We start from the raw sequence: 57,671 nt of genomic DNA on the forward strand, positions 1-57,671 counted from the left end.
ACTAAGCTATGTATTCTCTAACAAATCCATTTTAGATACCGGGGAAGAAACGTATAAAATTTCGAACAATCCGGATATAAACAAATTGCAATACAGCGTATATCTGGCCGTAGGGTATAACACCTGGAACCTTTATCTCAATTATGGATTAAGTCCATTGTTTAAAGACGTAAAAACGGTTTCCGGACAAAACATTAACGTAAGAACGCTTAATGCCGGATTGATATTCTACATTTTATAACCACAAATACAAAAACAATAGCTGCGGTAAAATTCCAATAAAAGTTCCTATTACCAGTTCGTTAGGCGAGTGGGCTTCCATTTCTAGACGTGATGAAGCGACAATTCCCGTCATTAAAATCAGGAAAGCACTCCAGTATGGATTTTGCATTTGAAGATGGATGTTTAGCCCAATTACAAAAATGGTGAATCCACTAAGAGCCATCATGTGTAAACTTGCTTTTATTTTAAACAATGAACAAACCAGAGCCAGAATAGTACTAAACAAAGCGCCCAGAAAAAAGAAATGCAGTTCAGGATATCGCGTAATGATGATGCTTCGTTTTACTAGTAAAATATACAAAAAACACTGTAAAATCAGAGGGATTTTGCGTTGTGAGGTTTCATGAATCATAACAGAATTTACATGTCCTGTTGAACGGAGCAAAAGGAAGAACAATATTGGGACCAGAATAGTGATAATCAGAATCTGAAATAACACAAAATATTTTTCCTGAGTACTAAAAAGATCCTGCTTGCAAAAAAGGTAAAACAGGGTGGCGTACATCGATACAAAAATTGGATGAAAGATATAAGAGAATATAGGCAGAATTCTTTTCAAAGCACAGTAATTTTAGGTGTTGAACAAATATAACTAAATAATATTTTTTTGCCACGAATTGCGCGAATTAGCGCAAATTTTAATTTGTGCCCTATTTTTTAAATGCGACAGGTACTTGTTTAAAGCAGATCGATTTATTGGATATGAAAAAATCTGCGTAAAAAATAACCGGAAAGAATTAGCGAAAATTAGTGCAATTCGTGGCAAACTATTTTATTTTCCAGCGGTAAAAATCACCACAAATAATTAGTGAAAATTTGTGAACTTGCTGGCGAACCTTTTTTTAAATTTGACAAAAAGAAAATCTTAATGAGCATAAATATAAAAAGCCTGATTCCGGTTCTCGAAGCCGAATGGACTGGTTCGGATTCTGATGTTTTTGTCGATCATATCTCGATCGACAGCCGTTCTTTACAAAACGGCTCTAAAACTTTGTTTATTGCCCTGTCAGGGGTTAATAATGATGCTCATTTGTATATAGAAGAACTTATAGAAAAAGGAGTTCAAAATTTTGTGGTACAGTATATTCCGGAGAATGTAAAAGGGAAAGCTAGTTTTTTAGTGGTCAAAAATACCTTACGGGCTTTACAGGAGTTTGCAGGATATTATCGCGATCTGTTTACCTTTCCTATTATCGGATTAACAGGAAGTAATGGTAAAACGATCGTAAAGGAGTGGTTAAATTTCCTGCTGAGTCCGGACTATAATATTATCCGAAGCCCTAAAAGTTATAACTCTCAGGTGGGTGTTCCATTGTCTGTAATTGCCATTAATGAAAAACATAATCTGGGTATTTTCGAAGCTGGAATATCGACGGTTAATGAAATGGTGAAACTAGAAAAAATCATTAAACCTAATATTGGAGTTTTAACGAACATCGGTTCTGCACATGACGAAGGGTTTGAAAATCTGGAAGAAAAAATCGATGAAAAATTACTGCTGTTTAAGAATGCGGCTGTTATTATCTATCAGAATAATAAACTTGTAGATGAATGTCTGGTAAAGTTAAATCAGGAATATTTTTCATCAGAAAGAGTACTTTTTTCGTGGAGTTTTACCGACGAATCAGCAGATGTTTTTGTGGTGAAGCGAGTTAATGAAGACGAAACAACGAGTATTCAGGCCCGTTACGGGAATGAAATTTTCGATTTAGAAATCCCATTCAGTGATTCAGCCTCCATAGAAAATGCGATCTCCTGTTTGTTGGTTATGCTTTACCTAAAGTACGATGCAGAAACCATTCAAAATCGATTTCAAAATCTGTATCCCGTACAAATGCGTCTTGAGGTTAAAAACGGAATCAACAATTGTAGTATTATCGACGACAGTTACAGTTCAGATTTCCAGTCACTCAAAATAGCATTGGATTTTTTAGAAAGCCAGCGGAAAAAAAACGCCTCAAAAACGGTTATTCTGTCGGATATCTTTCAAAGTGGATTTTCTAATGAAGAATTGTATACAAAAGTAGCACAGTTAATTGCGGACAATAAAATAAACCGAGTAATAGGAATCGGATCAACCATTTCTTCCTTTGCTGCTAAATTTTCGAACTGTACCATTTTTCAGAATACAGCCGAATTTATAGCAGAAATTGAAAGTCTGAACTTCGAAAATGAAACCATTTTAATCAAAGGAGCAAGGTCATTTCAGTTTGAAGAAATTGTATCGTTGCTGGAAGAGAAAACCCACGAAACGATTCTGGAGATTAACCTGAATTCGATTAGTCACAATCTCAATTATTATAAATCGAAATTAGCGGCAAACGTTATGCTAATGGTAATGGTTAAGGCCTTTGGTTATGGGAACGGAGGATTGGAAATTGGCAAATTGCTTGAACATCACAAGGTAGATTATTTGGGAGTGGCATTCGCCGATGAAGGAATTTCACTTAAAAGCGGCGGAATAAAACTGCCAATTATGGTCCTGAATCCGGAATCGACCAGCTTCCCTTCAATCATACAATATCATTTAGAGCCCGAAATATATAGTATTAAGGGACTAAAAGCTTTTTTAAAAATTGCCAGAGAAAAGAATCTAAAAGACTTCCCGATTCACATAAAACTGGATACCGGAATGCACCGTCTGGGTTTTGAAGAAAACACTTTAGACGAATTAATTGAAACATTAAGAGGGAATTCGACTGTAAAAGTAAAAAGTGTGCTTTCGCATTTGGCAACAAGCGATGAGGAAAGGCATTTCGATTTTGTCAGATCTCAGATTCGCTTGTTTGAGACCTTGTCAGTAAAATTAATTACAGCCTTAAATATTAATCCTATTCGCCATATTTTGAACACTTCCGGAATAAGTAACTTTCCGGATGCGCAATACAATATGGTGCGCTTGGGAATTGGTTTGTATGGTGTATCAAACGATCCCGCCGAACAGAAGTACCTCGAAAATGTGGGAACACTAAAATCGATTATTTCTCAGGTGCGAACAATTCCGGCAGGTGACAGCGTTGGTTACGGACGTCGCTTTATGGCAGAAAAAGAAACCAGAATCGCTACAATTCCTATTGGATATGCAGACGGAATTTCACGTTTATGGGGTAATCAGGTAGGTTATGTCGTTATTAAGAATCAAAAAGCATTTATTTTAGGAAGCGTTTGTATGGATATGCTCATGGTAGATGTAAGTGAGATTGATTGTAAAGAAGGAGATTCTGTAATCATTTTTGGCGAAAATCCAACAGTTGTCGAAATGGCAACAGCTTTAAAAACAATACCCTATGAAATCATGACCAGCATCTCGCAACGGGTAAAAAGAGTGTTTTTTAGATAATCTTAACAAATTGTCAGGAAAATTATGTATTTTCGAGATCAATTAAGTATAAACTAAAATAATCGATTATGGGATTTTTTGCAGATTTTAAAGCTTCTTTGCTAAAAGGTGATGTGCTTAGTTTAGCGACAGCAGTCGTTATTGGTGGCGCATTTGGAAAAATAGTAGGTTCTGCTGTAGACGATATTATTATGCCAGTTGTTGGTTTACTTACAGGAGGAATAGATTTTACTCAAAAATTTGTTACGCTGGATGGTAATACGTATCCAAATTTAGCTGCAGCTAAAGCCGCCGGGGCTGCAGTAATTACGTATGGAAATTTGGTTCAGGCGATAATTAATTTTGTGATTATATCGTTTTTTGTATTTGTTGTACTAAGAGCCGCTGAAAAAGCTAAGAAAAAAGAAACTGTGGTTGCGGCACCTGCCGGGCCAACTCAAGAAGAGTTACTTACGCAAATTAGAGATTTGCTTAAAAAATAATTCCGCTACACTAAGTCTAACTAAACCGTTCCTTAATTGGGGCGGTTTTTTTTGATATTGTTTGATTTGTAACATTTTGTTATTTTTTGTGAAGGGCGTTGTTTTGATTTTTATTATGTATACTTTTGCATAACAAAATAAATTAATTCATACTAAAAATATAAAAATGAGAATAGCCGTTGTAGGTGCCACTGGTATGGTTGGCGAAGTAATGCTTAAAGTTTTAGCAGAGAGAAATTTTCCTGTTACTGAGTTAATTCCTGTAGCTTCTGAGAAATCAGTAGGAAAAGAAATCGAATATAAAGGAACAAAATATAAAGTGGTAGGATTGCAAACAGCAGTTGATATGAAAGCTGATATTGCTGTTTTTTCGGCTGGAGGAGATACTTCACTGGAATGGGCACCAAAATTTGCTGCAGCCGGAACAACTGTTATTGATAATTCTTCGGCATGGAGAATGGACCCAACTAAGAAATTGGTAGTTCCGGAAATCAATGCTTCGACTTTAACCAAAGAAGATAAAATTATTGCAAACCCAAACTGTTCAACCATTCAAATGGTGTTGACTTTGGCTCCATTGCATAGAAAATACAATATTAAAAGAGTTATCGTTTCTACTTATCAATCAATCACTGGAACTGGTGTAAAAGCGGTAAGACAATTGGAAAATGAGTATGCTGGAGTTCAGGGTGAATTGGCTTACAAGTACCCAATTCACAGAAATGCTATTCCACATTGCGACAGCTTTGAAGAAAACGGATACACTAAAGAAGAAATGAAATTAGTTCGTGAGACTCAAAAGATTCTTGGGGATAACACGATCAGAGTCACAGCTACAGCGGTTCGCGTACCGGTTGTTGGCGGACATAGTGAGGCTGTAAATGTTGAGTTTACGAATGACTTCGATGTAAACGAAGTTCGTGAAATTCTGCACAATACTGATGGAGTAGTAGTACAGGATAATTTAGATACCTTTACTTATCCAATGCCATTATACGCAGAAGGTAAAAATGATGTTTTTGTTGGTAGAATTCGTCGTGACGAAAGTCAGCCAAATACTTTAAATCTATGGATTGTTGCCGACAACCTGAGAAAAGGAGCTGCAACCAACACGATTCAAATCGCTGAATACTTAATTGCAGCTGGTTTGGTATAAAAAGAGATTAAATAAAATTGTTATAAAGAGAAAGCCGTAATTGCAGTAATGCAGTTGCGGTTTTTTTGTGTTATGTTAAAAGTCTTATTGCGATATTCTTATGGCTTATTTGAGTGATTGGGTTTAATCATTAGAATTATTTTTGTTACTTAAATAAATGTTTAAGAGGGTAATTAAATTATGAGATTGAAATGGATATGAGATGTGATGAAAATGAAGGAATAAAAATTTTAAGAGACTTTGCAGAAGGGACTCTTGGAGTTAGGGATTTTGAAAGCCAGATTTATACCAACAAAAAATTAGAAGAAGTTCTTTTAGGTTCAGGTTTGAATTGGCAAAACACGTATATCAAGAATACAACTCCGTTTCTTTATTTAGCTGAGATTAATTACAATAACTATGCAGGAAGGTTGAATGCTCATGGTTTTGTACAGCTGTTTTTAGAGAGAAAGAATATTACATTTTCGGAGTTTAAAGGATATTCGGATGAATTTGATTTAATTTCGGTTTCTGAACCCAAATACATTGATGCTTGTTCTTCTTTTATTGAAAAGTATATTTTGCCACAAGATAAAAGTTTAACCAAAAAAGAACAGAAAGAAAAAATTAAAAATAATTTTGCTAGCCTTTTTAAGTTTCAAAGTAAACCACCAAAATGGATACAAAGTCCCGATTGGATAATTAAAAATGACAAACCTTTATTTTTTCTAGGTCAATTTGATATTAAAAATTGTAATCTCTTTCATGATGATGGAAGTGTGTATTTATTTGTAGATACAGAAACAGGAGAAATTGAAACCGTAAAGCAATTCTACTGAATAATGTCAGTAAAGTAATGTAGTTGCGGTTTTTTTGATGTGTAAATTTCAATTAAAAACCATAAATTAGCTACTATAAATAGCAATGAGATGAACTTCAATAATTATAAAATAATACCCAATTACAAGACCAATAAAACCGATTTGTTTGTGGCAGATGAAGAAGAGATTCTGGCTTGTGAGAAAACCTTAAATATTGCTTTTGATGAAGATTACAAAGCATATGTTTCAGAATTTGGGAGCGGAATCCTGGGTGGGACTTACGTACGGATCTATCTTCCCGAAACGATAATACTAACCTTGGAAGAATGGAGAAGCCGTATAGCAGAGTATTGGTTCTGGGACGAAGGAAAAGAGGTGCTTACCAAAGAAGAAGTTTTGAATGCTGTTAGAATAGGAGATACTTATGATGGCGATGAAATTATTCTTTTTAAGAATGAATATTTTATTCTGCCAAGACATAGCGAAATGATCTACAAAGCAGGGAGTACACTTGAAGAAGCTATTACTTGGTTGTGTTCGTCAGGAATCCTCACAGAAGCATTTTCGGAAAGAGAATTTGAACCTTTTGATCCGGGTGAGTTACAAGCATAATTTTTAATTGATACAGCATTACAACTCATAAAAAAAGCGAGAATTTGAATTCTCGCTTTTTTGTGCTTTAATATTCCGGGGCTAGTTCTAATTCCAGACCTTCTAATTCAGTAGTAATTGGAATCTGACAACCTAAGCGGCTATTTGATTTAACATAAAATGCTTCCGACAGCATGGCTTCTTCTTCATCTCCCATTTCTGGTAACGCAACATCATTTAAAACATAACATTGGCAGGAAGCACACATGGCCATTCCGCCACAGGTTCCTTCAACAGGAAGCTCGTATGCTTTGCACAACTCCATTATATTCATTGCCATATCAGTTGGAGCTTGTAACTCGTGTATAACTCCTTCTCGATCTTTAATCTTTATTAATACATCCATTTTAATTAGTGGAATTTTACTGATTCGGATTTTATAACGTGAAAAAATCCTTAATTATATTAACTGTTTTTGATACTAAATGCGTATTCTTTTTTATTGCCTTCTTTAAGGTGCATTTTTACACCAAGAATATTTCCGTTTTTCTCCAATATTGTAACTATAGCAATTACGGAATAATAATCTTTATCAGATTGGAAGACCAAAGTACCTTCATACGTTGAATTCATCACTCCTTGTTTGTCTGTTGTAACAGATACTTTTCTTGGGTGTGAAAATTGTGCAACACTATAAGTGGCTTTGTTGGCAAATTTTGCTTTTCCGCCGCAGATGTCATACAGAAAATCATAGTTTCCTATTCTAAGACTTCCTTCTTCGTCATTCGCGTTAGTCGAAAATACAATCTGACCAGCGTACTTAAAATCTGACCATTCTTCAGATTCATTTAGCCAGGCTTTATCAACAACTAGCGTCTGAGTGGTTTGTTGCGCATAGTTTACAGAAACACAAAATAATAATAAAAAAAGAGCGTAATACTTCTTCATAAAATTTAAGATTTAAGGGTTATGTCACAAATTTAAATAAATATGTCACAATTCCTTAACTAAAACTCTTAAATATTTGTATTATTTTTTGCTAAATACGCAATAACTCGCTTAATTAATATTGTTTTTTTGTGAAATTGTAAATCAAACCACATAAAGCGCTATTATTCTTGTTAAATCGATAAAATCGAAATGCTGAGAAAAATTGTGTTTTTTATTACATTATATTAACCACAGTTTCTATTTGTGGTGCATATTTCTTTATAGTTGTCTCAACTCCCGCTTTTAATGTCATTTGATTTACACTGCAGCTGATGCATGCTCCTTCAAGACGAACTTTAACGTGTTTGTCATCGTCTATTGAAATAAGCGTAATGTCTCCTCCGTCAGAATTTAAAAAAGGTCTGATTTCATCAAGAGCCAATAATACGTTGCTTGTTAATTCTTCTGTTGTCATAATTTTATCAATTAGAAAATTTGTCAATTAGATGATTCGACAATTGTATGCATTATCTAATCATCTAATTTTCTCATTATCTCATTATATTAATTTTTTTTTACTGCTGAACAACCTGCCATAGTTGTAATTTTTATGGCTTCGGTTGCTGGTAAGCTATCGTTTCTGTTTACGGTTTCCTGTACAACATTTCGGGTAATTTCTTCAAAAACGGTTTCGATTGCAGAAGCAGTTTGCAAAGCAGCCGGACGACCATAGTCACCAGCTTCACGAATAGATTGTACAATTGGAACTTCTCCTAAAAAAGGAACATTTAAGTCTTCGGCAAGATTTTTTGCTCCTTCTTGTCCAAAGATATAATATTTATTGTCAGGTAATTCTGCTGGTGTAAAATAAGCCATGTTTTCTATGATTCCCAAAACAGGTACATTAATGTTGTCCTGCATGAACATCGCCACTCCTTTTTTAGCATCGGCCAAAGCCACAGCCTGAGGAGTACTTACTACCACAGCTCCTGTAATTGGTAACGATTGCATGATCGAAAGGTGGATGTCTCCTGTTCCCGGAGGTAAGTCGATTAGCATAAAATCTAATTCTCCCCAATCAGCATCAAAAATCATTTGGTTCAGGGCTTTTGCAGCCATCGGACCTCTCCATATTACAGCCTGACTTGGGGCTGTAAAGAAACCAATTGAAAGTATTTTGATCTCGTAGCTTTCGATAGGTTTCATTTTTGATTTTCCGTCAACAATAATCGAAACCGGTTTTTCGTTTTCAACATCAAACATAATTGGCATTGATGGTCCGTATATATCGGCATCAAGAACCCCAACCGAAAAGCCCATTTTGGCAAGTGTTACGGCAAGATTTGCAGTAACAGTCGATTTTCCAACTCCTCCTTTACCGGAAGCAACGGCAATAATATTTTTGATTCCAGGGATAGCACGACCTTTAATTTCGTTTTTCTCCGGAGTTTCTACTTTAATATTTACTTTGATTTTTGCTTCAGGAGATACTAATTCATGAATTGTTTTTTTGATATCATCTTCGGCTCTTTTTTTGATATGCATTGCCGGTGTATGCAACACCAGATCTACCACAACTTCATCACCAAAAGTAATGACATTGGCAACAGCGCCGCTTTCAACCATATTTTTTCCTTCTCCGGCTATAGTGATTGTTTCTAGAGCTTTAAGAATTTCTTTTCTGTCTAATTTCATTTTAATGGACTATTTTCGATTGATTGAAATCGATTTAAAGTATTGTGTTTATTTAAACTGATTTCAGACTGCAAAGATAACAGATTATGTTCGGATTCAAACCCTTTTTAAATTGTATTTATCGATATTGAGATTGGTCAAAATGATTCTTGATTGCTCATTTTTCTTTTTCTCATTTTTAAAAAGACATGATCTATTTTATTTGCTGTTGAAAATTAAGAAAAATTGTGATGAGAGAACAGCTAAAATTTAAGAATAAGGTCGTTAAAATATCAATAATCTTAGCTATATTTGAGTGCCCCAAATTTGCGATTCCCAACTATTCTGAAAAGTATGTGAAAACTTGTCTTTGGGTAAATTATAGGTTTTTGGTATTTTTTGAATAAAATTTATTTTCTAAAATTTAAATCTGAAAAATATGCGAAATTTTACTTCTTTGTCTGTAATTATTACTGTTAGTTTTTTGCTGTTTTCTTTTGAATCTTTCTCCAAAGAGAGCACTGTAAAATATGAAGTTAAGGGGCTTGAGAATGTCTTGGCATCCAAAAAGTATTTTTCTAAAATTGCTGTTGATGCTGAATCAATCAATCAGTTTTACAAAAAGTATCCCAATTTAAAAAAATACCAAAACGATGTTCTGGATCTTTACAAGAAAAAAGAATATAAAACAATCTGGTATGATGATAAGAGTGTGAGCGAATTTGGGGCATTGCTTTATCACAAAGTACGGTTGCTTAATGAGCAGGGAATTAAAGCTACCATGCCTTATATGGATTTGGTAGACGACGTTTTTAATGAAAATGTCACTAGTGAACTTCCTCAGATTGATACGGAACTTTTACTGTCTAATATGTATGTGTTTTATGCCAGCAATGTCTATTCAGGAGTTGATCCGGCAACACTAAAAAAAATAGGGTGGTTTCTTCCGGCAAAAAGCATTTCTTATTCCAAAATATTGGATTCCCTTATGGTTGATCCCGACCGATTAAACAAAGATGAAAATCTTTTATTTGGACAATATTATAAGCTGAAAGCGGTATTGAAAAGATACAGAACGATCGAAAAAAATAATAAGTGGACAAAAATTGATATTGATAGTGTCAATTATAAAGACCTGAAACCTTTTGACAGCGGTATAACGATCCAACAAATCAGACAGCGTTTGTTTGTGGTAGGAGATCTGGCACAGGACTCGAAAAGTCATATATATGATGAAGAAATGATGGCCGGAGTTTTGAAGTATAAAAAGAGATATGGGCTTAAATTGAATTATGCGATAACCCGTGATCATATCAACCAAATGAACGAACCCATTGGGAATCGTATTAAAACGATCATGTTGAATATGGAACGCTGCAGATGGATACCAACAACCTTGGCAAAGGCCAGTGAATATGTGATGGTTAATATTCCTTCTTTCAGGCTGATTTATGTGAAAAATGGTAAATACGAGCTGGTCTCAGATGTTTTTGTAGGTACCCGAATGACGGAGACTGTAATTTTCAGCGGTAATATGGATCGAATTGTATTTAGTCCGTATTGGTACGTTCCACAGAGTATCATTAAAAATGAGCTGAAACTGAAAATGGCGGAAGATAAAAATTATCTGGCTGATCATAATATGGAGTGGAACGGAGGGAATGTTAGACAAAAACCAGGGCCTAAAAATTCTTTGGGATTGGTTAAATTTATGTTTCCAAATCCCAATGATATTTATTTGCACGATACTCCGGCCAAAAGTTTATTTGAGTTTGAAAAACGTATTTTCAGTCACGGTTGTATTAACGTAAAAGAGGCAAAAAGTCTAGCTCTTGCCATTTTAAAAGATAATCCGGACTGGCCTGTAGATAAAATTGATACGGCAATGAGTGGAGAAAAAGAAACCACCTGCATGCTGAAAACCAAAATTCCAATTTACATAGGATATTTTACGGCCTGGGTAACGGATGATGGAGAAATTGGTTTTTACCCGGATGTTTACGACAGAGATAAACAACTGGATAAGTTATTGTATTCCGATTCAGTTGTTTCGAAATAGGAAAAAGAAACCCGCCACATCGTAATGATTTGGCGGGTTTCTTAAAAAAATGGTCTACAAGTTTATTCGTATTTTAAATATTTTAAGATATCGATCTTCGTTACCTGATAGGCTTTTGCTAAAACGATCATTAGCGTTAAAACCAGCAGAGAGGCCAAAGCGATACTAAATGGAATTACCGAGACTCCAATTCGGAAGGCAAAGTTTTCCAGCCATTTTTGTAGCAAAATATATGCCGGAATGATACCAATTACAAATCCCAGTAAACAAAAGCCAACATATTGCTTGGATAATTCTTTTAATAAAGCATCTGTTTCAGCGCCCAATGTTTTTCGAATGGCAATTTCTTTTAGTCTTCGTTCCATCGAGAAAGAAGCCAAAGCAAACAATCCGAAAATGGCGATGATGATTACTACAAGATTTAAAATGAAAAACAGATTTTTCTGTTTTATCTGTTCCTGATAGGTTCTGGCAAAGCCTTTATTGACAAATTCGTATTCAAAAGGATAGTCTTGGTTGATGTTTTTTGCCCAGAATTTGTCTAATTTTGATAAGGTTTCGGTTAAGTTGTTTGGAGAAACTTTCACATAAATATTATCGTAATTATTCCACTTTAAAGTTTTAAGATTGATAAAAACCATTGGTGGTACTTTGTCTTGTAATCCCGTGATGTGAAAATCCTTTACAACACCAACGATTTTAAATTTCATGTTTCCTTTTTCATTTCCCCAACCCGATGTTATAACCGTATTAATAGGATTTTTAATTCCTAAGGTTTTAACAAGAGTTTCGTTTACCAGCCAGTTATCAACGGTGTCCGATGCAAATTTTGGAGACAAATCGCGTCCCTGAACAATTTTGATTTTCATCATATCAAGAAAACCAAAATCCATTTCGACATTTCGGGATTGTACAAAAATACTATTGTGTGTAAATCCTGAACTGGAGTTGGTGCTATTTCCAAAAGTACCGGCAAAGGTGGATACATCTGTAACTCCCGGCATTTTTAAAAGTTCTTGTTTTGTGGTTTGATATTTAAGGAATTTCTTGTCGTATTCCTGATAATTAAAAGGAATTTTGATGACCTGATCTCCACTAAAACCAAGATCTTTGTTCATCATATAGCTTACCTGTGAATTCACGATTAAAGCACCAATAATAAAAAAAGAAGCAATACCAAACTGGAAAATAAGCATCGAATTTCGAATCCAGATACCGCTTTTACTTCTGGAGAAGTTTCCTTTTAAAACCTTAAGCGTTTCGAAATTTGAGATGTAAACGGCAGGAAAAACACCTGCAAGAACGATTACTAGTCCAAATATAAAAAGAAGCTGCAGATAAAATTCACTGCCATTCATAGTCAGGGATTTTTTCAAAAAAGTATTGTAGTACGGCAGAGAAAGTTCTACAATTGCCAGAGCAAAAATAATGGCTAAAACTACTATTATCGCGGTTTCGAAAATAAACTGAAGAACGATCTGCTTTTTAGTGGCTCCCACAATTTTACGAACACCTACTTCCTTAGCGCGTTTTATTGCTGAAGCTGTTGCTAAATTGATGTAATTGACCAAAGAAAGCGCCAGAATCAAAATAGAGAGGCCGACCATGATGTAAAGCAATTGCAGGTTTCCTTTTCCTTCCGGAAGATTTGCTCCCTGTGACGATTTTGTACCGTGCAAACGGGTATCGCCTAATTTATCTAATATTACAGTTGTCTGTCCATTTTCTTTTACATACTGTTCCGGAGTTTGTCCGTTGGCTTTTGCATCTTTCAAAGTTCGGTTAACGTAATCTACATTTTGTATTTTCTTTAAAACAGTTGCAATATCAGTTCCTTTTTTAACTTTAATCATTAAGCCATAATTAAAGTTACCCCAACTTTGCTCGTCGCCATCACGGGTAACTCCGCTAAACACGTAATTGGGTTCAAAAGCTGAAGGCGCTATGATTTTATAAACGGATTTTACCGTGTAATCTTTGTAATTATAGGTAATTGATTTGCCAATTGGGTCTTCGTTCTTAAAAAGTAATTTTGCGGTTTCTTCTGATAACGCCACACTGTTTTTTTCTTTCAGGATATTGGTTTTGGCTCCTTTTACGATAGGTAGCGGAAACATATCAAAAAAGCCATTGTCGGAAACAGCAATTTTTTTGTGAAAGAATTTTTGCCCTTGGTACTTGATCATATCATTATTGTACCAAGAATTAAAAAAACAGATCGATTCTATTTCGGGAATTGTTGCTTTACAGGTTCTTCCGAAAGGAATACTGCTCGAGGCCCAGGTATCTCCTGTTGCTCCAATTTTATTCAAAACCTGATAGACGTTATCTTTTTCAGGATTCCATTGATCATAGGCATTTTCGTTATTCCAGTATAAAATGGCGAAAATTACTCCGGAGATTCCAATGCTTAATCCCAGGACATTTAAAAACGAAAACAATTTGTTTTGCTTCAAATGGTATATAAATATTTTAAACCAGTTAAAAATCATATTGTATTTTTTATAGTTGTTATGGTAGCTCTTAAAATAGTCTTACAGGTTTTGCTATTGGTCAGGCTTTACAGAGTTGATAGTATTTTGCAAACAAATCCCATCAGGATTATGATTGCGGTTACAATAAATTTGATCATTTTATTTTTATTTAGCGTCCATAAAAACATCAACATTACGCTGATTGAATTTTTCAGAGAATACCACACCATCTTTCATATGGATCGTTCTTTGCGAAAACGAAGCGTCATAATCAGAGTGGGTAACCATTAAAATGGTAGCTCCTTTAGCGTGTAAATCGGTTAAAAGTTCCATCACCTCATTACCGTTTTTACTATCTAAATTTCCGGTTGGCTCATCGGCCAGAATAATTTTAGGATCGTTTACCAAAGCTCTTGCAACGGCAACTCTTTGCTGTTGTCCTCCTGAAAGTTGCTGCGGGAAATGTTTAAGGCGGTGAGAGATATTCAGTTTCTCGGCAATAGCCTCAATTTTTTGTTTTCTCTCTGAGGGTTTTACATTGTTGTAAATCAAAGGCAATTCGATATTGTCATAAACCGAAAGTTCGTCGATCAGGTTGAAATTCTGGAAAATAAAACCAATGTTTTCTTTGCGGACATTTGCTCTTCCTTTCTCTTTTAAACCAATCATTTCCTGATCTAATAATTTGTAGCTCCCGCCCGAAGCACTGTCCAAAAGCCCAATGATATTCAGTAAAGTCGATTTTCCACAACCCGAAGGCCCCATAATGGTTAAAAAATCTCCTTTTTTTATCTCTAAAGAAATCCCGCTTAAAGCTGCTGTTTCTACTTCTTCTGTTCTGAAAACTTTGGTTAGGTTTTGAATGGTTATCATAAGTTTTGAAATTTTAGTGGTTGTTAATTCTATTTTTTGATTGATGATTGAAACTTTGTTTATTGTGAAATGTGAAATGTTAATTGTGAAATGTGAAATGTAAACTGAGAACTGCGACTGAGAACTAAAAACTCCTACTGAGAGCGATTAATCGATAATTCTTCAATGTCTTTATAATCGGTATAAGATGAAGTAATAACCGATTCTCCTTCTTTTAAGCCTTCCAGTACTTCATAATACGATGGGTTTTCTCTGCCTAGTTTTATGTTTCTTCTTTCTGCTTTATTTCCTTTTACTACAAAGATCCATTTTCCTGCTGTTTCCTGATTGAAACTTCCTTTTGGAACAACAAGTGTTTTGTTTTTTCCGGACAGAATCAGTTTTACACCAAAACTAAGTCCGTCCTGTAAAGTGATGCTTTCTTTGGAGACAAAAGCCAGCTCGACTGTAAAATGTCCGCTTTTTACTTCCGGAATCACTTTCGTAACCAAAACTTCCAGATTTTTTCCTTGAAACTCTACCTGACCTTTTAGGCCTTCGCGCACTTTTTCGAGATAAAATTCATCTACATCAGCGGTCAATTTATAACCCTGCTTAGAATCTATTTTTCCGATACTTTCGCCTGCCTGAAAAGTTTTTCCCAAAACAGGTTGAAAAGAAGTCAGTCTGCCTGATTCCGGTGCTGTGATCAAAAAGTTCTTTTTGTTGTTTCTTAAAATATCCAGACTTTTCTCCATGGTTTGGATCGAACGGTTGATTTGAGAAATCTGAATCTGATTGGTTTGTTTTTCTTTTTGGATACTTTGCTGAATCGTTCTTTTGCGTTCGTCCTGAAAACGCAGGCTCTCTTTAAAATTATTCCAGTCATTTTTCGAAATCACATCTTTTTCAAACAATTTCGCGTTCATATCGTACAGCCTTTTGGCATCATTATAATCGTGTTCGATTAAAACCAGGTCTTTGTTTAAGCTTAATTCCTGATTTCTAATGTTCAGTTTTCCAGTGTTTAGATTGTTAATTTGCTCGATAATTGCTGTTTCCTGAGTTAGATAGTTCAGTTCTGTGTTTGGATTGAACAAGCGGGCTAAAGACTGACCTTTGGTTACCGTTGCACCATTTTCAACAAAAATCTCTTTTACAGATCCACCCTCGGTAACATTCACAAGCATTACATTAAGAGGTTCTACTTTGGCCTGAAAAACAACGAAATCTTCAAAGAAAGCTTTTTCGACTTTTTGAATACTCAGTTCATCTGCTTTTACATTCAGACTTCTTTTGGTATTAAACGAGAAAAATACGATTGTAGCCAAAACTAAAAAAACTCCAATTGCTATTGTGAGATATCTAAATTTTCTATTTTTACGAGGAATTAACTTGTCCATTTCTTTTAATAATTTACTGATTACCAATAGGTAAATACTGTGCCATAAAAATTATTATTTGTAAAGCATTGATTTTAAAGAAGCTTTAAAAAACATCCAAAATAGAAGTGTTCGAAAATGAACAGTTGACCGTTCAGAATCGGACAAAAAAAGACAGCATGCGAAAAAAACAAGCCCAAATATTAATCGTTGACGATCAGGAAGAAATTCTTTTTTCGGCAAAAATGATCCTCAAAAAACATTTTGAAACCATTTTTACGACAAACAGTCCCAAAAAAATCATTTCAATTTTAAGTGAAAATGAAATAAATGTGGTTTTGTTAGACATGAATTACCGGATTGGTTTTGAAGACGGACGTGAAGGAATTCATTGGCTGAAGGAAATAAAAACACTTTCGCCACAGACGATTGTGATCTTAATGACTGCTTTTGGTAAAATTGATACCGCAGTTGAAGGAATCAAGATTGGGGCTTTCGATTATGTTTTGAAACCCTGGAACAATGAAAAATTACTAGAGATCATTGATAAGGCGGTGACGGAGAGCCGAAAAAACAGCAAAAAAGAAATCGTAGAAAAAACGAGCAAAAGTTATTTTACAGGCACTTCCTTAAAAATTAAACAAGCCTATTCGATTGCCGAAAGAGTAGCAAAAACGGATGCCAACGTTTTGATATTGGGTGAAAACGGAACCGGAAAATATGTTTTTGCAGAGTATATTCATCTGAATTCAGAACGTAAAACGCACCCTTTTGTACATGTCGATCTGGGTTCGTTGAGTGATAATTTATTCGAAAGCGAACTTTTTGGTTATGCCAAAGGAGCTTTTACAGATGCTAAAATCGATACTGCCGGAAGATTTGAAACGGCATCAGGAGGGACTATCTTTCTGGACGAAATAGGGAATATTCCGCTGCATTTGCAATCTAAGTTGCTCCACGTTTTGCAAACTAAAACCGTAACCCGCTTGGGAGAGAGCAGAGCAAGACCGCTAAATGTAAGGATTATTGCCGCTACCAATGCCGATATAAAAGCAGAGGTGAAAAATAAAATGTTTCGTGAAGATTTGCTATACCGTATCAACACGATGGAGATTTACTTGCCTTCTTTACGCGAACGAAAAGACGATATTGTCCCAATGGCTTATTTTATTCTGGATAAGATTGCCGAAAAATACAATCAGGAAAATTGGCGTTTTGATGATAATGTTGGCCCTTATCTGGAGAAATATCCGTGGAAAGGAAATATTCGGGAGCTGGAGAATAAAATCGAACGTGCTTTAATTTTAGCCGATAACCAGACCATTTCGGTGACCAATCTGGATATTTTGGATTTCGAAGAATTTCAGGAAAATGATGAAAATCCGTTGTCTGAAATGGAAAGAAGTGCTATCGAAAAAACATTGTTTAAAAACAACGGAAACATCAGTAAAACAGCCGAAGAACTAGGATTGTCAAGAGCAGCTTTGTACAGAAGAATTGAAAAATACGATTTAAAGAATACCTAAACTCAAAAGCGGTTTGAGGCAAACCTTAAGGAATGTTTTTTAAGCTGCGGGACCAAAAAATAAATTAATGAAGAACTGGAAATTTTATAACGCTTTGTTTGCAAGGATTCTGCTGGTCATGATCCCCTTTTTCTTTTGTGTCTTTCTGATTTACAAAGCGCTTTATTACAATGCGCTTCTCGTTGGTTTTGTAGTTTTTCTATTATTAGCCGAAATGTACTTCTTCGTTAAAAAACAATCTTTGTTTTACGACAAAATGCTTCTTTCGATCTTGCAGAATGATTTTTCGAATAGTTTCCCCGAAGAACACAAAGAAGATAATTTCAGAAATCTGTTTTTACTCTATGATAAGTTAAAGTTTCAACGACAGGAGCAGATTTCAAAAGAGCGTATCTATCAGTCTATTTTGAATAACATTGATACTGCTACCTTAATTCTCGAGAAAGGAGATGAGGATTGGGATCTTTTTTTAATGAACGATTGCTTTTCAGACTTATTTAAAGTGCCAAAAGTAAGTCAATGGAAATATCTTAAAAATTACCTGCCTTCTCTTTGTGAGGAAATTGAAAAAACAGGTTTTACAGAATTGAAATCGGCTATTTCCATTAAAATTGAAGATCAGGATTTACAGACTTTTATACTTCAAACCTCACATACAAAGACGTACGACAAAGAATATTTTATTATTTTACTGGACAGTATTCAGCGTGTGATTGAAAAAAAGGAGAAGGAAGCCTGGATTAATCTGATGAAGATTATCTCGCACGAGTTAATGAATTCGTTAACGCCAATTCGCGCGCTTTCGCAGAATTTACTTCAAATAGTAGATCAGGAAGAATTGCAAGAGGATGATTTTGATGATATTAAAAGCAGTATTTCGACCATTATCAATCGAAGCGATCATTTGCAGGCCTTTGTAGAAAACTATCGAAAACTGGCTATGCTGCCAACTCCTACAAAAAAAATGACGCGTATAAATGTTCTTTTTGAAGATTGTCTTCGGGTGATGAGTCCGATTTTAAAAGCGGAAAATGTTGAATTGGTAAACGAAATCAATAGTTCGAGATCGATTTTGATAGATAAAAGTCAGATGGAACAGGTGATTATTAATTTAATCACGAATAGTATTTATGCCCTGAAAGAAAAGAATGAAAAGAAAATGTTTTTGTCGGCTTATACTGAAAACAGTCGTTTTTTTATTACCATTTCGGATAACGGAAAAGGGATCGATACAGCGATCAGAGATAAAGTTTTTCTGCCGTTTTTTACCACCAGAAAAGATGGTGCCGGAATTGGACTAACGCTTTCTAAAAATATCATCGAAGCGCATGGAGGCTATTTGAGTTATCAAACCGATGAAGACAGAACCAGTTTTGTGATTTGTCTGATTTAGTTAAGATATCAAAAAGTAAATAGTACGAAATATACGGTTCGCACAATCAAATTATGATTGTCATCTTTGGACTTTAAGATGCAGAAGGAAGACGGGTGCAGAGCCGTTTGGAACTAAATCTTGTGTCCCTTGCGCTTTCATTGCGTTCTTTGCGGTTAAAAAAATTTAAAGTTCGATTTTCGGCTGCCAGAAGTGTTTTTCAAAATCTATAATCTGATTGTCTATAACTTCGACGCCTTCGTTTTCGAGTAGCTGCTGCATTAAATTGGTTCCGTCAAAATGATGTTTTCCGGTTAGCAGGCCTTTTCTGTTTACAACACGGTGTGCCGGAACGTCATCCATGTTATGACAGGCATTCATTGCCCAGCCTACCATTCGGGCAGAACGGGCGGTTCCTAAGGCTTTGGCAATTGCACCGTAAGAAGTTACTTTTCCGTGTGGAATTTGTCTGGCAATCGCATAAACTCTTTCAAAAAAATTATCTTCAGCCATAGATTGATTTTTGCCACAGATTAAAATGATTAAGGGATTTTTGTCCGCTTTATTAGTGCATCGGCATGAAAATTATAGTATTTTCATCATGATAAAATTAATCATTTTGAAATTTTATAATCGTAATAACAAGAAATCTTTTTAATTAGTACTTTATGTTTTCCTAACTGAAATAATAATTCAAAATGTTAAAAAGCGTCAGGAGAGCTATTAATCCTGTGATGCTTCCAATAATTGTATTCATGTTTCGCATCAGATAATCTGTTTTTTTCTCGATTCGCCCAAAGAAACCGATGTAGCTGTATAGTGCAGCAAATGAACCTAAAACAGATCCAAATACAAAGGTAAAAATGATGTTGTTTTCGAATACAAAAAGGTGATAAGAAGCCAAAGTAACACTTACAACCACATAATACGGAATCGGGAAAAAGTTCAGTCCGGAAAGCAGCATTCCTAAAAAGAAACGGCTTTTTTTACTGCTCTTTTTAATCTTCGATTTTTTGGCTTTGGGTTCTTTAGCGATAAACAAAAAGTAAATCGTTAAAACAGAGAAAATAGCAAATCCTACTTCACGCAACAAGGTCACCACATCCGGGCGATTGTCGATAACCTGTGCAAATAAAACGGCTAAAGAAACCTGAAAAAAGATAACCAATACGGCTCCGGCAACAAACCATAAGGCATTTTTTTTACCCTCTTTCAAATTTACTTTGGCTGCAGTCATGTTGATCAGACCTGGAGGAATAATCCCAATGAAAGCAGCAAGAAAACCTGAAAGTAATGGGGTAAGTAATGCCATTCAGTTGTTTAATGGGTTTGAAAAACGTTTTTGAAACTAAATTAGTCTTTAATTTTGAAACGAATATACGTAATTGCCTTATTAATTTCTAAATATTGTTTCTCATAAAAAGTTTGGAATGCAGTAACTTCTTCCGGGCTTCCCTCGTTTTTATACACATTGTGATTTGCGTATAAAACTTCGTGACCTTCACCGTGAAGTAACCCTAGGGTATAACCGTGCATAAATTCGCTGTCGGTTTTTAAGTTAACGACACCGTCTTTTTTAAGGATTTTTTTATACAGTTTCAAAAACTCCGAATTGGTCATACGGTGTTTTGTTCTTTTGTATTTGATTTGCGGATCCGGAAAAGTAATCCAGATTTCGTCTACCTCATGGTCTGCAAAAATATGATTGATCAGTTCGATTTGAGTTCGAACAAATGCAACATTATGTAATCCGTTTTCTACAGCGGTTTTAGCACCTCTCCAGAAACGGGCTCCTTTAATATCAATTCCAATAAAATTTTTGTTTGGATATCTTTCTGCTAATCCAACAGAATATTCTCCTTTTCCACATCCTAATTCTAAAACTAATGGATTGTCATTTTTAAAGAAATCAGAATTCCATTTTCCTTTCAAAGGCATTAAATCACCTACAACTTCTTCTCTGGTTGGTTGAAAAACGTTTTGAAATGTTTCGTTTTCTCTGAATCTTTTTAGTTTATTTTTACTTCCCACTTTTACAAAAATTTTCAGCAAAATTAAGGAATATAAACGAATTGAATACAGGTCGTATGTTTTTAAATTTTTTGTTGCAAATTTTGAGAATTCTTCAAGTTTTAAATTTTTAGAAAGAATCCGTTTTTATCAGCGTTTTTGCGATAGCAAACCCGTATAATCAGCGTCTAATTTTGCGTGACCTTTGTACACGGATCAAACCGATTCGCTATCGCGAAGACACAGATTGAGCACGGATTTTTTAAGTTTTAAAATAAAAAAAATCATTTTAATCCTTTTAATCTGTGGCAAAATAAATTATCCGTAATGCGGTTCTGTAATAGGTTTTAATTTTGGATCAAGTGTTTCATCGTGTTGAGATAAATCCAATCCGATATGTTCGTTCTCTTCAGAAACACGCAGCGGAATAATAAAATTGGTCACTTTGAACAGGAAATAGGCTCCGAAGAAAGTAAAGATCGAAACCAAAACCAATGCCATCATGTGATGTGCAAATACATTCCATCCTCCGTGTAGTAAACTTGCGTCTTCGCCATGGGCAAAAACGGCGGTTAAAATCATTCCCATAATGCCGCCAACACCGTGACAGGCAAAAACGTCAAGTGTATCATCGAATTTTTTCGAGAAACGACAATTTACAACCGAATTAGAAACCAAAGCCGTTACAAATCCAAAAAACATACTTTCAGGAACCGATACAAATCCGGCAGCCGGTGTTATGGCAACCAGACCTACAACAGCTCCAATGCAGGCACCAAGAGCAGACACTTTTCTGCCGTTCATTCGGTCAAAGAAAACCCAGGTTAACATGGCTGCTGCTGATGAGGTTGTGGTGGTAGCGAAAGCCATAGCGGCTGTTCCGTTGGCAGCAAGAGCAGAGCCGGCATTGAATCCGAACCATCCAAACCATAACATTCCGGTTCCTAACAATACAAACGGAATGTTGGTTGGAATATGTAAACTGTTTTTTCTTTTTCCTAAAACCAGTACTCCCGCCAAAGCGGCAAAGCCGGAACTCATGTGTACGACTGTTCCTCCTGCAAAATCTTTCACACCAAAATAACTTCCCAAAATACCTGTTGGATACCAAACGGCATGGCATAAAGGAGCATAGATGAAAAGAGTAAACAGACTGATGAAAATTAAATACGATATAAAACGAACGCGCTCTGCAAAGGATCCGGTAATAATTGCCGGAGCGATAATTGCAAACTTCATTTGAAACAAAGCAAAAAGCATAAACGGAATCGTACTTGCCAATTGTTTATGAGGCAGAACCCCCACATAATCCATAAAAGCAAAAGTAGTTGGGTTTCCAAAGAAACTATAAAAATGGCCTCCCAAGTTAAGTCCTACAGGATCGCCAAAAGCCAGACTAAAGGCAACCACAACCCACAGAAGTGTTACAACCCCTAAACAGATAAAACTCTGTAACATGGTCGAAATCACATTCTTCTTACCGACCATTCCGCCGTAAAAAAACGATAATCCCGGGGTCATGATCAAAACCAGGCAGCAGGAGGTTAGCATCCAGGCAACATCGGCAGGAACGATATGATCGGTTGTGCCAAATTCAGCTAATACATAACTATTTTCGGTTACAGTTGGCCAAAAGGCACCGGTAATGCATACAATACTTATAATAATAAAGGAAATGATCCAGCGTTTTTCTATTTTCATTTTTCAGATACTTTATTTAGCCCTATTTTTTATAGGGTCAAAGTTATGAAAAAATGAATATTCTGTATTACAGGGCTTTAAAAATAGAGGTACGAGTTGTATTTTAGTTAATTTTATAAAATCCAATCCGTTTTTTTGAGAGTATCTTATTTTACACTTCCAAAAAATGGGCAAAATTGTCAATTGTATTATAATGAAATCGCCACTACATCCTCTAAAGTGCTAGAAAAGTTAGGATTATAAAAAGAAAGTTCGAAAATGTTTATTTTTTTTGAAGCTTTGCAATAAAAACGTCCTCAATTGGTGCTTTAATTTTGATCGCAGCATCCACTTCTTCATTAGGAACCGTCATCGATAAAACATAGTGCTGAATTTTCCAGTCTTTCCCTACTTTAACCAAAACTCCTGATCCGCGACAAATTTTCATCTGAGTGTTTAGCAATTCGTCAAACCAGGCAATTTTTCCGGTTTTGTCAAAAAAGATATGACGTTCTAATGCTTTAAAATTCCAGGCAGTTCCTTTGTCAAAATAAGGTTTTGCCCAAACTTTAAAATCTTTTTTGTTCCAGTTTTCCGTAGCATCAGTTCCAATGAAAATCGCATCATCGGCCATTAAATCAAAATAAGCATCAAATTTTACCTCACCGGCAGCTTTGTGCCAGGCATCGATAGTTTGGTTGACTTTGTCTTTTTCAGAAGTTTGCGCGTTTGCAAAAGCAGTAACGAATAACAGGAGTAAAATGGATTTTTTCATAATGAGGTTTGTTTTGGATTTAAAGTTAGCAAAAAATATAGTTTAATCTCGCAAAGACGCAGAGCCGCAAAGTTTTTATTTTAAAACCTGCACGAAACATTAACTTTGCGTCTTCGTGAGTCCAATTCACCAGGCAAAACTTAAATTATCTTACATCACTTATGTGTTATAATATGATTTAGTATATTTGATAGTTTTTAAATCGATACATCATGAATCCAAAAATACTTATCAGCTCATTAGTACTCACCTCAGTCTTTTTAACTTCTTGTAAAAAGGAATTAGAGCCTCAGGAAAACACACCAAATTCTGAATTGGTAAAACTGGGATTGGCAAAGGATACGGCAAAAGTAAATTCAGTTGTTCAGCCTCAGGCTCCTGTAACCGCAAATCCAAATACAGTTTTGAGTGCCAATGGCGGAATGAATCCTGCACACGGGCAACCCGGACATCGCTGTGACATTGCAGTTGGCGCGCCATTAAATTCGGCTCCAACACAAGGGCAAACAGCAACTGTACAGCCTGCGCAAACGGTTCAGGTAAAACCGGGACAACAAAATGTGGTGACTACGACAACTGTCGCACCGGCAAAAGTGGCTAAAGGAATGAATCCTGCTCACGGACAACCAGGACATCGATGCGATATTCCGGTTGGAGCACCTTTAAATTCTCCTGTAGCGGCCAAACAGCCTGCCGCCGCCAATACAGCTCAAAGCGGATCTTCTTCACAAACCTTTACCGTAACGCCACCCGCAACAGACAATGCTGTGCCGGCTTTGTTAAGTACAGAAACGGCAACTGTAGCCGACGGAAAGAATCCTGCACATGGAAAACCGGGGCATCGCTGCGATATTGCAGTTGGGGCGCCATTACCAAAATCATAAGGAAGTCGAGAATTGTATAAATAATAATCTGGGCGTGCCACCAATATAAAAAGGGGCTGACTATTGCAATCGCTTAGTCGCCCCTTTTTATATTGCTGTTGGGCTTTCGCTGCTACTTCGGTAGCTTAGCTCTATCCCTCACGCGAAAAACTAGGTTGTATTATAAAATATGGGTAATCCTTATGAGCGATGTTATTAAGCTAAGTTTTTTTAAACACAATCCCTTTGCGATTTCAAAGCAAAGCGTAATTCACGAAATTTTGTGGTCTTTGCGTAATTCTTTGCGAACTTTGCGGTAAAATTTTCCTTTATTCAATTTCAAAAATCGCCTGAATTTCAACAGCAGAATTTATCGGTAACGAAGCCGCTCCAATGGTTGCTCTGGCGTGTTTTCCTTTTTCTCCAAAAACCAAAGCCGTCAGGTTTGAAGCCGAATTCATAAGGGCTGCATGTTGCGTATATTCCGGAGTGGTATTAAAATATCCTGTTAACTGTACGCACTGTTTTACTTTGTTCAAATCGCCACCGCAAGCTTCTTTCAAAACGGCCATTACATTTAGCATTGTTTGATACGTAGCTTCTTTGGCCTGATCATCCGTAACCGTTGTGCCAACTTTACCTGGATTTAAAATCTTACCATCTTTTAAAGCCACCTGATTAATGTATACTTTATGATCTGAAATCGTAAACGGAACATAATTTCCAACTGGTTTAGGAGCTTCAGGAAGTACAATATTATTGTCTTTTAATGTTTTGTTGATATCGCTTTTAGTTTCAATGGCAGTAGTTTTGATTACTTTACCACTTTCGGTGTTTTTCAATCCCGAAGCCACTCTCGCCAACGCTTTTCCTTGCTCTTTAGCCAAGTTCAATTCGCTTTGTGACGGACGTGTTCCAACAGATCCGGCCAATGAAGTAGCTCCAAACGGAGTATTTCCTTGTGGAACTGTTTTGTCCAAAGTGGCCGTTCCCATGATTCCGGTAGGCACGATCACCATTCCGTGAGACGCAAGAATATTCCAGAACGATAAAATCGCAGCTTCTTTTCCTGCTCCAGATCCTGCCGACATAAATACAGTGGCTGGTTTTCCTTCTAAAGCTCTTGAAGTCCAAAGCGGAATACTCTGACCGAAGAAGTAATTCATATCGGCACTAATATTTGCAAAGTGAACAGGGCTTCCAAAAGCGATTCCGTCATAATTGGCCAATTCTTCGATAGTTGCAATGGGTAATTTTTCTACATCAGCATTCAATTTTTCTTTCGGATTGATCGAAGGAACACGTTTTAGAATTGCTTTTGTATTAGCATATTCCTGAACTCCTTCGGCAATAGATTTGGCCATTTTATAAGTTCCGCCATTTTGAGAATAAATCAAAACCAGCACATTTGTTTCAGATGATTTTACTTGCGCATTTACGCCAAAGCCTATAAATACCGCGATTAATAATCCGAGTAGTTGCTTTTTCATGAGGGTAATTTTTAATAATTTGTAATGGATAATCTCAATTAAGAAGCTTTTTATTTAAAAAAAACAAGTTCTTCTTTTGGGACTGCAAAATTACTTCTTACAATATCAAAAAGCGTTATTATTATGTTAATCGTGTTTTGCTTTGCGTTGTTTGTTGTCGATGTTTTAACAAATCGTGAGTGTGAAAAACTTTTAAAGTGGGCTGAAAGCCCTAAAAGCAATAGCGTAATGCAACGCACTGCGAATTAAATCAAGAGTTGAAATTGCCCTGAAAGGGCAACAGCAAATAGGCAATAAAGATTAAGGAAAACCGCAGTTTCTCATAAAAAATACTGTAAAAATAGAATAAATGTTCCCTTTGAAATTAGGCTTTCGCCCTTTCAGAGCTTAAAATAAAAATCATCTTCATTCATAGTGCTTCGCATCATGCTGTTGCTATAACTCTTTCAGATCCACATATTCTGAATGTTTATAGTCACAGATTAAAGACTAGAAGAAATCTGCGTGAAAAATATTTAAACACATAGAAACATAGGATTTAAAAATGAATAAAAAAGACTTAAATACAAATCAAGATTTGGCACATAGCTATGTGTATTTAAACAAATGAAATGCCTTTTTTTAAGTTTGCAAAATCTATGTTTCTATGTGTTTAAAAACTCAGCCCAAAAAGTTTATGTATAAAGTAAGCCTATAAATTTCTAACTTCGAGGAAACAAATCGCCTTACTTATGAAAAAAGCAATTCTGTACGGAGCAAGTGGACTAGTAGGCTCTTATATTCTTGAAAATCTGTTGAACAACAATAACTACGAACAAGTAATAATTGTAGTAAGGAAAGATTTAAACATCCAGCACCCAAAACTAAAGACGCTGATAGGTGATTTTAATTCCTTACCCAAAGTGGTGAAGGACATTCAAGCCGATGAAGTTTTTATCGCTCTCGGTACCACACAAAAGAAAACGCCCGATAAAAAGTTATACTATCAAATCGATCACGATTACCCGATTCTGGCAGCAAAACTGGCGAAAGAAAACGGAGCAAGGGCAGTTTTTCTGGTTTCGGCACTTGGTGCAAATGCAAAATCGTCGATATTTTATACCAAATTAAAAGGAGAAACCGAACAAGGGATCATCAGTCTGAATTTAGAGCATACTTATATCTTTCGTCCTTCGATGATTTTGGGAGACCGAAAAGAGAGCCGACCTATGGAAAAAGTATTCATTGGAATATTCAAATTGATCAATCCGTTGTTTGTGGGAGGGCTAAATAAATATAGAGGAATAGAGGCTGAAGATATTGCCAAAGCAATGGTAAAAAGCGCAGATCAATTAGATCAGAAAGTAAAAATAGTACACTGGGAAGAAATGACGGCTTTGCTAAAATAGAAAATGGCCTTATCCGGATTAGAGATAAGGCCATTTTTATGGATGATATATAAATTAATACGCTTTCATTTTTTCGAAAGTAGTAGTAAGAGATTTTTTTGCTTTCGCCAATGCACCGATAAAAGCTTTTTCGAGTGTATCGGCATGTTCTGTAACAGTTACTGGTTGTAATTTTGCAGTACGAACTTCAATCACACATTTTTTATCGTTTAAGCTAAATTTCTCTCCGTTTTCATCGCCAAAATGTACTTCGACGCGGGTTATTTTTTCCTCAAAACGCGCTAAACCTTTTTCTAATTCGCCAGAGAAATAAGCTTCTAATCTTTCGTGTCCTTCGATGTTCTTGTCGGTATTGATCTGAATTTTCATATGGGTTTATATTTAATGATTGTTTCTCAAAGCTATCTTTTTTTAAATAAAAACACAAGTAGGTTAATAAAACATTAAGAAAATAATTATGCTTTTTTTGTCATTTCGAAGAATGAGAAATCACACAAGTAACTCCGCAAAGTTTGTCCTTTCAGAAAATGAATAATCTCATCAATATTGTCAAACTGGGCGAAGCCAAACACAAACAGTCTATTAAGTTAAAAACTAAGAAAATCCTCCATAACTTTTTTGGTTTTCATATCTTCGCAGTCCTAAAACTTTCAGATTATGAACTTGACTAAACTTTTGCCCGTGTGGTACGCTGGCGGTATTGGAAACAACTGCAACGCTCTGAAAGGCGTAGGACAGCTAACCCATTCGGGTTTTATATCCCTTAAACTTTCAGATTATGAGTACAAACACCCTTTCTAAAGAAACCGAATTAAGGTTAACTGATGTTTTCAGCAATTCGATTGATCCCGAAACGATGGCCAAAACCATTCGCCAGGTAAACTATGCGCTTGCCTTAAGCGTAATGCAGGAACACGAATCCCTACAATCCGAGAAAACAAACCTTCAAAATGGTTTTTACCGGCTCAATCAATTAGCCGAAATCTTAAATCCGTATCTGGATGTTGAATAATTTAAAAGGAGAAAAGCCACTGTGAAGTGGCTTTTTTATTTATATTACTTGTTTGTTGAAAATTGTATCTAAATGATATTCAAGAAACTCTTTTCTAGGTATGTATTTTTGAGCAGCAATTATTTTTTGATTCTCAAATGAAGAGAAGTATTTATTATAAAATTCAGTTTCTTTTTTCTTTTTAATTGAATCAGAAAATATTATTTCATGGTTTGTATTTATTCCAATTAGTCCTTTGTCAAAAGCTTTATCATAAAGTGCAGAAAAACAAATTCCATTTTCAGGATTTAATCGATGTTCTTCATTTTTAGACCAAGGTATTATATGACTGGCTAACAAAAGCTCAGGAATGTCTATGCCTGTAATTGCACATTTATTATTATAGTTAGATAAAACCATTTGTCTGAAAACAGATTGATTTACTCTTGTTTTCACTGCTCTAATAATATCTTCTCCTTTTAAATCTTTTGTGTCAAAAAGTATATCTTCAAATTTCTTTTCAATTGATATATTCTCTTTTTTAGCTAGAATTTGCTCGCTTAAGAATATCAATTCTTCTTGGTTATGAAAAAATTCATCCCAAATTGGTTGAACTTGGTTCTTTCCGTTTTTTAAACCTCCAACTCCTCTCTCTTGATGATAAGGATCAACACTTGCAAAATTTCCTAATCTCATGCCTATCGAACTTGGTGTTCTCTCAATTAAGTTTGCAAGTTGAATAATCTCAGGTGTACTTTTATTCATTTTCCCAAAAGGCAATTTGAGATACAAGTTAAAAGCAAGTATTAAATCTTCACGAGTCCAGAGGTTTTTCTGCTTGTTCAAATTATTAAATCATTTATGGTTATATTGTTTCCAATTTTAACAAGTGCGTCCCTATTATCCAACAATAATGAAGCTATAAATGAATTCGTTTTATAAACCTTTTTGATCTGGTCATCATAATGCTGGAGCATTTGTGAATAAACATCGTCAGTAGGCATACCGTTAATAAAAAGAAATAAACCATAATTCGCACATTCCTGGAAACAGGAAAAACCTGAGTAAAAATTAAATGGATTCTTATATCCAAAAAAACTTTGACAACCATTTTTCACCAACTCATGTCCAAGTGTATGTCCACTACTACATGAAACAGTATAAAAAAAAGTATTAGAAAAATTCGTGATATTGATTGTTTCTGAAAGAAAAATATTAGCTCCTCCTTCTGCCAAGCAAGTTTCATTACCATGACAATACGTTACAAAAATGAATGACTTTAAATCAATGGTACTTATGTTAATGTGCTTTTCATTTAGTTCGTTACTATTAATAATAGATAAAGGAAAAAATTTACCATTAAAAAAATTCAATATATCATCACGACATTCTGTTAAAAATGTTCCAGCAGTAATGTCGTCGTTGTCAAAAGCTAAAAGAATATCAATCATTTAATTTTTCTAGTTTACGAAGTAATAAATGTATTGTTAGCTGATTTAGTTTTTTGGAAAAAGATTTTCCTAAATCAGTTTGGTTCCTTATTTCATACAAAATTTGATTTAGCGTTAATGATAATCCATTAGCAGTAAAAAAAACTGGAATATCCTTATCTTCAGGTTTTTGAATTATCCAATCTTCAATTATGTTATCTAGACTTGTTTTTAGAAAATTTAATGCTTTTTCAATTACGATTAATGACTCTTGAATTGTTGAGTCTTTCCTAATAAAACCTGACGCATTATTATTAATAAAATCACTGAATGATTCCTCTGTTTCATTTATACCGCTCCAAAGGATTACAGGAATTAATTCTGACTTTTCATTTATTTTTTTCAAAATTGAATGACCGTTTTCAATATCTGTTGCAGAAAATTGAATATCTAAAAGAACAATCATATTTAGTTCCAAATGATTCACAATGAAATGTAAACCTTCTTCCGGCTTCAAAAAAAACAAAATATTAAAACCCCTATCTTCTAAAGTATAGAGTAAAGGATGTTCTTTAATTGAAATTGTATCATCAATAACTACAAATGTTACTTCCATAATTGTTATTTTTTAAAAGGTAATATGATTTTAAAAGAAGCGCCTGTAGGTTTAAATTCGTTTTCTATAACTTCAATTTCTCCACCCATTGCTTCAATTCGAGTTTTAGTCATATAAAGTCCCATTCCTGCCCCGCCATCTTCAGCTGTTGTTGTAAAAAATATGTCAAATATTCTATATTTATCTTGCTCTTCAATCCCCGATCCATTATCAGAAAAAATTAAAGTAAAATCATTCTTATTTACAATTCCAATACATTTTATTTTTTTATTAGTCTGATGTTTCAGTGCTTTTATAGAATTTGAAATTAAATTATCTAATATATCCTCAATTGCCTTTCTATTGTAATTTAAAATTAAATCTTTATCTAAGATTATTTCTGTTTGTATTTTTTCTTTTGATAAAATATCTTCATAAATATTATTAAAAAGATTTTCAATTAATTCTTTAATACTTATTTCCTCAAAATCGCTATCTGATTTAGCATATTTAAGCATAAAGTCGACTCCAGTTCTTAATTTCATCATTTCAGAATAGATTTTTTTAGAAATTTTTAAAAATCTATCTTCTAACTTTGGATTTGGGAAATTGTTATTGAAATATTCAGCACTTGTAATAATATGACCAATAGTATGCTTTGCCATATGAGAAAACATTGCGGCAAAAGTTTGTAAAGAAACTAAACTAAATAAAAGATTTTCAATTTGTTTTTTCTCTTCTTCTGATTTGTTAAAATCATTAATACTCTTATTAACCGTTCCTTGTAATTTTGAAAGGTTTTTTTCAATGTTAGTTAAAACTTCTTTTACTTCAGGGCTTGAAGAATTTTTAATTTTAGAAATATCACTTTTTAAATCTTTTATATTGTCACTTGCTCCACTTAATCCAGATTTAGTAGTTTCTCTTGAAGAGTTTCTTTGATTCTTTAAAAAATTTTCAATTTGTTGAATCTGCTCAATGACGAATTTCTTAAGTTGGTAGAACTGTTTGTTGTCTACAAATCCTTGCCTATTAGTAGATTCAACAATAAAGGGGTTTGATTTATCTGTTATTTCTATATAACCTAGTAAATCTCTTGTTCCAAGTCTGTCAAAAAAACCTGACCATCTTCTCTTATCAAGACCTAATATGTCTTTCTGTTCGTTTTGAGTATCTACATATTCTGCAAATGGAGTTGTTATTAATCCATCTCGATATATCTTAATACCGTCGATTTCAACATTGAAATGCTTTTTATATTTATCTTTTGCTAATCTGTCAAAATAATATATTGTGGTTTTTAAAGGACCACAATCTCTTATGGGAACATTAATTATATTTAATTGATTATTTTTAAATTGTAATATTTCTTGAGTATTATTTTCTAAATTAAAAGATAGTTCAAATTTTAAACTTGCAAAATCAATTATTTGAGGTTTAATAAAAATATTTTTATACTTTTCATATTCTGATTTTATATTTATGTGAAATGGATATAACTTACTATCATTGTTTGGAGATATGAGCTTTGATAATTCTTTATAAGCTCTATCTATATCTTTTTCTGACCATTCTTCTTCTATTCCGGATATTTCAAGACTAGTTCCTTGTGAATCAATTTCTCCATCTTCTAACCAATATCTATTTTTAATATCTGTAAAAAAATCTTTTGAATCTTCAAAATTTAAAGACATCTGGCTATTTTCAATTTTTGAATAATTAACCCAATCAGTTTCTAAACAAAATAATTTATTAGTGCCTTTTTTCTTTGTTTTTAAAATTAATTTTGCGCCAAGTTTATCAACTGCGAATCGGCCGATACCTTTTTTTCCTGAAACTATTCTATTGTATGGTTCAGGAGTTGTTCTTTCTCTTCGTTTGCTACTCGTTCCAATTACCATCCATCTATTTTTTATGTCACTATAATCCATGCCAAATCCATCATCACGGATTATAATTTTCGATTCTTTGCTTAGAGGATTAATGTTTATAAATTCTATTGTGGCAGTATTTGCGTTTGAATCATAAGAATTTTTAACTAATTCAAATAGTGCAGTTATTCTATCTGTTATTAATTCTCTTCCTAAAAGTCTAAATGCACTTACATCGAAGTTAAACTTTAAGAATTTATCTTCATTTTTTGTTTTTGTCATTAGGTGTTAATTTAATAATTTGTTCAAAAATAGCTTTGGCTAATAATGGAGGAACTGCATTTCCTATTTGTTGTTGTTGAAATGAAATATTCCCTTTAAATTCAAAATTATCTGGAAAGCTTTGAATTCTGGCGGCTTCTCTGACTGATAGACCTCTATTTTCAAAAGGATGAATTAACATGTTTTTTCTATAATTAGCTATAACAACGGAAGGTATATTTGGATCTAGTCTTTTATAAATACCACTATGGCAATTTTTTGTATTTTTATAATTTTTCATCAACTCTTCAGGAATTGCTTGCCAATTTTGGCCTGGTTTAATATGTTTATATCTCTCTAAAACATATTCTTTATTTTTTGAAACATAGTTTTGTGATACTTTCTCAGAAGCACCTCTCATAAGTTTTGCATATGAATTGGGCTCAATTTTTTTGTAATCTAAAATATCATGAAAATCACCATTTTTTAATTTAGGTAAATCTTCAATAGCTTCATTTACGGTGACGGTTTTTTCATGTTTTTCAGGAAATATAAAATCAACGTCCAATCTATTTCCAATCATGAAAAATCTATTTCTATTTTGTGGAACACCATAATCAGAAGCTGTTAACACATTCCATTTAGTTTTATAACCTAATTTTTCAAATTCTTCTTCTAGTTTAGTAATGACAGTTCCTTTTTCAAATGATTTGATTCCTTCAACATTTTCAAAAACAAACCATTCCGGAGTTAACTCCTTAACTTGTCTAATATATTCATGAAATAATGAATTATTTGTGTTTTCTGAATTACGTGTTTTAGTATTTGAAGTTGAAAAACCTTGACACGGTGGTCCTCCAAAAAGTAAAAAAGGATTTTTATATTTTTTGTCAAATGTAACTTCTCTTATGTCTTTCGTAATTATTTCAGAGTTTGGATGATTTGCCTTAAAAGTTGCAGCAGCATGTGTATCATATTCTACAGCAACAGCAACTTCAATTCCAGTCATAGATGCTCCAATGCTCATTCCACCAGCTCCGCTAAAGATATCAATTGCAAAAAGTTTTTTTTTAGATTTCATTTATGTAGAAAAAAGTAATTGGTTTTTTATAATAATTTGCTAGAACAAAAAGTTTAGCGGCACTAATTCTTTTTGCACCATTTTCAATTTTAGACAAATTACTTTGATTAATAATCTTATCTTGTTGCACCTGCATTTGTGTGTAGCCCATTTCTTCTCCTGCTTTTACTAATTGGTGCGAAATAAATTGATTGATTTTTTTTTCATTCATCAGGATTTTTTTTCAATATTCCATATAGCAATATTCTTATTTTAATCTGGGTATTCCATATTGGAATATTGATGTGTTTTTCTTTCAAAAAATCGATAAAAAAACGCCAATCATTTCTGACTGGCGTTAATTAATATTTCTAAACTTCTCATGAAACCAAAACCTCTAGCCCTGATGGGAACGGCATCCTTTTGTGGCGGGGTTCGCCACAAAAGATATAGTGGACAGCAGGAAATAGCTCCTGAAAATTGAAATTCCAAAAGACTCTTCGGCTTCGCTCAGAGTGACAAATCTTTGTCGAGTTTCTAGTGTGATTCTTCGTTCCTCAGAATGACAAGATTGCGTTGAAAGGATGCGATAAAAAAACTACTTATCCCTTTTCCCCCATTTAATTTTCATTTTTCCTTCCTCGTCGAGTGCGATTAGATGCAAGACGATTCCACGTTCGCGGACGGCATCGCGTTCGGCTTTAGTGGCGAGTTTGATGTCGTTTTTGGAGTTTCGGAGTGGGATGGTGAGGGCGAGATTGGTGCCTCGGCCAAAAGAATAAACACCCTCGGCATCAAGGTTTAAAACGCTCGAACTAATGGTGAAATTATTCACATCGACCTGTTCTCCACGTAATTTAAGCGTGCCGGATAAATCGCTAAACGTTATGTTCTTAACATCACGGAATGGAAAAGCAAACTTGCCAATTTTCACAATAGGTTCAAAGTTTAACAAAGCGCCCTGATTGACGTTGAAAGTCAGATTACCGTGCATCGAATTCGTGATCAATTCGCCATTACCGTTGATGAATCCGGTTACATTGGCCTGGCTGCTTAGCTTTCCTTTAATATTACTCGGGCTAAAAGACTGAATCCCGAAGTTGTTGAACGACTTTAAAAAACTTGCAATATCAACCCGATTTACGTTGGCGTTAGAGCTAAAAGCAAAGTTTTTTCCACTTGGTTTTACTTCACTGTTAAAGGTGATGCTTCCGCCCGAAGTTTGCAGCGAACCGTTTTTGATAACCAGTCTCGAATCGATCATTTGTACCGTGGCAGTAGTGTTGGTTGCGGTTAATTTGTTGTAATTGATTTTATCGGCTTTGATGTCGATTACCACCACGCATTTATCAATTACGGTTCGTAGATGATTCGAAATAGTTGGTTTTTTGTTGGTTTTGGCTGTGGGGTTTACTTTTTGAGAAGTCGCTAAAACACCCAGAAATTGTTTCAAGTCAATATTCGGGCAATAGATCTTCCAGTTTACGATCATTTTTTCGGGAGCATCATAATAGAGGTTGAGGAAATTGTCAATTTTTCCTTCAACGAAAATCGTGTTCTTATTGTGTTTGTAGGCAATTTGCTTGATCAGTAAAGCTTTCTCGGTAAAGTCAAGATGAATGTTGGTTTTTACAGCCCGAACATTCTTTGGAATATAATGAAACGAAGCGTCATCGACATCTATTTTACCAATAAAACGCGGTTTGGTAATGTACAAATCGACAATGTCAAATTGAAATTTTAGGTTGGCTTTGGCGTGACCGGCTGTAAACTGAATCCATCTGTCGTTGCTGATTTCGTTGAGTCTTTCGATATCAAAGTCAGAACTTACGTTTCCGGTAGCGAGCGGTTTTTCGAGATTGTTAATAGACAATTGCGGAATCGAGAGCGGAATGTTTTCGTATTCACCTGCAAAATTTGTTAAAATAATAGCCGAATTAGCATCGTTATAACCGGCAGTAGGTTTGAAATTATTGGTAAAAATCCCTTTGAAGTGGCAGTTTTTAATCAATCCGTCCGGAATGCTCAATTCGTTGTTTTTGATAATGGCCTGAACGACAATTCTGGGATCACCTTCGGCATTAAAATCGCCCTTAATGTCACAATTAACATCGATTGGTTTTTGTAAATTAAATCGGTTAAGCTTAGAACTGATGTTTGCCGATAATAAATTGGATGCATTTTGCCATAAAATAGTAGTCCCAATATTGATTCCGAAAAGGGCTTTTCCTTTGGCAAGATTGAAAAAAGCGGTAATGTCAAAAGCATCCGATCCAATTTTCAGGCCTTTGGTTACCACGTCAATTTTTTCATTTGAAGCGGAGTAGGAAACGGCAAAAGTACCTTTGAGTTCTTTCTGTTTTGCAAAACTTCCGTGTACGGTATTAAAAGCCAGACTTTTAATTTGGGTGTCTAGAAAAACGTCGGTTTGCCAGTTATCTCCATCATAATCTACTTTTGATTGTAAGCGGTCCACATCAAAATCAAACAGTTTATGTCCCAGCAGATTGTTTAGCGTAAAGTGGACTCCGTTTAGTTCGATCTGATCGATGGTAGTCTCGGTGTCGGATTTGTTTTCTGGTGCTTTTTTCTTTTTCGGCTTAAAAATATTAGCATTCGAATAGCCGTTTTGTGCTTTATATACGTAGATCGCTGCGTCGTTGATCAGGATTTTATGAATGTTGATTTCGTCATGTACCAAACTCCAGATGTTCAGACGCACCTCAATTTCTTTAGCCTTTAATAAAGTATGGTGGTGTGTGGCCCATTGATTGTCTTTGACTTCAACCTCCTTTAGGGCCAAGGTAAAATTGGGGAAACCGGTTAGAAACTTATAATGAAAATCGCCAATATGAAATTTTCCGTTGATGTTTTCATTGATTTTGGTGTTGATCTTGGCGATGATTTCGGTTTTGTTTCGATTAAAATAAAGAGACAATCCACCGCAGGCAATAAGTAGTAAAGCAATAAGTCCCAGAATGAAAAAGCCAAAACGCCTGGCGTATTTTCTAAAATGAATCGATCGAAAAAAGTTTTTTATGTGGAGTAAAGTAGCGTTCATCTGGAAGAATTTTCAGGATGATTAAAGATAAGTCAAAAAAATGACGTTTCCCTAAAAAGATAAAAACCGATATTAGTGTAGGTTAAAACTTATGATTTTAGGTTTTTGAATTGATATAATTAATGACAATACATTTATAATGAAAACTAATTTGGTTATGGTGTTTCATTTGCATTTAATTTTTAAATTTGTGGTCTAGTTTGAAACGAAACAATTCAGACGATAATTTTAAAAGACAAGAAATTATGGCATTAGCAATAACAGATGCTACTTTTGATGAAGTAGTTTTGAAATCAGACAAACCAGTAATGGTAGATTTTTGGGCAGCATGGTGCGGTCCTTGTAGAATGGTTGGTCCAATCATTGACCAATTAAGCGATGAATACGCAGGTAAAGTAGTTGTTGGTAAAGTAGATGTAGATGCTAACCAGGAATTTGCTGCAAAATATGGTGTGCGTAACATACCTACCGTTTTGGTTTTTCATAACGGTGAAGTAGTAGGAAAACAAGTAGGAGTAGCTCCGAAACAAACCTACGCAGATAGTTTAGACGCTTTGTTGTAATCGAAAGATTATGATTTATATAAAAAAGGTTCGACGGAAGTCGAACCTTTTTTATTTGTTTTTTTGCCACCGATTAAAATGTTTTTTTTGCCACAGATTACACAAATTAGCGCTAATTAATTTCACTTTAAAAGTGAATTCCGCGAATTAAAATGAGGTTTATTTTTTTTGTGACAGATTAAACTAGTTTTCACGATTTAAAAAGAAATCATCCTAATCTGTGGCAAAAGAATTTTAATTCGTGCTAATTTGTGGAATTCGTGGCGAACTTTTTTTATTTTTACAGATCTAACATTCCTTTAAAAATGAAAATTCTCTATAGCTCTCTTTGTTTTCTTGCATGTACTACAATTGGTTTTTCTCAATCGAAACAAAAAGAAATTTATCTTTTAGATAAAGGCGTTTCGAAAGAGTTAGCGACTTACCGAAAACAAGAAATTTCCAATGTAAAATATGCGCTCTCATTTGAAATTCCAGGTCAGAGAGAAAAGGAAATTAAATCCAATCTTGTTTTAGAATTGACCTTATTAGATCATCCTTATCGAAGTGTGTATTTGGATTTTAAAGAGAAATCAGAAAATATAAAAGCAATTGAGGTTAATGGTAAATCGGTTTCAATTGTTCATGAAAATGGGCATATTGTTATTCCTACAGAAGCTTTAAACTCAGGAAAAAATACAATTGGTATTTCTTTTATAGCAGGAAATCTATCCTTAAACCGAAATGATGATTTCTTGTATACTTTATTGGTTCCGGATCGGGCAAGTACATTATTCCCTTGTTTTGATCAACCGGATATCAAAGCAACTTATAAGCTAAGTTTGATCGTTCCTAAAGACTGGTCGGTTTTGGCTGGAGCCGATGTGAAAGAGAAAACAGAGAAAGGAGAGTTTACTGCTTATACTTTTGGAGAATCGGACAAAATGAGTACCTATTTGTTCTCTTTTGTAGCTGGGAAATTCAAAAGTGTGACGAAGAAACCCGGTAATCTGGAAATGACAATGCTGTATCGCGAGAACAATGCAGAAAAACTAAAAAGCAGCACTGATACGATCTTTAATTTGCACCAGCAATCGTTAGATTTTCTGGAAAAATATACCCGTTATAAGTTTCCGTTTCAGAAGCTGGATTTTGCTTCAATTCCGGTTTTTCAGTATGGGGGAATGGAGCATGTAGGGGCTATTCAGTACAAAGAATCTACTTTGTTTCTGGACAATAGCGCTACAGACAGTGAAAAATTAGACCGTGCCAAATTGATTGCACACGAAACCTCTCACATGTGGTTTGGCGATTTGGTGACTATGAAATGGTTTGATGATGTTTGGATGAAGGAAGTATTTGCCAACTTTATGGCAGACAAAATTATGAATCCAATTTTCCCGAAAGTCAATCATAATCTGCAGTTTTTAACGGCTCATTATCCAAATGCTTATGGCGAAGATCGTTCGTTAGGAACACATCCTATCAAGCAAAATTTAGCCAATCTAAAAAATGCAGGTTCATTATATGGAGCGATCATTTACAACAAAGCACCAATAATGATGCGTCAGTTAGAAGCTTCGATGGGGAAAGAAGCTTTTCAGAAAGGAATCGAAAAGTACATTAAAAAATATGCCAATGACAATGCCGACTGGAACAATCTGGTTGAAATTCTCGACGCCGAAACGCCACTCGATATGCAAAAATGGAGTACGGTTTGGGTGAATAAATCGGGAAGGGCGATTTTTAAAGATCAAATCAAATACGATGCTCAAAACCGAATTTCAACCTTTGAAATCACACAGCAGGCAGAAGATCAATCGGCAAATGTGTGGCCTCAGATTTTTGATATTGGTTTGGTTTATCCTAACAATGTAAAAGTGATCAGTGCTACTATAAAAGACAAAAGCCTTTTGCTGAAAGAAGCCGTTGGACTTGAGAAACCATGGGCTATTATTTACAATTATAATGGTTTTGGATACGGTGTTTTTCCGCTTGACGGGAATAATTTAGAGTCTGTTTTAATATTGAAAGATGAGGTGGCGAGGGCTTCGACTTATATTAATATTTACGAAAATACTTTAACGGGGAATATTGCTCCTGCAAAAGCTTTTGCTTGTTTTTTAAAAGGAATTCAGCAGGAAGAAAACGAATTGGTTTTGAAAATTATCACCAGTCAAACCAGTGCTGTTTTCTGGAAGTTCCTGACGGAAAAACAGCAGAACATAAGACAAAAAGAACTTTCGGCTATTGTATATGCGCGTTTGCAAGCAAATTTGCCAAGCAATATCAAGAAGACTTTGTTTAATTTATTTAGTTCAATTGCCTACTCTGCTACTGATAAGGAACAATTGTATAAAATTTGGAATAAAGAAACCGTGATTCCGGGTTTAAAACTTAATGAAGATGATTATACCAATATGGCGATGAATTTGGCTATATTTAAGCATGAAAAAGCGGATGAGATTTTAAATAAAACCAGAACCACTATTGCAAATCCGGACAAGCAAAAACGATTTGAATTCCTGCTTCCTTCTTTATCGAAAGACGAATCGGTTCGTGATGCTTTTGTACTTTCCTTAAAAGACGATGAGAACAGAGAAAAAGAATCTTGGGTTTCTGTAGGTTTGGCGAATATAAATCATCCGTTACGCCAGGAAAGTGCTCAAAAGTATATTCGATTTTCATTAGATTTGGTGGAAGAAATTCAGCGTACCGGAGATATCTTTTTTCCAAAGGACTGGCTGAATAACACGGTTGGGAAATATTCGTCGAAATATGCTTTTGATGAAGTACAGCGATTCCTGAAAGAGAATCCGGAGTTTAGTCCGATTTTGAAAAGAAAATTATTGCAGGCAACCGATGGTTTGTACCGCGCACAAAATATTAAAAAAGAAACCGAATGAAAATTGAATCGGAAATAGAGAAAGTCTCCAGTTTTCAGCATCTCGAAATGTTGGCGAATCAGGTGGTAGAAGGGTTTATCTCGGGAATGCACAAGAGTCCGTTTCATGGATTTTCGGCTGAATTTGCGGAGCATAAAGTCTATAATGCCGGCGAAAGTACCAAACACATCGATTGGAAATTATTTGCTAAAACAGATCGTTTGTATACAAAACGTTTTGAGGAAGAAACCAATTTGCGATGTCATTTAATTGTAGATAACTCATCGTCGATGCATTATCCGGAACTCAGATCAAATCAGCCTTTTTATGAGAAGAAGATTGGTTTTGCTGTTCTGGCATCGGCTGTTTTAATGAATATCCTTAAGAAGCAGCGCGATGCCGTAGGGTTAAGTGTTTTCTCAGACAGTTACGAATATTATGCTCCCGAAAAAGGAAGTGATCGCCATCATCGAATGTTGCTCAATAAACTGGAAGAGTTACTGCAGCAACCAAAAGCCAAAAAAAGTACCGATACTATTACGTATCTGCATCAAATCGCTGAGAAGATTCACCGTCGTTCGATGATCATTTTATTTACGGATATGTTTCAGTCAGAAGATGATGAGAAGCTTTTTAACGCTTTGCAGCATTTAAAACATAACAAACACAAAGTAGTTTTGTTTCATGTAGTGGATGATAAAACAGAGCTGAAATTTGATTTTGATAACACGCCACGTAAGTTTATCGACTTAGAATCAGGTGAAGAAGTGTCGCTTTTTACGGATAATGTAAAAGCAGAATATGAAAAAAGGGCAGAGGAGTACTTTAAGAAATTGTCTTTAACTTGTGCAAAGAATCAAATTAAGTACGTTTCGGTGAATGTAGGAGATAATTTTGAAAAAATATTGACGACATATTTAGTTGAAAAACAAAACTTTGGCTAATGCTTTGAAAATTTATTTAATTTTTTTTCGAAAAACACTTGCAAAAACGAAATTGTGTACTATCTTTGCAACCGCAATAACGCAGAGGTTTGGTAGTTCAGTTGGTTAGAATACATGCCTGTCACGCATGGGGTCGCGGGTTCGAGTCCCGTCCAGACCGCAATATTGGGGAAAGCCTTTCTTAACGGAAAGGCTTTTTTGCCCAAATACGGTATCTAAGATTAGTTGTGTTGTTTTGCTACGACTTTGTAACTCGTAGCTGGTTTAGTAGTTAGACCAATGAAAAGCTTTCCACTTTTGTGGATGGCTTTTTTGATTTAAGGCTATTCTGATTTTAACCGCAAGGTGCGCTAAGGTTTACGCGAAGTCCGCAAAGTTTTTTTAAGCTTTGTGGATTTTTTGTTTTTATTTGTTTGGTTTAATCGCAAGGTGCGCTAAAATTTACGCGAAGTCCGCAAAGTTTTTTATGAGCTTTGTGGGTTTTTTGTTTTTACTTGTTTGGTTTAACCGCAAAGGGCACAAAGTTTTTAAACTTTGCGCCCTTTGTTTTTTATAAAGAAATTAAATATTGCTATTATATATTAGGAGTTTTCGGTACACATGTTGGGTAGCCGTAACTTGGGCAATGAGATGGTCCGCTAAAGCAACCTGCACTTGTGTCTGGTGGTGGGCATGTGGGGTCTCCACCATTGATGGATTTTAATTCACTAGCAGTTAATGCTACGGCGCCATTTAGGTTTAATCTTTTTAACATAATTTGTGGTTTTTTTGTTTGATTAATTCCCAATCATTTTAAGACACTTGGGATTTGTGTCTGTAATGTTATGGTAAAAGCTTATTCTTACAAATATTGAAAATTTATTTTGATATAAAAACTTTATTTTATTATTTTTTGATCATAATGTAAAGAAATTATTAAATTACTGGCAAAATAGAGGTGTTTGATTGATTGGTCATTAAGAATGTGTTTTGGATTTGAAATTTATCGGGTTTTAAGTTTAATAGCAAAACTTCTTAAGATTCGCGTCCTTTGTGCTTTCAGTTTTACACTCTTTGCGTTTGAAAAAGAAAGAAAGTTCTTCTTTTTGGTTTTATGGGTAAATTTTAAAATATTGGAATTTAATCAATTAAAAATTTCTTGAAATTTATTCGCAAAAAAAGCTTGTAGAATCAAAGATCTGTTGTATTTTTGCACTCGCAATAACGCACGGTTTGGTAGTTCAGTTGGTTAGAATACATGCCTGTCACGCATGGGGTCGCGGGTTCGAGTCCCGTCCAGACCGCAATATTGGGAGAAGCCTTTCTTAACGGAAAGGCTTTTTTGTTTTTTGTATTTAACCGCAAAGAGCGCTAAGATTTACGCAAGGTTCGCAAAGTTTTAATTTAGCTTTGCGAACTTTGCTTTTTTTTCTTTGCGAACTTTGCGGTTAAGTCTTAATGGTTCAGCTTTGGAATTTGGTATTTCAAACAATTGGAATTTAAATTTCTTATATTTAAAGTTGCAAAAACATTGTATAAACGTCAATGGAATATTCCGGTCAGAAATTAGATAAGTATTACATCAAAAAAGTAGATGCCGATAAAAAAAGCATTTACTGTCATCACGATTTGATGGGCGAATTGTTTGTGCCTACACATAAACACGACAAAGCGCAATTGTTATACGCTGAAGGAGATGTTGTTTTTGTAACGACCGAAACCAAAACCTACTTTTTGCCGGCACGTCATTTTATTTGGATTCCGAGTGGGGTGGAGCATAGTATCGAGCCGAAGTCGGAAAATGTAACGATGCGAAACCTGTATTTTCCGGTTGAAAAAGACGAAGATGTCTTTTACAAGAACGAAGGAATTTATCCGGTCAATAATTTATTGTTGCAAATGATGCTTTTTACCAATCGATGGAATGGTGATCTTAAAAAAGGAAGCCCGAATTTTGCCATTGCCAAAGCGATTAAAGCAATATTGCCTCAAATTTGTCTGACCAACTTGCCTTTAGAATTACCGCAGCCAAAAGATCCGCGTTTGGGTAAGATTCTGCGCTATGTTGAGAATAATCTGGGAGAAACTATTCTATTCGCAGATGTTGCCCATGAGTTTGGATATAGCGAACGTTCTTTGTATCGTTTGTTTCAAAAAGATCTCAACATGTCCTTTATTCAATATTATACGATTAGGAGAATCCTAAAAGCCATAGAGCTTCTGCTTGACAGAAAACTTTCGGTTAAAGAGGTAGCCGAAGAAGTTGGATATAATAGTGTTCCAACTTTCAGTAATACTTTTTTTAAGATTTTAGGGCAAAGACCTTCCGATTACTTAAACGGTGAAGAGATTTTGGAGCAAAAGTAAAAATTTTGTTTCACGCTGATTTGACAGATTTTGTTATTTCGCGCTAAAAATTTTTCTCTCGCAGATTTAGGAGACTTTTTTTAACTCTTTAATAATCTGCTTAATCTGCGAGAGGGAAGAATAAAAATCAGCTTCATTAGCTTAAATTCTTTAAAATCTGCGTGAAAAATCACAATCCAAATATATTTTGTAATAAATTGTTTTTCAGCGTTTTAATGTAGTGTTTTCAAAAAATAAGATTTCAATATTTGTCCGAAATGAATATGTTATTGACTTTTTAGAATTATCAGTCACCAAAAAAATGCAGGAACTTTGCATCATAAATTATTTATGTATTCATGTTCCTTAAAAAACAGATTTCCGCACTACAGTGTTTCCTGAAAAATATGGCTTATGCCTTATTTATGCTCGGATTCACGACGCTACAAGCGCAAGAAGTAAAATCGATTTCATTAAATGAGGCGATTAAAATTGCGAAAGAGAATAATCGAAACATTCTCAAATCTAAACTCGAAGTAACACTTTCAGAAGAAAACATCAAAGAAAACAAAGAGTTACGACTACCTGAAATTGAGATGAACGGCGCTTATTCGAGAATTACCAACATTACCGAATTTAAAGGAGGTTTCTTAAAAGGCAAAGAAGTTACCCAGGGCCATCCCTGAAATTTACGAGGTTGGAACTACGTTTAAAATGCCGTTGTATGTTGGGAATAAAATCAACAATGCAATTAAAATTGCCAATCAGGAAAATCAAATTGCTCAAATCAAAAAGGAGAAGACTGAAAATGATATCGAGTTAGAGGTGATTGGTACTTATTTGGGGATTTATAAAATGATGGAACTTCAGAAAATCATTGACGAAAATATCAAAGAAGAGCAAAATCGGTTAAAAGAAGTTCAATCCTTGAAAAAACACGGAACGGTGACCAAAAATGAGGTATTGCGCGCAGAATTGCAGCTTTCGGACCGTGAGTTGAATGCTTTGACGAATTCTAAAAACATCAAAATTGCGCTGCATGATTTAAAAACACTGCTTCAGTTACCGGAACGAGAGGAAATAACAATCGACACAACGGCAAATATTGATGAAATGAAAGGCCTTGATCCTTATGAAATGTATATGAATCATGCTTTGCAGAACGAAGAAATGCGAATCTCGAGCCAGGAAATAGCGATCAAAAAAACGGAACTGAAATTGGCAAAGGGGAATTATTATCCAAGTATTAATTTCTTTGGAAACTATAGTTTTAATTATCCCAACTATAAATTTTTTCCTCCAAATCCGTACTTATATACTTTAGGTCAGGTGGGAATTGAGGCCAGTTTTGATCTTTCCGGTTTGTATAAAAACAAAACCAAAGTGCAGATGGCGACGACCAGGATTCAATGGCAGGAAATGCAGTCTGAGATTGTGAAAGATAAAATCCAAGACGAGTTGTTTCGTAATCACACGCAATATCAGGAAATTGTTGAGAAGTTTAAAGTTGTTGATAAAGCCGAAGAATTGGCAAATGAAAACTACCGAATCGTAAAACTAAAATACCTGAATCAATTGGTTTTGATAACCGAAATGGTAGATGCCGACAATGCGCTGTTACAGGCGAAATATAACAAAATCTCAACCCGAATTGATGCTGTGATGAAACATTATGAATTGCTGCGTACAGCGGGAATGTTGCCAAGTGAGATTTAAGGTAGGGGCAAGAAAATAGAAGCAAGAAGCAAGAGAATAGAAAAAGATATAGAATTTATGGTAAAGATTAAAAATGAAACCAGAGCAAACAAATCGTTTCATATCATTATAACAATAATTGCCTGCCTGTTGGTGGTAAGCGGAGTCATTTTAGGAATTTGGTTTTATGTGTTCAGTCAGAATCATGAAGAGACCAATGATGCTCAGGTGGAGCAATATGTTACGCCAATTATGTCCAGAATTACGGGTTATGTTCAGGAAGTTCGTTTTGAAGAAAATCAGTTTGTACACAAAGGCGATACTTTGGTGGTGATTGATAACAGAGAGTATAAATCAAAGCTGAATGTGGCTTTGGCCGATGTTCAAAGTGCGAAACAAAGTAGTGTGGTAGCCCAGAAAAATGTGGCGACAACAGCAAGTTCAACCGCAATTGGAGAGTCGCAATTGGAGGTGGCGAAAACCAATCTTTGGAAAACAAAATTAGAGTACGACCGATATAAGGCTCTTGTGAAAGAGGAGGCTGCGACTTCTCAGCAACTAGAAAAAGTAAAAGCGGATTATGAGTCGGCACAGGCGCATTTTCAGGAAATGCGAGAAAGAATTCAGTCTTCCAATTTAAGTACTTCTCAGGCACAGGCAAATGTCCCTACCACACAAACGGTTGTTGAGTCTAAGCAAGCTGTTGCTGATAACGCGGCATTGTTTCTTTCGTACACCGTAATCACGGCTCCTTATGACGGCTGGGTTGGAAAAAGAATTTTGCAGCCGGGACAAATGGTCAAAGAAGGGCAATCATTGCTTTCGATTGTGAGTAAAGAGAAATGGATTACTGCGAATTTTAAAGAAACACAGTTACAATATTTAACCGTAGGTCAGGAAGTTCAAGTTAAGGCTGATGCTTTAAAGGATAAAGAATTTACGGGAATTGTTAAATCATTGTCACCTGCCAGTGGTGCTCGATTTTCGTTATTGCCTCCTGATAATGCCACAGGAAACTTTGTGAAAATCGAACAGAGAATTCCGGTTAGAATTCAATTAAAAGAAACCGACAAACAAGCCGACTTCTTAAGAGCCGGAATGAATATTACGGTTATTGCCGAACACCAATAAAATGGAAGATAAGAGTATTTTTAAGTCCTGGGTTCCTAATTGGGCGATCATTATTATCTTGTTTGTATGTCTGTTGCATTCCATGATTTTATTGGGAGTTTACAGTTCAAACGTGACCTATGCGGCGAGTTTTCTCGATATCGAAGCTGAGGATTTACAGTTTGCCATGTGTGTGACCTATGGAACTTTACTGGCGACGATCCTTATCGAGAGTAGGTTTTCGAATTATTTTCCGGCAAAAACCTACTTAATGATGTTGTATGTTTTGATTGCCGTAACGATAATTGCATCAGGATATGTGACCAATTTTGCGGTTTTTATAATGTTAAGAGTTCTCGAAGGAATCTTAATGGCTTTGCCGGTAATGATTTTGAGGCAGTTGTTGGTAGAACGTTTTAATTCTAAAAACGCCATTATAATTGGGTTTTCGTTTTACTACGGATCGCTTTTATTGGCGACGCCCTTTATTATGAACATCGCAGTTTGGTTCCTCGATCATTACGATTGGAAATACATGCTGTATGTTTCGGGAATGCTTCAAATTATTAACGTCTTTTTGATTCTGGTGACTTTTAACAGCCACAGAATCACTAAAAAAATTCCGCTGTATCAAATTGATTTTCTGAGTTTTGTTTTGGTGTTGACATCGATAATAACCGGGGCTTATTTTTTTGTGTATGCCGAAAGAAAATACTGGTTCGAATCTTCTCAATTGATTCTCTCTTTAATAATATGTCTCATTACGGGAGGTTTGTTTATTTTCAGACAATTATTGGTAAAACGACCAAGCTTTAATTTTGAAGTTTTCAAATATGCGAATCTGAGAATCGGGTTTCTGTTGTTTTTTCTGTTCTACATTGCCCGGGCGACTTTGAGTTTGTGTCATAGTGTAATGTTTACGATTTGGAATTGGGATCCGTCTCGCGTTGCCGGAGTGCAATACATAAACGGACTAGGGAATGTAATTGGGTTGGTTTTAGCGGCTATTTTTCTGATGCGATCTATGGCGACCAAATACATTTTTATGATAGGTTTTGCGCTTTTGGCGGTATATCATTTTTGGTTTACGTTTTTGTTCGTGCCTGATGTTTCGTTGTCGGATATCTTGATTCCGTATATTTTGCAAGGGATCGCGGTTGGGGTTTTATTCGTGCCTTTGGTTTTGTTTACGGTTACGGCCGTTCCGGGGAAATTGATGACATCCTCTGGAATTATTGGAGTCTCAGGACGTTTTTGGGGAAGTACTATCGGGTTTTGTATCATGCAGAATGCGCAAGTATTCCTGAATAAAAAACACTTCCTGAAATTAAGTCAATTTGTAACAGGCGAGAATCCCGAAGCACAGCAAACCATTGCTGCAACAACGCAGAGTTTTATAGCAAAAGGATATTCGGCCGATAATGCCAATACATTGGCCTTGAAAAAAGTCTTTACGACCGTTGCCAAACAGGCTACCTTATTATCGGATATGGAAATTTATATCGTTGTGGGGTATGGTTTGGTGATTTTGGTGGTTTTGATTGGCTTGAACCAGCATTTAAGGCATACAGCTAACCTGTTTAAAAAGAAAATTTGGATTAGCTAGTGAATTTAATCTCGCAAAGGCGCGAAGGCGCAAAGTTTTTCCCTCATTTTATGTCATTTCGACGAAAGGAGAAATCTTCGCAAGTAACTCCGTAACGAGCTTCTAATTTTTGTCGAACTTCTAGTAGAGATTTACATCATTTACATATAATTTGCCTCCTGCTTTAGCTGGAGGTTTTTTTGTGTTTGAAAATGAAAAGGCTTTAGCCGAAATTTATTGATTTTTTATCTTCAAAAAAACTTCGTTTCTAAACCAATTTTCATCTTCTGGAGTTTCAAAAATTCGTTTTGGAAAGAATAATGTTTGACCTTTTGATAAGTATAAAAGATAAAGATCTTTTAATTCAAAAACTTTTATGAAATTTTGCATAGGAATTGTACTGTTAGATATTTCCCCCATTCCAGAAATAATTCTATCTGAAAATATTTCATGTTGCCTTTCGTTGAAAATAATCTTATTGTCTTTTGAATTTGCAAAATTCCAATATTTATAAATCGTAAGAACAGGATACATAAATCCAACAACTATAATAAAAATACTAAAAGAATCTTTTTTTCCAGTAAAAAGAACGATAGTAGAAAACATCCACATAAAAGCAAATAACCATCCTCGTCTTTTTAACTCAAGTCTAACAAGGAACATGAAATATTCTTTTTTGGTAAGTTGAAATTTTTTAGTTTTAATCATTGAAAGTTGGTGAAATTGGATTTTAACTTTTTTATTTCAAAGGAAAATCAAGCAATTCTTTAGGTTCGACATCTAAAGCATTGGCGATTTTTATGAGAGTTTTTATAGAAGTATTAATTTCAGCTCTTTCTACTCTACCTACTTGGTTTTGGGTTATACCACAATCATCGGCTAAATCCTGTTGAGACAAGCCTCTTTTTTCGCGAAGTTGTCTGACATGAATGCCAAGATTTACAATAAAAGTTTCTTCTGAAATATCCATATTTCAAAAGTCATAAGATTTATTTTTCAAATACACCCATATTTGGGTGTATTTTTTCTATATTTGGAAAAATTAAAACATAAGAAAATGACTATAAATAATATTTCAAAAGAAGTAGAAGCAAGGCTGGCGGACTTTTTTAGTAATGCGACTGATCCCAGAGAAATGGCAAAGATCATACGACAAGTAAATTATGTGCTTTCTTTATGTGCGATGAAAGGATCTGAAACAGTATTATTTGGATTAGATAATGTTGAAGATAATTTTTATTGGCTAAATCAATTAGCAGAAGTTTTAGATCCTTATTTGGATGTGAATTGAAGAAGGTTTTTTGTGTCTAGTTTGTTATTTTGAGGAACAAGACTCGAGCGATAGCGAGCAGACGAAGTAAATCTTTGCGAGAAATTCGAACAGTTTGTATTTTAAACCCGACAGGTTTTTAAAACTTGTCGGATTTAATGAAAAACAAAAAAGCTTCTGATTTCTCAGAAGCTTTTTTTCGGTGCGGATAATAGGACTCGAACCTACACGCCTTGCGGCACCAGATCCTAAGTCTGGCATGTCTACCAATTTCACCATATCCGCGGCAATTGTGGGTGCAAAGATAGACATAACTTCGAATATTCAAAGAAAAAAAACGAAAAAATTGAAAAAAAATATTAATTCTCTTTTTTGTACTTTTGGATTTCTATAAAAATAATTTAAATGGAAAATATAAAGTCTTACGTTCAAGAACATAAGGATCGCTTTATCAACGAGTTGATCGAATTATTAAAGATTCCGTCGGTTAGTGCCGACACTGCATACTCGCAAGATGTTATCGATACTGCCGAAGCAGTAAAGGAAAGTTTATCAAAAGCAGGTTGCGATTTTGTCGAAATTTGCGACACTCCGGGTTACCCAATCATTTATGGAGAGAAAATAATCGACCCAAATTTACCAACTGTTCTTGTTTACGGACATTATGATGTTCAGCCACCAGATCCTTTAGAGTTATGGACTTCGCCTCCATTCGAACCTGTGATCAAAACTACAGACATTCATCCGGAAGGTGCAATCTTTGCTCGTGGTGCCTGCGACGACAAAGGTCAGATGTACATGCACGTAAAAGCGTTGGAATACATGGTTCAGAACAATGTTTTGCCATGTAACGTAAAATTCATGATCGAAGGAGAAGAAGAAGTAGGTTCGGCAAGTTTAGCGTGGTTCGTAGAACGCAATCAGGAAAAACTGAAAAATGACGTCATCTTAATTTCAGATACCGGAATGATTTCTAACCAACAGCCGTCGATCACGACAGGTTTAAGAGGTTTGAGTTATGTTGAGGTAGAAGTTACAGGTCCAAACCGCGATTTACATTCTGGTTTATACGGAGGAGCAGTAGCGAACCCAATAAATATTCTGGCAAAAATGATCGCTTCGCTTCATGACGAAGATAATCATATTACGATTCCAGGTTTCTACGATAAAGTGCAGGAATTGTCTCTTGAAGAAAGAGCCGAGATGGCAAAAGCGCCTTTTAGCTTAGAAAAATATAAAAAAGCCTTAGACTTAAACGATGTTTATGGTGAAAAAGGATATGTAACTAACGAACGTAATTCTATTCGTCCAACCTTAGATGTAAACGGAATCTGGGGTGGATATACTGGAGAAGGTGCAAAAACGGTTATTGCAAGCAAAGCATTTGCTAAAATCTCGATGCGTTTGGTGCCTAATCAGGATTGGGAAGAGATTACAGAACTTTTTTCAAAGCATTTCACAAGCATTGCTCCGGCGGGAGTTACAGTAAAAGTAACGCCACACCACGGAGGTCAGGGTTATGTAACGCCAATTGACAGTATTGGATATCAGGCGGCAAACAAAGCGTATACAGAAACTTTTGGAGTTCCGGCAATTCCGGTTCGTTCAGGAGGAAGTATTCCGATTGTAGCTTTGTTTGAAAAAGAATTAAAAAGTAAAACGATCTTAATGGGCTTTGGTTTAGATAGTGATGCAATTCACTCGCCAAACGAGCATTTTGGAATCTTCAATTACTTAAAAGGAATCGAAACTATTCCGTTGTTTTATAAGTATTTTGTAGAGCTTTCGAAGTAATTTAACCGCAAAGAACGCAACGATTTACGCTAAGCTCGCTTTTTTTTTGGTTCGCTAAGATGTAAAAAATTAAATCTTAAGATGCAAAATCCGTTCAGAAATGAGCGGATTTTTTTTTGGGCGTTTCCGCCGCGGCGGACGGGCTTTCGGCTATATTCCCGATTAGCAAAAACTACGGCTAAAAAGCCTTGTTTTTCTAAATCGGGAGATACCGCCTCTATCCCTAACGCGGAAAAGAGGTTCAAAGGTACAGAGATGCAAAGGTACAGAGGAACGGGAAAATTGAAATTTTTGGTGAATGAATAGCCTACAGCTTCAGTAGGTTCGAGGTTTAGTGAGATGAGATAATTGGCTTTAGCCAAATAAATTCCGGATTTTCTTTTTCTTCACCTTTGCACCTTTGCATCTCTGTACCTTTGGGCCTTTTTAAATCTTTGCACCTCAAAAAAAGAAACCCTCAGAACCTTAGCGCCTTAGAATCTCAGCACCTTTTTCAAAAAATTCTTGCATATTAAAAAAATAACTCTACATTTGTAGAACAGTATCTATAATTGTAGAGTAAAAATATTCAAATGAGGCAGCTGGTAATCTTGTTATTTTGTGGGTTAGTTCTTTTAGGGTGCAAAAGCAAACCGATCAATCAGATTGTTAATAAGAAAAGGGAAGGTGTCTGGATTGACAATTACAAACAGGATAGTACGGTTTACAAATCGTTTGAATACTACAAACACGATCAGCCTGTAAAAAAGTGGAAATCGTATATAGACGGGAAAATCTATAAAACAGAAAAATATAAAAACGGAATCTGCTTTGTGAAATACTATTACGAAAACGGAAAAGTACAATCGAAAGGAAAAACAAAAATTGAAACCAATTCGGTAGAAACACATTGGTTTTATTTTGGAGATTGGAAGTTTTATTCGGATAAAGGGAAATTAATCGAAGTTAAGAAATACGATAACGGTGAGTTGATTTCGGAACGGATGGTGGAGAATAAAGAATAAAGAGGATAGAAGAAAGAGGATAGAAGAAAGAGGATAGAAGAAAGAGGATAGAAGAAAGAGGATAGAAGAAAGAGGATAGAAGAAAGATTATAGAAGAAAGATTATAGAAGAAAGAACAAAGAACAAAGAATATAGAATTAGTGTGGCGCAGGAGAAATCATAAAAATCATTTTAATCTGTGGCAAAAAAAACTCAGCACCTTAGTAACTCAGAACCTTAGAACCTTTAGAATATGCAATTATCAAACTCAGAAGAACAATTAATGGAGCATCTCTGGAAGCTTGAAAAAGCTTTTATGAAAGATTTGCTGGAAGCGTATCCGGATCCAAAACCGGCAACAACAACGGTTGCGACGCTTTTGAAACGAATGATCGATAAAAAATTTGTTGCTTATAATGAATTTGGGAATTCAAGAGAATATTATCCCTTGGTCAAAAAAACAGCCTATTTCTCTAAACATGTTAATGGGTTAATTAGTAGTTTCTTCAATAATTCGGCATCACAATTCGCTTCTTTTTTTACCACCGAAACGGATTTAAGTACTACCGAACTGGAAGAACTCAGAAAAATAATCGATTCAGAAATTCAAAAAAAGAAAAAATGATAAGCTATCTTTTAAAATCGGGAATACTGCTTTTGGTTTTTTATGCAGTATATAAATCGGTACTGGAAAACGAGAAAATGTTTCGTTTTAATCGCGCTTATTTGCTGGTAAGTTTGGTTTTTAGTTTTGTAATTCCGCTACAGCTTATCTCGTTTGGATCGTTTGTATCTGCTAAAATTGGGTTGGTTCAATTAGATGAAATCGTACTTCAAAAAAGCAATGAGCGTCTTAGTACAATTTCGGCTAATGATTTTCTGCTGGTTTTGATTGTTGCAGTTTACAGTGCAGTATTTTTGGTGTTGACGGCCAGGTTTGTTCTGGGGCTTAATTCGTTTAGTAAGAGGATACATCGCAATGAAGTACGGTTTGTAAATGGGCAAAAGATAGTGTTGCTTCAGGAGCCCGGCTTGCCATACTCTTTTTGGGAATCGATCTTTATTAATAAAACAGAATTCGAAAACGGAAAAATACCTTCAGAATTAATAGCTCACGAGAAAGCACATTTAAAACAGAGGCATACTTTGGATATTCTTTTTGTTGAGGTACTGCAGATCGTTTTCTGGTTCAATCCGTTGCTTTTTCTCTATAAAAAAGCCATCAAGCTTAATCATGAATTTTTGGCCGATGAAGCTGTAAATGTGCAGTTTGGTGCCATCAAAAGCTATCAGCATTTGTTACTTGATTTTGCTTCGAATAAAAACGCTGTTGCTCTGGCGAGTAATATCAACTATTTAATAACTAAAAAACGTTTACTTATGATGACCAAAAAAGAATCCCCGATTAAAATTGTGTTGAAAGTATTTACTGTAGGTACAATTTATGCCTTGCTGTTGTTTGTTTTTAGTACTAATGCGATAGCTCAAAAAAAGTCTGATAAAGCAGAAGTGAAAGAGAAAGATCTTTACGTGCTGGAAGATGTCGAGAAATTGCCTGAATATCCTGGTGGGATGACAGCGTTTTATAAGTTTATAGGGAAAAATTTCAAAATGCCGGCAGCAGTTGGAAAAAATAAAATTGAAGGAAAAACATACATGCAATTCACTATTGAAAAAGATGGGAGTTTGTCGGATATCAAAACAATTAAAGATTCAGGTTATGGAATAGGGAATGAGGTTATCCGTGTACTGAAGCTTTCGCCAAAATGGACTGCGGCAACGCAACAGGGAAAAGCGGTTAGAGTAATTTACAGTTTGCCAATTACGGTTCAGCCTGAAAAATAGGTTTTTTTAAAGGGACAGAGGTACAAGGTACAAAGGTTCAAAGTTGCAAAGGGATAGAGAGAAGTTGAAGGTTTTCTTTTGAATAGAATAGCCTCCAGCTTTAGCTGGAGGTTTAAATGATAAGCTGAGTGGCTTTAGCCAAATTAGCTCAGGATTCAAATTTTGGTTTTCTGTACCTCCGCGCTTTTTCAAAAAAAATCCGCTTCCATGTTCTGGAAGCGGATAAAATAAAAAACTAAAAAAAAAATTCTAAAAAACAACAACCCGGATCTTAGAACAAATCCGGATTATATCCAAAATAGGGCATTTTTTGCTCATTAAAAATAACCCCATGTTCTTCTAACTCGTTTAAAATTGGCAGATAAACTTCTTCTTTTATGGGAAGCTGTACGCCCGGAGTTGTTATTTTTCCATTTAAAATTAACAGTGTTGCCATTGCCACCGGTAATCCAACGGTTTTTGCCATTGCGGTATAGGTTTGGTCGTCTCCAATACAAACCATTTTTGAGTCAATTTGCTTTTTCTCTCCATTGAGCTCATAGCCAAACTTATGATACATGACAATCATATCTTTATCATTAGGTTCTAAAGACCAGCTGTCGGATAGTATTTTTTCTAATATCTGTGCAGGAGTGGCATTGGGCAGATTTACTTTCTTGTCAGGATTAAATAAATCCAGTTCCAAAAGTTTGTCCCACATTATATCATCCTGATCAATTTTTAAGATCAGTCGTGTTTTAATTTCTGCAGAATCGGTTGGATGATACGGTAAAAAGGAATTCACAAATTGACGGTAGCTCATGTTTTCGGAATTTTCCATAATGTAGCTGTCGTCTGTCATACCTAGTTGTACAAACATATTCCATGCTTTTGAGAAGCCAACTCTTCTGATGGTTCCTCTGTACAACGTTAAAACATTGTCTAAACCGTAAACGGATTTGTATTTAAGAGAGTCCCGATTGGAATAAGCTTCAAATTTCCCATAGCCTTCTACTTCCAGAAATTCGGTACGACGAAATAAGGCGCTGTAGGGAATGTATTTATAAGTGCCTTCCTGAATAAATTTTGCTGCACCTCCCTGTCCTGCCAGAACCACATTTCGAGGAGCCCAGGTAAATTTATAGTTCCATAAATTATTATCGGATTCAGGGGCTACTAAGCCGCCGCAGAATGATTCAAAAAGCAGCATTTTGCCACCTTTGGCTCTGATTTCATCAATGACTTTCATGGCGCTCATGTGATCGATTCCGGGATCGAGACCGATCTCGTTCATGAAAACCAGATTATTTTTCTTCGCTTCTTCGTCAAGTGCCTGCATGGCATCACTGATATAAGAAGCGGTAACCAGATGTTTTTTAAACTGAAGACAGTCTTTGGCGATTTCGATATGTAAATGTGCTGGCAGCATCGAGATTACGATAGAGGCTTTTTCGATGGCTGCTTTTCTTTCTTTGGTATCAAAAATGTTTAAAGCAATTGGAGTCGCATTAGGATGTTTTTGTGTCTTTTTTTCGGCTAAGGCCAAAGAAAGGTCGGCTACAACAAGATGTAGGTTTTCACTCTCTGATTTTGCCAGTAAATAACGTATTAAGGACGATGCAGATCTACCGGCTCCAATGATTAAAATGCGTCTCATATTTTATATTTATAACACAAATATATTAAATTGTTAAATATATAACAATTTTAATTTCAGAAAAATGTTGGATGTTTTTTTTTAATCCCAAAAAAAGAGGAATTCTTTTTTCTGAAAAATATTTTTCAAAAGTAAAATGCTTTTTAAGTACGATTGAAGTATTTTTGTGTGAGAATCGAAAGTATAGAAAATATGAAAAGAAGAATTGTTTTGGCAGGAGCTTTTATGGGAATGTTGGCTATTATTTTGGGCGCTTTTGGCGCACATTTATTGAAGAAATACTTGTCTGTAGAAGAATTAAACACTTTTGAAGTTGGCGTTCGTTACCAAATGTACCATGCTTTGTTTTTACTTTTTCTTTCGACCAGAAAAGATATTGCCGAAAAAACGGTTAAAACAATCTATAATTTAGTTGTTGCCGGTGTACTTCTTTTTAGCGGATCTATCTATTTGTTAGCCACAAAAAGCTTCACTGTTTTTGATTTTAAAATTATCGTATTCGCAACACCTGTGGGTGGTTTTTTATTAATTATTGCCTGGGCGTTGTTATTTGTTACGATTTTGAGGAGAAAATCATAAAATACCGAATAAAAAATTCTATCTAAAAATTAATCTTTAATTTTGTCTCATAAATAACATATAATCTTGTTTATGTGAGTTTCTATTGTTTTTTACTTTAATGTGAGAATAATATAACAAATTCATTTAGAGGGATATAAGAAAATGAATTAGAGGCACTTATTTTTTTGTTTTATTCATTTTGGAAGGTTAAATTTTACTTAATTAATATAAATAAAAGTGAAATTTAAATTTTTTTAATGGTTTAATAATAAATTATATAATTTTGCTTCTCTTAAACATCACACACAACTAAAAATTTATGGACAGTCACACAGTTTTCACGCAATCGATTTCGCTGAAAGAATTAGGAATTGAAAATGCAAAAGTTCGCTATCAACTATCTGCAGATGAATTGCATGCGATCACTTTGCAATCAGGTCAAGGTGTTGAGAACTCCACGGGAGCATTGGCAATTAATACGGGCGAATTTACAGGACGTTCTCCTCAGGATCGTTATATTGTAAAAGATAGTATTACCGGAGATCAGGTTTGGTGGGGAAATGTAAACATTTCTTTTGAACCGGATGCTTTTGAAAGATTATACAACAAGGTAACGCAGTTTTTATCGAATAAAGAAGTTTTTGTTCGTGACTCTTATGTTTGCTCGGATGCTAATTACAGACTAAATGTTCGCGTTGTTACTGAAACAGCATGGTCTAATTTGTTTTGTTACAATATGTTTTTAAGACCAGAAGAGTCAGAATTAGCTAATTTTACTCCGGAATGGACAGTAGTTTGTGCTCCAAGTTTTATGGCAGATCCAGCTGTAGACGGAACACGTCAGTCTAATTTTGCTATTTTAGATTTTACTAAAAAGATCGCACTTATTGGAGGAACAGGTTATACTGGAGAAATGAAAAAAGGAATTTTCTCTGCTTTAAACTTCATTCTTCCGGTTTTCAAAAATACATTACCAATGCACTGTAGTGCCAATGTTGGTGAAGCTGGAGATACTGCAATTTTCTTCGGATTATCAGGAACAGGAAAAACTACTTTATCAGCAGATCCGCAACGTAAGTTAATTGGAGACGATGAACACGGTTGGACTGCAGAAAATACTGTTTTCAACTTTGAAGGTGGTTGCTATGCAAAAGTAATTAATCTTACAGAAGAACATGAACCGGACATTTTTAGAGCGATCAAAAAAGGAGCGCTTTTAGAAAACGTGGTTTTCAAACCGGGAACAAACGAAGTAGATTACGATGATGTTTCAATCACTCAAAATACTCGTGTAAGTTACCCAATCACTCATATTGACAATATTCAGCCAGGTTCTATTGGACATAACCCTAAGAATATATTTTTCTTAACGGCTGATTCTTTCGGAATTTTGCCTCCAATCTCAAAACTAACTCCAGGACAGGCTGCTTACTATTTTATCTCGGGATATACAGCTAAAGTTGCAGGAACTGAAGCAGGAGTTACAGAACCACAACCTAATTTCTCAGCTTGTTTTGGAGCACCATTTATGCCATTACATCCAACACGTTACGCAGAAATGCTAACTAAAAAAATGGAAGAAGCTGATGTAAAAGTTTGGTTAATCAATACAGGTTGGACAGGTGGTCCTTACGGAACAGGAAGTCGTATGAAATTAAAATACACACGTGCCATGATTACCGCTGCCTTAAACGGAGAATTGGATAACGTTGCCTTTAAAAATCATAAAGTATTTGGAATTGCACAGCCTGAAACTTGTCCAAACGTTCCAAATGAAATCTTAGATCCAAGAAATACTTGGGAAGATCCTGAATTGTACGATAAAAAAGCGGTTGAATTGGCTAAGAAATTTAAAGCTAATTTCGCGAAATTTGAAGAATTTGCCAATGCCGAAATTTTGGCTGGCGCACCGATTATAGAATAAGGAAGATTACTAATTCAAACTAAAAAAAGCTGTTCGTTATGAACAGCTTTTTTGTTTGGTATTCAGTCTCGGTTTTCAGTCACAGTCACAGTTTACAGTCACAGTTAAGAAACTGTAAACTGTGACTGTAAACTGCAAACTTATTTCTTCTCATCAATACGTTTCTGGATCAAATCC

The 57,671-nt window shown here is 35.1% G+C and carries 54 protein-coding genes and 3 tRNA genes (2 of these 57 only partly in view); 30 read left to right on the plus strand and 27 right to left on the minus strand.

Going from position 1 to position 57,671, the window contains the following annotated elements; all coding sequences use genetic code 11:
• Positions 1 to 241, plus strand: partial view of a porin family protein gene (locus AC3IS6_RS06600; protein WP_489164913.1) — the 3' end only. The gene continues 473 nt to the left of window position 1, outside the view; 241 of the gene's 714 nt are visible here — the last part of the coding sequence; its start codon lies off the left edge, out of view; the stop codon is at positions 239 to 241.
• On the opposite strand, the gene AC3IS6_RS06605 is transcribed toward AC3IS6_RS06600, so the two are convergent.
• Positions 236 to 841, minus strand: coding sequence for a hypothetical protein (locus AC3IS6_RS06605; RefSeq protein ID WP_489164190.1), 606 nt, complete (start codon positions 839 to 841; stop codon positions 236 to 238). The genes AC3IS6_RS06600 and AC3IS6_RS06605 overlap by 6 nt on opposite strands.
• A gap of 309 nt (positions 842 to 1,150) precedes the next feature.
• On the opposite strand from AC3IS6_RS06605, the gene AC3IS6_RS06610 reads away from it, so the two are divergent.
• The 5 genes from AC3IS6_RS06610 (at position 1,151) to AC3IS6_RS06630 (ending at position 6,672) form a co-directional block, all read left to right on the plus strand.
• Positions 1,151 to 3,622, plus strand: coding sequence for a bifunctional UDP-N-acetylmuramoyl-tripeptide:D-alanyl-D-alanine ligase/alanine racemase (locus AC3IS6_RS06610; RefSeq protein ID WP_489164191.1), 2,472 nt, complete (start codon positions 1,151 to 1,153; stop codon positions 3,620 to 3,622).
• Between the two features lie 68 nt (positions 3,623 to 3,690).
• Complete coding sequence (mscL, locus tag AC3IS6_RS06615; protein ID WP_173964845.1) at positions 3,691 to 4,104, plus strand: large conductance mechanosensitive channel protein MscL; 414 nt, start codon at positions 3,691 to 3,693, stop codon at positions 4,102 to 4,104.
• A 166-nt stretch (positions 4,105 to 4,270) separates the two neighbouring features.
• Positions 4,271 to 5,260, plus strand: a complete 990-nt coding sequence (locus tag AC3IS6_RS06620; RefSeq protein ID WP_281923291.1) for an aspartate-semialdehyde dehydrogenase — start codon at positions 4,271 to 4,273, stop codon at positions 5,258 to 5,260.
• 191 nt (positions 5,261 to 5,451) lie between these two features.
• The gene (locus tag AC3IS6_RS06625) at positions 5,452 to 6,078 is read left to right on the plus strand and encodes a hypothetical protein (protein WP_489164192.1); all 627 of its coding nucleotides are present in this window, start codon (positions 5,452 to 5,454) and stop codon (positions 6,076 to 6,078) included.
• A gap of 90 nt (positions 6,079 to 6,168) precedes the next feature.
• A complete protein-coding gene (locus tag AC3IS6_RS06630; RefSeq protein ID WP_489164193.1) occupies positions 6,169 to 6,672 on the plus strand; it encodes an SMI1/KNR4 family protein in 504 nt (167 codons plus the stop codon).
• A 67-nt stretch (positions 6,673 to 6,739) separates the two neighbouring features.
• Here AC3IS6_RS06630 and AC3IS6_RS06635 read toward each other — a convergent pair whose 3' ends face one another.
• The 4 genes from AC3IS6_RS06635 to AC3IS6_RS06650 form a co-directional block, all read right to left on the minus strand.
• A complete protein-coding gene (locus tag AC3IS6_RS06635) occupies positions 6,740 to 7,057 on the minus strand; it encodes a 2Fe-2S iron-sulfur cluster-binding family protein (RefSeq protein WP_026982672.1) in 318 nt (105 codons plus the stop codon).
• Positions 7,058 to 7,116: 59 nt separating this feature from the next.
• Entirely contained in the window at positions 7,117 to 7,599 is a 483-nt protein-coding gene (locus AC3IS6_RS06640; protein ID WP_489164194.1) for a hypothetical protein, read from the minus strand.
• A 217-nt stretch (positions 7,600 to 7,816) separates the two neighbouring features.
• The gene (locus AC3IS6_RS06645) at positions 7,817 to 8,056 is read right to left on the minus strand and encodes a NifU family protein (protein ID WP_026982674.1); all 240 of its coding nucleotides are present in this window, start codon (positions 8,054 to 8,056) and stop codon (positions 7,817 to 7,819) included.
• Positions 8,057 to 8,145: 89 nt separating this feature from the next.
• Positions 8,146 to 9,276 (minus strand): Mrp/NBP35 family ATP-binding protein, encoded by a 1,131-nt coding sequence (locus AC3IS6_RS06650; protein WP_489164195.1) that lies wholly within the window; start codon positions 9,274 to 9,276, stop codon positions 8,146 to 8,148.
• Positions 9,277 to 9,694: 418 nt separating this feature from the next.
• Here AC3IS6_RS06650 and AC3IS6_RS06655 point away from each other — a divergent pair, with 418 nt between their 5' ends.
• Positions 9,695 to 11,314 (plus strand): L,D-transpeptidase family protein, encoded by a 1,620-nt coding sequence (locus AC3IS6_RS06655; protein WP_489164196.1) that lies wholly within the window; start codon positions 9,695 to 9,697, stop codon positions 11,312 to 11,314.
• A 62-nt stretch (positions 11,315 to 11,376) separates the two neighbouring features.
• Here AC3IS6_RS06655 and AC3IS6_RS06660 read toward each other — a convergent pair whose 3' ends face one another.
• From AC3IS6_RS06660 to AC3IS6_RS06670, 3 genes are all read right to left on the minus strand, one after another.
• Positions 11,377 to 13,806 (minus strand): ABC transporter permease, encoded by a 2,430-nt coding sequence (locus tag AC3IS6_RS06660; protein ID WP_489164197.1) that lies wholly within the window; start codon positions 13,804 to 13,806, stop codon positions 11,377 to 11,379.
• 147 nt (positions 13,807 to 13,953) lie between these two features.
• On the minus strand, positions 13,954 to 14,661 hold the full coding sequence (locus AC3IS6_RS06665) for an ABC transporter ATP-binding protein (RefSeq protein WP_489164198.1): 708 nt from the start codon (positions 14,659 to 14,661) through the stop codon (positions 13,954 to 13,956).
• Between the two features lie 134 nt (positions 14,662 to 14,795).
• Positions 14,796 to 16,043, minus strand: a complete 1,248-nt coding sequence (locus tag AC3IS6_RS06670) for an efflux RND transporter periplasmic adaptor subunit (protein WP_489164199.1) — start codon at positions 16,041 to 16,043, stop codon at positions 14,796 to 14,798.
• 158 nt (positions 16,044 to 16,201) lie between these two features.
• Between AC3IS6_RS06670 and AC3IS6_RS06675 the strand changes: the two genes are divergently transcribed.
• Both AC3IS6_RS06675 and AC3IS6_RS06680 read left to right on the plus strand, forming a co-directional pair.
• Positions 16,202 to 17,548 carry a sigma-54-dependent transcriptional regulator gene (locus AC3IS6_RS06675; RefSeq protein ID WP_489164200.1) on the plus strand — a complete coding sequence of 449 codons (1,347 nt, stop codon included), beginning with the start codon at positions 16,202 to 16,204 and terminating at the stop codon, positions 17,546 to 17,548.
• Between the two features lie 67 nt (positions 17,549 to 17,615).
• Positions 17,616 to 18,941, plus strand: coding sequence for a sensor histidine kinase (locus tag AC3IS6_RS06680; protein ID WP_489164201.1), 1,326 nt, complete (start codon positions 17,616 to 17,618; stop codon positions 18,939 to 18,941).
• 165 nt (positions 18,942 to 19,106) lie between these two features.
• On the opposite strand, the gene AC3IS6_RS06685 is transcribed toward AC3IS6_RS06680, so the two are convergent.
• From AC3IS6_RS06685 to AC3IS6_RS06705, 5 genes are all read right to left on the minus strand, one after another.
• Entirely contained in the window at positions 19,107 to 19,433 is a 327-nt protein-coding gene (locus AC3IS6_RS06685; protein ID WP_489164202.1) for an MGMT family protein, read from the minus strand.
• Between the two features lie 163 nt (positions 19,434 to 19,596).
• A complete protein-coding gene (locus tag AC3IS6_RS06690; protein ID WP_173964830.1) occupies positions 19,597 to 20,232 on the minus strand; it encodes a LysE family transporter in 636 nt (211 codons plus the stop codon).
• A gap of 41 nt (positions 20,233 to 20,273) precedes the next feature.
• The gene (gene trmB, locus AC3IS6_RS06695) at positions 20,274 to 20,951 is read right to left on the minus strand and encodes a tRNA (guanosine(46)-N7)-methyltransferase TrmB (protein WP_173964829.1); all 678 of its coding nucleotides are present in this window, start codon (positions 20,949 to 20,951) and stop codon (positions 20,274 to 20,276) included.
• Positions 20,952 to 21,248: 297 nt separating this feature from the next.
• Positions 21,249 to 22,631, minus strand: a complete 1,383-nt coding sequence (locus tag AC3IS6_RS06700; RefSeq protein WP_489164203.1) for an ammonium transporter — start codon at positions 22,629 to 22,631, stop codon at positions 21,249 to 21,251.
• A gap of 262 nt (positions 22,632 to 22,893) precedes the next feature.
• Positions 22,894 to 23,385, minus strand: coding sequence for a nuclear transport factor 2 family protein (locus tag AC3IS6_RS06705; RefSeq protein WP_173964827.1), 492 nt, complete (start codon positions 23,383 to 23,385; stop codon positions 22,894 to 22,896).
• A 212-nt stretch (positions 23,386 to 23,597) separates the two neighbouring features.
• Here AC3IS6_RS06705 and AC3IS6_RS06710 point away from each other — a divergent pair, with 212 nt between their 5' ends.
• The gene (locus tag AC3IS6_RS06710) at positions 23,598 to 24,269 is read left to right on the plus strand and encodes a hypothetical protein (protein WP_489164204.1); all 672 of its coding nucleotides are present in this window, start codon (positions 23,598 to 23,600) and stop codon (positions 24,267 to 24,269) included.
• Between the two features lie 308 nt (positions 24,270 to 24,577).
• Here AC3IS6_RS06710 and wrbA read toward each other — a convergent pair whose 3' ends face one another.
• Positions 24,578 to 25,738: an NAD(P)H:quinone oxidoreductase gene (gene wrbA, locus AC3IS6_RS06715; RefSeq protein ID WP_489164205.1), complete on the minus strand. Its 1,161-nt coding sequence runs from the start codon at positions 25,736 to 25,738 to the stop codon at positions 24,578 to 24,580.
• Positions 25,739 to 26,469: 731 nt separating this feature from the next.
• Between wrbA and AC3IS6_RS06720 the strand changes: the two genes are divergently transcribed.
• Positions 26,470 to 27,126 (plus strand): NAD(P)H-binding protein, encoded by a 657-nt coding sequence (locus AC3IS6_RS06720; RefSeq protein ID WP_489164206.1) that lies wholly within the window; start codon positions 26,470 to 26,472, stop codon positions 27,124 to 27,126.
• Between the two features lie 54 nt (positions 27,127 to 27,180).
• Here AC3IS6_RS06720 and AC3IS6_RS06725 read toward each other — a convergent pair whose 3' ends face one another.
• A complete protein-coding gene (locus AC3IS6_RS06725; RefSeq protein WP_489164207.1) occupies positions 27,181 to 27,495 on the minus strand; it encodes an HPF/RaiA family ribosome-associated protein in 315 nt (104 codons plus the stop codon).
• A gap of 288 nt (positions 27,496 to 27,783) precedes the next feature.
• Between AC3IS6_RS06725 and AC3IS6_RS06730 the strand changes: the two genes are divergently transcribed.
• The gene (locus AC3IS6_RS06730) at positions 27,784 to 27,927 is read left to right on the plus strand and encodes a hypothetical protein (RefSeq protein ID WP_489164208.1); all 144 of its coding nucleotides are present in this window, start codon (positions 27,784 to 27,786) and stop codon (positions 27,925 to 27,927) included.
• Positions 27,905 to 28,138, plus strand: coding sequence for a hypothetical protein (locus AC3IS6_RS06735; protein ID WP_489164209.1), 234 nt, complete (start codon positions 27,905 to 27,907; stop codon positions 28,136 to 28,138). The genes AC3IS6_RS06730 and AC3IS6_RS06735 overlap by 23 nt, the downstream gene beginning before the upstream one ends.
• Positions 28,139 to 28,177: 39 nt before the next feature.
• On the opposite strand, the gene AC3IS6_RS06740 is transcribed toward AC3IS6_RS06735, so the two are convergent.
• The 7 genes from AC3IS6_RS06740 to AC3IS6_RS06770 form a co-directional block, all read right to left on the minus strand.
• Positions 28,178 to 28,963, minus strand: coding sequence for an HNH endonuclease (locus AC3IS6_RS06740; RefSeq protein WP_489164210.1), 786 nt, complete (start codon positions 28,961 to 28,963; stop codon positions 28,178 to 28,180).
• A complete protein-coding gene (locus AC3IS6_RS06745; protein WP_489164211.1) occupies positions 28,960 to 29,568 on the minus strand; it encodes a hypothetical protein in 609 nt (202 codons plus the stop codon). Before AC3IS6_RS06745 ends, AC3IS6_RS06740 begins: the two co-directional genes overlap by 4 nt.
• Complete coding sequence (locus AC3IS6_RS06750; RefSeq protein ID WP_489164212.1) at positions 29,561 to 30,163, minus strand: hypothetical protein; 603 nt, start codon at positions 30,161 to 30,163, stop codon at positions 29,561 to 29,563. The genes AC3IS6_RS06745 and AC3IS6_RS06750 overlap by 8 nt, the downstream gene beginning before the upstream one ends.
• 5 nt (positions 30,164 to 30,168) lie before the next feature.
• The gene (locus AC3IS6_RS06755; RefSeq protein ID WP_489164213.1) at positions 30,169 to 32,295 is read right to left on the minus strand and encodes a sensor histidine kinase; all 2,127 of its coding nucleotides are present in this window, start codon (positions 32,293 to 32,295) and stop codon (positions 30,169 to 30,171) included.
• Positions 32,276 to 33,355, minus strand: a complete 1,080-nt coding sequence (locus tag AC3IS6_RS06760) for a DNA cytosine methyltransferase (RefSeq protein WP_489164214.1) — start codon at positions 33,353 to 33,355, stop codon at positions 32,276 to 32,278. The genes AC3IS6_RS06755 and AC3IS6_RS06760 overlap by 20 nt, the downstream gene beginning before the upstream one ends.
• Positions 33,345 to 33,566, minus strand: a complete 222-nt coding sequence (locus tag AC3IS6_RS06765) for a helix-turn-helix domain-containing protein (protein ID WP_489164215.1) — start codon at positions 33,564 to 33,566, stop codon at positions 33,345 to 33,347. Before AC3IS6_RS06765 ends, AC3IS6_RS06760 begins: the two co-directional genes overlap by 11 nt.
• A 366-nt stretch (positions 33,567 to 33,932) precedes the next feature.
• Positions 33,933 to 36,395, minus strand: coding sequence for an AsmA family protein (locus tag AC3IS6_RS06770; RefSeq protein ID WP_489164216.1), 2,463 nt, complete (start codon positions 36,393 to 36,395; stop codon positions 33,933 to 33,935).
• A gap of 245 nt (positions 36,396 to 36,640) precedes the next feature.
• Here AC3IS6_RS06770 and trxA point away from each other — a divergent pair, with 245 nt between their 5' ends.
• The 10 genes from trxA (at position 36,641) to AC3IS6_RS06820 (ending at position 47,502) form a co-directional block, all read left to right on the plus strand.
• Positions 36,641 to 36,958 (plus strand): thioredoxin, encoded by a 318-nt coding sequence (gene trxA, locus AC3IS6_RS06775; RefSeq protein WP_012023423.1) that lies wholly within the window; start codon positions 36,641 to 36,643, stop codon positions 36,956 to 36,958.
• A 305-nt stretch (positions 36,959 to 37,263) separates the two neighbouring features.
• The gene (locus tag AC3IS6_RS06780) at positions 37,264 to 39,843 is read left to right on the plus strand and encodes a M1 family metallopeptidase (RefSeq protein WP_489164217.1); all 2,580 of its coding nucleotides are present in this window, start codon (positions 37,264 to 37,266) and stop codon (positions 39,841 to 39,843) included.
• Positions 39,840 to 40,766, plus strand: coding sequence for a DUF58 domain-containing protein (locus tag AC3IS6_RS06785; protein ID WP_489164218.1), 927 nt, complete (start codon positions 39,840 to 39,842; stop codon positions 40,764 to 40,766). Before AC3IS6_RS06780 ends, AC3IS6_RS06785 begins: the two co-directional genes overlap by 4 nt.
• A gap of 86 nt (positions 40,767 to 40,852) precedes the next feature.
• Positions 40,853 to 40,926, plus strand: a tRNA-Asp gene (locus tag AC3IS6_RS06790).
• A gap of 1,049 nt (positions 40,927 to 41,975) precedes the next feature.
• Positions 41,976 to 42,049, plus strand: a tRNA-Asp gene (locus tag AC3IS6_RS06795).
• A 241-nt stretch (positions 42,050 to 42,290) separates the two neighbouring features.
• Entirely contained in the window at positions 42,291 to 43,112 is an 822-nt protein-coding gene (locus tag AC3IS6_RS06800; protein ID WP_173964815.1) for a helix-turn-helix transcriptional regulator, read from the plus strand.
• A 338-nt stretch (positions 43,113 to 43,450) separates the two neighbouring features.
• Entirely contained in the window at positions 43,451 to 43,777 is a 327-nt protein-coding gene (locus tag AC3IS6_RS06805) for a hypothetical protein (protein WP_489164219.1), read from the plus strand.
• A gap of 28 nt (positions 43,778 to 43,805) precedes the next feature.
• A complete protein-coding gene (locus tag AC3IS6_RS06810) occupies positions 43,806 to 44,807 on the plus strand; it encodes a TolC family protein (protein ID WP_489164220.1) in 1,002 nt (333 codons plus the stop codon).
• Positions 44,808 to 44,864: 57 nt separating this feature from the next.
• Positions 44,865 to 45,917, plus strand: a complete 1,053-nt coding sequence (locus AC3IS6_RS06815; RefSeq protein ID WP_489164221.1) for an HlyD family secretion protein — start codon at positions 44,865 to 44,867, stop codon at positions 45,915 to 45,917.
• A 1-nt stretch (position 45,918) separates the two neighbouring features.
• Positions 45,919 to 47,502 (plus strand): efflux MFS transporter permease, encoded by a 1,584-nt coding sequence (locus AC3IS6_RS06820; protein WP_489164222.1) that lies wholly within the window; start codon positions 45,919 to 45,921, stop codon positions 47,500 to 47,502.
• A gap of 213 nt (positions 47,503 to 47,715) precedes the next feature.
• Here AC3IS6_RS06820 and AC3IS6_RS06825 read toward each other — a convergent pair whose 3' ends face one another.
• The gene (locus tag AC3IS6_RS06825) at positions 47,716 to 48,189 is read right to left on the minus strand and encodes a YcxB family protein (protein ID WP_489164223.1); all 474 of its coding nucleotides are present in this window, start codon (positions 48,187 to 48,189) and stop codon (positions 47,716 to 47,718) included.
• Positions 48,190 to 48,220: 31 nt separating this feature from the next.
• Positions 48,221 to 48,451, minus strand: coding sequence for a helix-turn-helix domain-containing protein (locus tag AC3IS6_RS06830; protein WP_489164224.1), 231 nt, complete (start codon positions 48,449 to 48,451; stop codon positions 48,221 to 48,223).
• 87 nt (positions 48,452 to 48,538) lie between these two features.
• On the opposite strand from AC3IS6_RS06830, the gene AC3IS6_RS06835 reads away from it, so the two are divergent.
• The gene (locus AC3IS6_RS06835) at positions 48,539 to 48,772 is read left to right on the plus strand and encodes a hypothetical protein (protein WP_489164225.1); all 234 of its coding nucleotides are present in this window, start codon (positions 48,539 to 48,541) and stop codon (positions 48,770 to 48,772) included.
• Between the two features lie 182 nt (positions 48,773 to 48,954).
• Here the strand turns inward: AC3IS6_RS06835 and AC3IS6_RS06840 are convergent.
• Positions 48,955 to 49,036, minus strand: a tRNA-Leu gene (locus AC3IS6_RS06840).
• Between the two features lie 120 nt (positions 49,037 to 49,156).
• Between AC3IS6_RS06840 and AC3IS6_RS06845 the strand changes: the two genes are divergently transcribed.
• The 4 genes from AC3IS6_RS06845 (at position 49,157) to AC3IS6_RS06860 (ending at position 53,373) form a co-directional block, all read left to right on the plus strand.
• The gene (locus AC3IS6_RS06845) at positions 49,157 to 50,545 is read left to right on the plus strand and encodes a dipeptidase (protein ID WP_173964810.1); all 1,389 of its coding nucleotides are present in this window, start codon (positions 49,157 to 49,159) and stop codon (positions 50,543 to 50,545) included.
• A gap of 572 nt (positions 50,546 to 51,117) precedes the next feature.
• Positions 51,118 to 51,549 (plus strand): toxin-antitoxin system YwqK family antitoxin, encoded by a 432-nt coding sequence (locus AC3IS6_RS06850; protein ID WP_489164226.1) that lies wholly within the window; start codon positions 51,118 to 51,120, stop codon positions 51,547 to 51,549.
• A 232-nt stretch (positions 51,550 to 51,781) separates the two neighbouring features.
• Positions 51,782 to 52,153: a BlaI/MecI/CopY family transcriptional regulator gene (locus AC3IS6_RS06855; RefSeq protein ID WP_281923325.1), complete on the plus strand. Its 372-nt coding sequence runs from the start codon at positions 51,782 to 51,784 to the stop codon at positions 52,151 to 52,153.
• Positions 52,150 to 53,373 carry a M56 family metallopeptidase gene (locus AC3IS6_RS06860; RefSeq protein WP_489164227.1) on the plus strand — a complete coding sequence of 408 codons (1,224 nt, stop codon included), beginning with the start codon at positions 52,150 to 52,152 and terminating at the stop codon, positions 53,371 to 53,373. The genes AC3IS6_RS06855 and AC3IS6_RS06860 overlap by 4 nt, the downstream gene beginning before the upstream one ends.
• Positions 53,374 to 53,644: 271 nt before the next feature.
• Here AC3IS6_RS06860 and AC3IS6_RS06865 read toward each other — a convergent pair whose 3' ends face one another.
• The gene (locus AC3IS6_RS06865; protein WP_489164228.1) at positions 53,645 to 55,009 is read right to left on the minus strand and encodes a saccharopine dehydrogenase family protein; all 1,365 of its coding nucleotides are present in this window, start codon (positions 55,007 to 55,009) and stop codon (positions 53,645 to 53,647) included.
• 192 nt (positions 55,010 to 55,201) lie between these two features.
• Here AC3IS6_RS06865 and AC3IS6_RS06870 point away from each other — a divergent pair, with 192 nt between their 5' ends.
• Both AC3IS6_RS06870 and pckA read left to right on the plus strand, forming a co-directional pair.
• Positions 55,202 to 55,588 (plus strand): DUF423 domain-containing protein, encoded by a 387-nt coding sequence (locus AC3IS6_RS06870; protein ID WP_173964805.1) that lies wholly within the window; start codon positions 55,202 to 55,204, stop codon positions 55,586 to 55,588.
• 301 nt (positions 55,589 to 55,889) lie between these two features.
• A complete protein-coding gene (gene pckA, locus AC3IS6_RS06875; protein ID WP_263362491.1) occupies positions 55,890 to 57,494 on the plus strand; it encodes a phosphoenolpyruvate carboxykinase (ATP) in 1,605 nt (534 codons plus the stop codon).
• Between the two features lie 140 nt (positions 57,495 to 57,634).
• Here the strand turns inward: pckA and AC3IS6_RS06880 are convergent, their stop codons facing one another.
• Positions 57,635 to 57,671 carry the end of a phytase gene (locus tag AC3IS6_RS06880; RefSeq protein WP_489164229.1) on the minus strand. The gene runs 1,019 nt beyond the window's last position, so the window shows 37 of its 1,056 coding nt (coding positions 1,020–1,056); its start codon lies beyond the right edge, outside the window — the gene reads right to left on this strand; the stop codon is at positions 57,635 to 57,637.

It is taken from the genome of Flavobacterium sp. KH_035 (assembly GCF_057839565.1).

What these genes read in the sequence shown, in the direction of transcription:
- AC3IS6_RS06675 (WP_489164200.1), top strand. Translation starts at nt 16,202, where the DNA reads ATGCGAAAAAAACAAGCCCAAATATTAATCGTTGACGATCAGGAAGAA.
- mscL (WP_173964845.1), top strand. Translation starts at nt 3,691, where the DNA reads ATGGGATTTTTTGCAGATTTTAAAGCTTCTTTGCTAAAAGGTGATGTG.
- AC3IS6_RS06735 (WP_489164209.1), top strand. Translation starts at nt 27,905, where the DNA reads ATGAGTACAAACACCCTTTCTAAAGAAACCGAATTAAGGTTAACTGAT.
- AC3IS6_RS06645 (WP_026982674.1), bottom strand. Translation starts at nt 8,056, where the DNA reads ATGACAACAGAAGAATTAACAAGCAACGTATTATTGGCTCTTGATGAA.
- AC3IS6_RS06685 (WP_489164202.1), bottom strand. Translation starts at nt 19,433, where the DNA reads ATGGCTGAAGATAATTTTTTTGAAAGAGTTTATGCGATTGCCAGACAA.
- trxA (WP_012023423.1), top strand. Translation starts at nt 36,641, where the DNA reads ATGGCATTAGCAATAACAGATGCTACTTTTGATGAAGTAGTTTTGAAA.
- AC3IS6_RS06635 (WP_026982672.1), bottom strand. Translation starts at nt 7,057, where the DNA reads ATGGATGTATTAATAAAGATTAAAGATCGAGAAGGAGTTATACACGAG.
- AC3IS6_RS06765 (WP_489164215.1), bottom strand. Translation starts at nt 33,566, where the DNA reads ATGAATGAAAAAAAAATCAATCAATTTATTTCGCACCAATTAGTAAAA.
- AC3IS6_RS06760 (WP_489164214.1), bottom strand. Translation starts at nt 33,355, where the DNA reads ATGAAATCTAAAAAAAAACTTTTTGCAATTGATATCTTTAGCGGAGCT.
- AC3IS6_RS06855 (WP_281923325.1), top strand. Translation starts at nt 51,782, where the DNA reads ATGCAATTATCAAACTCAGAAGAACAATTAATGGAGCATCTCTGGAAG.
- AC3IS6_RS06755 (WP_489164213.1), bottom strand. Translation starts at nt 32,295, where the DNA reads ATGACAAAAACAAAAAATGAAGATAAATTCTTAAAGTTTAACTTCGAT.
- AC3IS6_RS06710 (WP_489164204.1), top strand. Translation starts at nt 23,598, where the DNA reads ATGAATCCAAAAATACTTATCAGCTCATTAGTACTCACCTCAGTCTTT.
- AC3IS6_RS06800 (WP_173964815.1), top strand. Translation starts at nt 42,291, where the DNA reads ATGGAATATTCCGGTCAGAAATTAGATAAGTATTACATCAAAAAAGTA.
- AC3IS6_RS06815 (WP_489164221.1), top strand. Translation starts at nt 44,865, where the DNA reads ATGGTAAAGATTAAAAATGAAACCAGAGCAAACAAATCGTTTCATATC.
- AC3IS6_RS06725 (WP_489164207.1), bottom strand. Translation starts at nt 27,495, where the DNA reads ATGAAAATTCAGATCAATACCGACAAGAACATCGAAGGACACGAAAGA.
- AC3IS6_RS06625 (WP_489164192.1), top strand. Translation starts at nt 5,452, where the DNA reads ATGGATATGAGATGTGATGAAAATGAAGGAATAAAAATTTTAAGAGAC.
- wrbA (WP_489164205.1), bottom strand. Translation starts at nt 25,738, where the DNA reads ATGAAAAAGCAACTACTCGGATTATTAATCGCGGTATTTATAGGCTTT.
- AC3IS6_RS06830 (WP_489164224.1), bottom strand. Translation starts at nt 48,451, where the DNA reads ATGGATATTTCAGAAGAAACTTTTATTGTAAATCTTGGCATTCATGTC.
- AC3IS6_RS06835 (WP_489164225.1), top strand. Translation starts at nt 48,539, where the DNA reads ATGACTATAAATAATATTTCAAAAGAAGTAGAAGCAAGGCTGGCGGAC.
- AC3IS6_RS06630 (WP_489164193.1), top strand. Translation starts at nt 6,169, where the DNA reads ATGAACTTCAATAATTATAAAATAATACCCAATTACAAGACCAATAAA.
- AC3IS6_RS06870 (WP_173964805.1), top strand. Translation starts at nt 55,202, where the DNA reads ATGAAAAGAAGAATTGTTTTGGCAGGAGCTTTTATGGGAATGTTGGCT.
- AC3IS6_RS06745 (WP_489164211.1), bottom strand. Translation starts at nt 29,568, where the DNA reads ATGATTGATATTCTTTTAGCTTTTGACAACGACGACATTACTGCTGGA.
- AC3IS6_RS06785 (WP_489164218.1), top strand. Translation starts at nt 39,840, where the DNA reads ATGAAAATTGAATCGGAAATAGAGAAAGTCTCCAGTTTTCAGCATCTC.
- AC3IS6_RS06850 (WP_489164226.1), top strand. Translation starts at nt 51,118, where the DNA reads ATGAGGCAGCTGGTAATCTTGTTATTTTGTGGGTTAGTTCTTTTAGGG.
- AC3IS6_RS06805 (WP_489164219.1), top strand. Translation starts at nt 43,451, where the DNA reads ATGTTCCTTAAAAAACAGATTTCCGCACTACAGTGTTTCCTGAAAAAT.
- AC3IS6_RS06720 (WP_489164206.1), top strand. Translation starts at nt 26,470, where the DNA reads ATGAAAAAAGCAATTCTGTACGGAGCAAGTGGACTAGTAGGCTCTTAT.
- AC3IS6_RS06770 (WP_489164216.1), bottom strand. Translation starts at nt 36,395, where the DNA reads ATGAACGCTACTTTACTCCACATAAAAAACTTTTTTCGATCGATTCAT.
- AC3IS6_RS06640 (WP_489164194.1), bottom strand. Translation starts at nt 7,599, where the DNA reads ATGAAGAAGTATTACGCTCTTTTTTTATTATTATTTTGTGTTTCTGTA.
- AC3IS6_RS06730 (WP_489164208.1), top strand. Translation starts at nt 27,784, where the DNA reads ATGAACTTGACTAAACTTTTGCCCGTGTGGTACGCTGGCGGTATTGGA.
- AC3IS6_RS06845 (WP_173964810.1), top strand. Translation starts at nt 49,157, where the DNA reads ATGGAAAATATAAAGTCTTACGTTCAAGAACATAAGGATCGCTTTATC.
- AC3IS6_RS06670 (WP_489164199.1), bottom strand. Translation starts at nt 16,043, where the DNA reads ATGGACAAGTTAATTCCTCGTAAAAATAGAAAATTTAGATATCTCACA.
- AC3IS6_RS06660 (WP_489164197.1), bottom strand. Translation starts at nt 13,806, where the DNA reads ATGATTTTTAACTGGTTTAAAATATTTATATACCATTTGAAGCAAAAC.
- AC3IS6_RS06820 (WP_489164222.1), top strand. Translation starts at nt 45,919, where the DNA reads ATGGAAGATAAGAGTATTTTTAAGTCCTGGGTTCCTAATTGGGCGATC.
- AC3IS6_RS06665 (WP_489164198.1), bottom strand. Translation starts at nt 14,661, where the DNA reads ATGATAACCATTCAAAACCTAACCAAAGTTTTCAGAACAGAAGAAGTA.
- pckA (WP_263362491.1), top strand. Translation starts at nt 55,890, where the DNA reads ATGGACAGTCACACAGTTTTCACGCAATCGATTTCGCTGAAAGAATTA.
- AC3IS6_RS06655 (WP_489164196.1), top strand. Translation starts at nt 9,695, where the DNA reads ATGCGAAATTTTACTTCTTTGTCTGTAATTATTACTGTTAGTTTTTTG.
- AC3IS6_RS06680 (WP_489164201.1), top strand. Translation starts at nt 17,616, where the DNA reads ATGAAGAACTGGAAATTTTATAACGCTTTGTTTGCAAGGATTCTGCTG.
- AC3IS6_RS06780 (WP_489164217.1), top strand. Translation starts at nt 37,264, where the DNA reads ATGAAAATTCTCTATAGCTCTCTTTGTTTTCTTGCATGTACTACAATT.
- AC3IS6_RS06705 (WP_173964827.1), bottom strand. Translation starts at nt 23,385, where the DNA reads ATGAAAAAATCCATTTTACTCCTGTTATTCGTTACTGCTTTTGCAAAC.
- AC3IS6_RS06750 (WP_489164212.1), bottom strand. Translation starts at nt 30,163, where the DNA reads ATGGAAGTAACATTTGTAGTTATTGATGATACAATTTCAATTAAAGAA.
- AC3IS6_RS06690 (WP_173964830.1), bottom strand. Translation starts at nt 20,232, where the DNA reads ATGGCATTACTTACCCCATTACTTTCAGGTTTTCTTGCTGCTTTCATT.
- AC3IS6_RS06610 (WP_489164191.1), top strand. Translation starts at nt 1,151, where the DNA reads ATGAGCATAAATATAAAAAGCCTGATTCCGGTTCTCGAAGCCGAATGG.
- AC3IS6_RS06825 (WP_489164223.1), bottom strand. Translation starts at nt 48,189, where the DNA reads ATGATTAAAACTAAAAAATTTCAACTTACCAAAAAAGAATATTTCATG.
- AC3IS6_RS06860 (WP_489164227.1), top strand. Translation starts at nt 52,150, where the DNA reads ATGATAAGCTATCTTTTAAAATCGGGAATACTGCTTTTGGTTTTTTAT.
- AC3IS6_RS06620 (WP_281923291.1), top strand. Translation starts at nt 4,271, where the DNA reads ATGAGAATAGCCGTTGTAGGTGCCACTGGTATGGTTGGCGAAGTAATG.
- AC3IS6_RS06865 (WP_489164228.1), bottom strand. Translation starts at nt 55,009, where the DNA reads ATGAGACGCATTTTAATCATTGGAGCCGGTAGATCTGCATCGTCCTTA.
- AC3IS6_RS06650 (WP_489164195.1), bottom strand. Translation starts at nt 9,276, where the DNA reads ATGAAATTAGACAGAAAAGAAATTCTTAAAGCTCTAGAAACAATCACT.
- AC3IS6_RS06700 (WP_489164203.1), bottom strand. Translation starts at nt 22,631, where the DNA reads ATGAAAATAGAAAAACGCTGGATCATTTCCTTTATTATTATAAGTATT.
- AC3IS6_RS06810 (WP_489164220.1), top strand. Translation starts at nt 43,806, where the DNA reads ATGCCGTTGTATGTTGGGAATAAAATCAACAATGCAATTAAAATTGCC.